Here is a 57,671-nt window from a genome sequence, read left to right as displayed (position 1 = left end):
GTCTTGAATCGTCGGCGCTGGCAGCTCCGTTACGCGATGGACGATTTTGTCGCCTGTACGGACGCGGGTCGTTCCCGATGCCAGCTGGCCGTTAACGAACAGCTGGCTTTCCTGGAGCGGGACCGTATAGTCGTGCCCATTGAGGGAGAAAGCCAGCAAGCTGCCCTCCAGCGGCGGTGGCGCTGCCGTCGTTGCACCGGTTTGCGCAAGAGCGGCAAGCACTTCATCGACGGTATTGCGCAGGCGGACAATCACCTCATCGCGGTCGGCTACAGGATAATCAAGCGGCTGCGCCGTTCCGTTGACCAGGACGAGCGGCTCCAATGAAACGGGCTGATCATTGTAGGAAACATCGAGCGTGTCGATCACATCAAGCAAATCTTTGACACAGGCGCTTGCCTGCTGTCCGTTTTCACCGGGCACGACGATGATGGCATCGCCATCGGCAATCGGAGCGTCGAGTCCGACCGGCTCATTGTTTTTCATAATCACAGGCGGCGTGCCGTGGCCGCCCGGGATGATCTTCATCCGGCCGTTGACCGTCAGCGTCATGGCGAGGCCGGGACGGCCGTACAGGCGGCGGACGTCCAAACCGGCTGCCAGCACGGCGTCGCCCAAAGTCATTTTGCGCAGGTCAAAAATGCGCAGCACAGACTCGTTGACTGTCACGGTGACGTATTTGATCGGATGGCGCCGCGCCGCAACCGCAATGCCGACGGGCGTCACGAATTCCGGGCCGTTTAAAAGCGGGTGCGTCCCGACATGCTGGGCGATCGCATCGGCGCCGCGGACGGCGACGCGCTGTGCCGGCATGTTCAGCAAAGCGGCGACTTTTTCCGGCAGGCGCGGCGTCAGGCTGCCGCCCCCGATCAGCATGACCGCTTGCGGCGATTTGCCGTTCAACTCCATGATCTTGTCCGCGATCTTGCCCGCGAGCCGCTCGATTTCCGGATCGATGGCGGCGATAATCTCCTCGGCGGAAAGCAGATGCTCAAGCCCCAGAATGTCGGTGAACGGAATCGGACTTTCTGTCGCGAGCTTGCGCTTGACTTCCTCAGCCATCGGAAAATCGATCAAAAAGGCGTTCATCAGCGCATCGGTAATTTCGTCGCCGGCAACGGGAACCATGCCGTAGGCGGTAATCGCGCCTTCTTCCGTCAATGCCACGTCGGACGTTCCGGCCCCGATGTCGACCAGCGCGATGTTCAGGCGGCGCATGGTGACGGGGATCAGCACGTTGATCGCGGCGATCGGCTCCAGCGTCAGCGCCTGCATTTCCAGATCGCAGCGCTTTAAGGCCGCGAGCAGCGAATCCACGACGACGCGCGGCAAAAAGGTGGCGATGACATCGACGCGGGCAGTCTCGCCGCGCTGGTCGATCAGGCTGCCGATCATTTCACCGTCGAGGAAATAATGGACGACGCTGTAGCCGACGCAATAGTAGCGCGTCACATCCGTCTCGTTCAACTCGATGGCAAGCTGGCTTTGCGCCTCCTGCACGGCGGAAAACTCCAGTGTGATCACATCCTCGCGGGAGAGAAACGCCTTGTGGCGAATGTCGATCTCGACGCTGACCCGGCGTGTGCGCAAGGATCGTCCGGCAGCGGCGACGGCGACTTTTGCGAGCGGACCGTGGCTTGCTTCCAATGTTTGCTTGATCTTATCGATGACGCGGGCAACCGCCACGACATCGTGAATTTGTCCATCCAGCATGGAACGCTCGTCATGCTCCTGAATGCAGCAGTCGACGACGCGAAATTTGTCACCCACAGGTTCGACAATCAGACCGACGACACTTCTTGTTCCTATATCCAATGAAAAGATGAGATCCTGCTTACCAGCATTTGCTTCCTGTGACAAGGCGGGGGTCACTCCTTACGAGCTAGTGTTGCTTTCTGTTTATATGGTATACTAATTCTACTTTGCCCAGAGAGAATCCTGTCGAAATAACGGGCAAACTGTTCCTGATTTTCCCTTGTAAACGTTACAAATATTTTTACAATTCACTTTCGCGCTTTTTGGTGCTAAAATGCTGACAAAGGAATTTTCATCAATTATAATAGTCCCTAACTTTACGCGAAAGAAAGTCGACGAGCCCGATGGTCGCGTTGCTATGGTTGGGCAATATAGGAGAGGTGGAGAATCAAGATGAGCCAAGATCAAGTAGAAATCCTGCGCAAACAGGTAGATGAGATTAACCTGCAAATTCTTGAACTGATGAACAAACGTGCTGGACTGGTTCAAGAAATCGGACAAGAAAAACTGAAGCAGGGCATCAACCGCTTCGATCCAGAGCGTGAGCGCGAAATGCTGAACCTGCTGGTCGAAAACAATAACGGTCCTTTCACTGACGATGCAGTTCGCCATCTGTTCAAGCAGATTTTCCAGGCATCGCTTGACCTGCAAAAGAGCGACAACAAAAAAGTGCTGCTGGTCAGCCGCAAAAAGAAAGCGGAAGACACGGTCATCACGATCAAAGGCGTGGAGTTCGGCGGCGCATCCCCGATCCTCATTGCGGGCCCTTGCTCGGTAGAGAGCTACGAGCAAGTGAGAGAGGTGGCGGAAAACCACGTAAAACGCGGTCTGCGCACACTGCGCGGCGGCGCGTACAAGCCGCGTACATCTCCATATGACTTCCAGGGCCTCGGTGTAGAAGGTCTGGAAATCCTAAAACGCATCGGCGACGAGTTCAATCTCGTTACCATCAGCGAAATCGTAACGCCATCCGATCTGGAGCTGGCAGCGCAATACGTTGACGTGATCCAAATCGGTGCGCGCAACATGCAAAACTTCGAGCTGCTGAAAGCGGCAGGCCGTCTGGGCCATCCGGTTTTGCTCAAGCGCGGTCTGGCTGCGACGATCGAAGAGTTCATCTACGCGGCAGAGTACATCCTGTCCGAGGGCAACAGCCAGGTCATGCTGTGCGAGCGCGGTATCCGCACATACGAAAAAGCGACGCGCAACACGCTGGATATTTCCGCTGTGCCATTGCTCAAACAAGAAACGCACTTGCCGGTATTCGTTGACGTCACGCACTCGACGGGTCGCCGCGACCTGCTGTTGCCATGTGCCAAAGCAGGGCTTGCCGTTGGTTCCGACGGTATCATGGTGGAAGTGCATCCTGATCCGGATGTTGCTCTCTCCGATGCCAAACAGCAGCTGAACATTCCGCAATTCAACAAAATGGTGGATGATCTGCTTGCTTCCGGTCTTTACAAACAAGAAATCCCGGTTGCTGCTCGCTAATTGGTCGAAATTGAGAACAGCGCATGGAAAAACAGGCCTTCCTTCCAAAGGAAGGCTTGTTTTTTGTTTCACTCTTGGGGTATTGTAAAAGTAACTATGAAAATGTATGAAAACAAAAGTTTAAGGTGAAAGCGAGTGTTTCGCGATGCCCATCACAATCTATGATGTAGCGAGGGAAGCAGGCGTCTCGATGGCCACAGTTTCCCGTGTCGTAAATGGCAACCCAAATGTAAAGCCGACCACGCGCAAAAAAGTGCTGGCGGCAATCGAACGTCTCGGCTATCGCCCCAATGCAGTCGCACGGGGGCTGGCGAGCAAAAAGACGACTACGGTCGGCGTCATCATCCCCGACATCTCCAGCCTGTTTTTCTCCGAGCTGGCGCGCGGGATTGAAGATATTGCGACGATGTACAAGTACAACATCATTTTGTGCAACTCGGACAACCGGTTGGAAAAAGAGCTGCAATTGATCAACACGCTGCTGGAAAAGCAGGTGGACGGGCTGTTGTTCCTCGGCTCCGAGATCAAGGAAGACCATTTGCAAACGTTGTCGACGGCTGCGGTTCCGGTCGTACTGGCCGCGACGCGCGATGCCGACAACATTTTGCCGTCCGTCACCATCGACCATTTCCAGGCAGCGTATGACGCGACCAAAGCATTGATCGATCGCGGCCACAAGCGTGTGGCCATCTTGTCCGGGCCAAAAACCGATCCATTGGGCGGCCTGCTCCGCTTTGAAGGGTACAAGCAAGCGCTTGCGGATTCCGGTATCGCGCTGGATGAAGAGTTGGTCCGCAGCGGCAGCTACTGGTATGAGACCGGCTTGCGCAACATGAACGAGTTTTTGAAACTGGACAACCCGCCGACGGCTGTGTTTGCGGCCAACGATGAAGTGGCGATCGGCGCCATCCATGCGATCCAGGATGCGGGCAAATCCGTGCCGGGCGATATCGAGATCATCGGTCATGACAACATCCGCCTCGCGGAAATGGTGCGGCCGAAGCTGTCCACCGTCGTGCAGCCGATGTATGACATCGGCGCTGTGGCGATGCGCCTTTTGACCAAGTACATGAACAACGAGCATGTCGAGGAGCATGTCGTCCTCCTGCCGCACCGCATTGAGTACAGACAAAGCACGCGCCCGCAGTAAGCGGAACATGCGCGACAACCACCACGGCTCCGCCAATCGTTTGGCGGGGCCACCTTTTCGCATGCGGTTTACGAAAAGCGATTCGTTACTGAGCCGCAGTACATACAGCCAGGGCAATGGGTAACACGAGCACAAGCCCGGCTTTTCAACAGGAGGAAAAAAGAATGCGTATTGGCATCATCGGCGCAATGGACGAGGAAATTGCGCTTTATTTGGAAAAGATGGGGACAACCGACACGGTAAGCAAGGCGGGCATCACGTATTATACGGGACAGCTGGACGGCCATGACATCGTGCTGGTGAAGTCGGGGGTTGGCAAAGTAAACGCAAGCGTTTGCACGCAAATCCTGATCGACCGCTTTGAAGTGGAGTCGATCATTTTCACAGGGGTTGCGGGCGCCGTCAATCCGGAGCTGAACATCGGCGATATCGTCGTTTCGACCGATTGCATCCAGCAAGATATGGATGTGACTGCCCTCGGGTTTGCGCCCGGGCAGATTCCGTATGCGGACAAATGGACATGGGAGGCGGAAGGCAAGCTGGTGGAACTGGCGATGCAAGCGTCTGCCAAGGTGACCGGTGACCATCGCGTCATCAGCGGGCGGATTTTGACCGGTGACCAATTCGTCGCGGACCCGTCGAGAGTCGCGGCCCTGTACGAGACGTTCCGTGGCGATTGCATCGAGATGGAAGGGGCGGCGGTCGCACAGGTCAGCGCGATGAACGATGTGCCGTTTGTGATCGTCCGTTCCATGTCGGACAAAGCGGACGGTTCGGCTCATGTAAACTTCGCGGAGTTCACGCACTTGGCATCCCGGCGATCTTATGAGATAGTGATGGAAATGCTGAAAGGACTGAAGCGATAAATGAGCAAACAAGCGATTGTGTATTCCACGAAAGGCTGCATCGAGTGCGACATGGTCAAGCAAATGCTGACGACGCAAGGCATTCCGTTCGAGGTTCGCGATGTCATGACCAGCGCCGAATTCCGCGACGAGGTGGAAAAATTCGGCTTCCTGGGCGTGCCGGTGACGGTCATCGACGGCAAGGCGGTCAAAGGTTTCGTGCCCGATGAGTTGAACAAGCTGATCGCTGGCGCACAATAAGGGAAAACGAGAGGCACCCTGCCAACGAGAGCGGGGTGCCTTTTTTTACTTCTAATCGATGTGCGCAGCTAGGCCGACCAGTGTGCCGGACGCGTGAGGGCGGACGGCAGCTTTGTGCGTGCATCGCCCTTTGCTGAATTGAGCTGGGCTTGCGTAAGAAACAGGCTGTCGGTGAGATCGGCGCCGCACAGGTTCGCATCGCGCAAATCAGCGCCGATGAGGTCAGCCGCGCGCAGGTCAGCGCTTCGCAAATCAGCGGCGATCAAATACGCGCCGCGCAGGTTGGCGCCGCGCAAGTCAGCCCCTTTGAGATTGGCGCCGATCAGGTCGGCTCCCCGGCCGATCGGCTTCTTGAGGCCGCGCCGCTCCTTTTGCTCCCGGCCGGCATTCGCGCGGACAAGCTCGCTGGTTCGCAATAGCAGCTGGTTCACTTCCGCGCGGTGCGCCGCGACATCCGTTTTCGCCAGCTTGTCAGGTGGCTGCTGGGTAAGCCGCTTTGTTTCGGCGAGTGCGGAGCGCAGCTCATCATAAATCGGACGGGCAGCGGGCAGTGTCAGCGCTTCGCTCACATACCAGAGCAGTTCGTGGAGATGCCACATGATTGGGAATACCTCGAACATTTGCTTCGCGGTATCGGGATGATCGCGCCAGTCTTTGCCGCGAAACGTCGATTGGGAGACGGTTTGCCCCGCCCCGAAACAGTCGTACACCGTGCATCCGCGAAAGCCGATTTGCCGCAAGCGGGGATGCACGCCGCAACGGTAGTCGGCCTGCAGGTTGGTACAAGGCTGTCCGGCGTGTTTATCCACCGCGAAGTCGGAGGAAGCCGCGAAAGGCAGCGCGACACAGCACAGGCCAAAGCAATTTTCGCAATCGCCGACCAGTGCGCGGCGGTCGATGTCGGGATAAGGGGCGAAATCATGAGGAGTGGTAGACAAAGCATGGTCTCCTTTCGCTTCTTTTTTTCAAATGGTCAAACGTTCAAACAAAGAACCAGCCATAAGAGGGCTGGTTCGTACGCGTGACGATGGGTGTCAACAATCATCCCAATGGCGCATACATCAAAGCGCGCTCCATGATCACGCGATTTTTTTCGGTGATCTCGGCGCGCCGGGGAATCGGCGGGAAGGGGTGCACGTCGTCAAACAGATGGGTGGGGAGAGGCAATTCGCTATCCCCGCTCCATTTGCTCGTCCACGCTAGCGGAAGCGGGCCATCGGACAAGGGCCGATCGGTCATTTCGCTCCACAAGAGCGTCCAGGCGCGCGGGACGACGCGGTAAATATCGTAGCCGCCGCCCCCGACCGCAATCCAGCGCCCGCCGCACAGCTCATGGGCGAGTTCATGTGCCAGCCGTGGAATCTCCTGATAGATGCGCATCGTGCAAGACAGATGTGTCAGCGGGTCATAAGCGTGTGCATCGCAGCCGTTTTGCGTCAGGATCACGTCAGGCTTGAACCCCCGGGCGATTTGCGGAATGAGCGCGTTGTACACTTCCAGAAAAGAGTCGTCCTCCGTAAACGCTTCCAGCGGAACATTCACGGAGTAGCCGTAGCCGACTCCATCACCGCGCTCGCTCAAATCGCCGGTGCCCGGAAACAAATATTTGCCCGTCTCATGAATGGACAGGGTCAGCACGTTGGGATCGTCATAAAAAGCCCATTGCACGCCGTCGCCATGATGGGCATCGGTATCGATATAGAGAACGCGTGCGTCCCAATGCTTGCGCAAATAGGCGATGGCGACGGAGCAGTCGTTGTAGATGCAAAAGCCGGACGCTCGCCCGCGAAACGCGTGGTGCAAGCCGCCGGCAGGGTTAAAGGCATGCGACGCTTGTCCGTTCATCACGATGTCTGCCGCTTGCAGCGTCCCGCCAACGATCAGGGAAGTCGCTTCATGCATCTTGGGAAAGCACGGGACATCCTCCGTGCCCAGCCCGTAGCTGGGCGCCTGGGGCAATTCGCTGTCGCTGTGTCCTTGCGCGCGGACGGTATCGATGAATTTGCGGTCGTGGACCAGTGTGAGTTCATCGTCTGTCGCATAGCGCGGCTGGACGATCTGCGCTTCATCGATCAGCCCGTATGCCTGCATGAGATCGTGAGTCAAAATCAGCCGCTTCTGGTTGAAAGGATGGTCCGCGTGAAAATAGTAGGTCGCGTATTCAGGCGAATAAATGAAGCGGGATTGCTGGCTCAAGATAAAGGTCCCCCCTCATCGATGGGGGCGACAACATGGAAGCCTCGTTCTTTCAAAAGCTGCAGCACATTGCGCGGATCGATCGTTTGCACGCGGAAGACCAGCAGCTTGCGGGTCGGAACACGGCAAGGATAGACAATGACCGAGGTCACATTCGTCTGGGCATCGCGAAACACGTTGCTGACTTCAGCGAGCACGCCCACACGGTCCTCCACCTCGACCTCGATATGGGAGCTGGGGCGATTGACGCCGAACAGTTCCACCAAACTGTGGAAAATATCGGATTCGGTGATGATCCCGACCAGTTCGTCCCCTTCGACGATCGGCAAGCAGCCGACTTTGTGCATGTAGACCGTTTTGGCCGCATCTTCCAAAAAGTCGAGCGGATGACCGGTGATCACCTCATGCTTCATGATTTCGGTTACGGGGCGGGAAAAAACCATCTCGTCATCCTCATGGTTTAATAAGGAGGACGGCAGCGCATCGCGCAGATCGCGGTCCGAGACGATGCCGACGAGCTTTCCTTGATCAATCACGGGCAGATGGCGGATGCGGTTTTCCCGCAAAAGCCGGAACGCTTCCCCGATGGTGCTTGCCGGTGTCACGATTTTCGGATTCGGACGCATAATTTCAACCAAACGCATGGAAAAAACTCCTCTCCGCTTCCTAATACATAAATCGATTTTGAAATCTCACCTGGTCAAAACGCATGATGCTTTCGTTTGGCACGCGCTTGCCAATGCGGGCCATCAAACAGTTGGCGGGATGGGAACAAATCTCCGGATCATCGGTCGCCATCCAGACCATGCCGATGCTGCCCATCACTTTTTCCATGATTTTGCGGTACCCCCATACGTCGAGACCCGTGCCTTTCAAGTCCCAGTGCCAGTAATATTCCGTGCTGATCACGATGTAATCTTCCATCGCGTCGTCGAGATAGGCCAGCATAAGCATCGCCTTGCCCACGCCAGCTGCGCGAACTTTATGGCTGACCTCGATCGCGCCCAGCTCCAGCAAATCTTCCATCTTGGCCTCTGACCATCGTTCCATCGGATCAGGGTGAAGAAACGTCACATAGCCTAGCACCAAATCTCCGTCCCGGGCGATGATGATCCGACCCTCCGGCAATTCGGCGATTTCGACCAATGCTTTTTGCTGTTCCTCCGGGACACGGAAAGCCTTGAGACCTTCATCAAACGTCATGGCGGCGAGTCGCTGTGGCTCTACCGGACCTTCAATGATCAGTTCGCGCCCGCCTGCCTCGTATGTGTTGCAATAATATCGCTTGGTGTGAATCATCGCTGTTGATCCACCTCTTTCGCATCTTCTTCTACGGTTATTATAGCGAACCTAGTAACAAAAAGGGCAGAGAGAATGAGGAGAATTTGAAACAAAAAACGGAGACAGGCGTCTGCTTGTCTCCGTTTTAGTTTGGTCATGCCAGATGAGCTTTACTCGGCCTGCGCGGCATTGACGCTCGCCGATTGCGGCGACTCTCCGTTGCTGTTGACCGCGCTGACATAATACCATCCGTTTTTCTCCGACGTGCTGTGCACGTAGGTGGTGCCAACCGTCGTATCGAGCAGCTGGAAGCCATTGGCCGGGTCCAGGCTGTAATAAATGTTGTAGGCGATCACTTGCTCCGAGCCGGCATTCGCCTTCCATTTCAGCGCGAAGCCGGTGCCGGTTTTCTTGATCGACAGGCTCTTCGGCGTGGACGGCAGCCCGTTGGCATTGGTGTTGGTATCCGTCGGTTCAGTCGGTGGGCCAGGCTGATTCGGATCGATGCCCGGCTGTGTGCCAGGCTGGCTGTTCGTGTCTGTCCCGCTGTTTGGCGTCGTTTCGCCGGGAATCGGATATTCCCAGACCGTGCTCGTCCCGAGTGAGGCAACCGGCGATGGCGGGGATTCCGCTCCGGTGATGTCGACGGAGGTGAGGTAGTAGCCGTACGTGCCCGAGGCTTTTGCCGTCGCGTCATCGTAGCCGCCTGCTTTCGGGTCTTTGATGACGGCGAGCTTTTCAAAGCCATGGTCAGCGCTGGCGCGGTACAGCCGATAGCCTAGCAAATCGGTTTCGCTGCCCGGCTGCCAGGAGATGTGCACGCCTTTCTCGCCTTTGCCCGCCGTGACATTGCCGGGAGCGGCAGGAGCGCCTGGCACCTCGGTCCGCGGGTCGGTTTCGGTTGGCATCCGCTCCGCCCAGTCGGCCGGTTTCGTTCCCGCCTTCTTGTTCAGTGCGGCGATTTGAGCGGCGGTCAGCTGCTGCGTATCCGGCGGTTTGAAGAAAATGCCTTCCTCCACGAATTCGTCGGGCGTGCCGTCTTTTGCCAGATAGCGCGTCTCGTCGATGGTGACGACGCGTGCCTTCTGATGCGTGTCATCCACTTTCGTCGGCACGAACTGGCGGTTGAACAAATCGGTGATCGTGTGCTTCGCTTCCTTGGAAAGCTCGCTTGGCAAGAGCCCTGATTTGCTGTCGATCGTCGCCGTGACGACATTCCGCGGCTTTTGAAACTTTTCATTTTTACCCGACAGATCGGGCTTCATCTTCATGACGTTCTGCATGACTTTTCCCCAGATCTCGATCGGACGTCGGGAATTGGGGACGCGGTGGGGCTCGTCATAGCCTGTCCAGACACCCAGTGTGACCTCTGGCGTATAGGCGACGAACCAGGCGTCATTGTCGCTGTTGGTGGTACCGGTCTTGCCCGCGATGTCGATGCCGCGGGTAATGTATTTGCGCACGCCGGCACCTGTACCGGAGTCGACGACGGTCCGCATCATGTCGGTCATCAAGTACGCGGTTTCCTCGCTGAAGACCGGTTCCGGCTTGATCTCGTGCTTGAAGATCACATTGCCGGAGCTGTCTTCGATCCGGTCGATCATGTAGGCATCGATGAAGGAACCATGATTGGCAAAAGTCGCGTAGGCATTGGTAATCTCCTCAACCGTCAGCCCGTACGTCAACCCGCCGATAACGCCGGTCGTTGCATGATCATCGTCCTCCACCAGCGTGGTCACGCCCATTTTCTTCACATAATCGAGCGCGGTCGGAATGCCCACTTTCATATAGGCACGAATGGCCGGCACGTTCCACGATTGCCGCAGCGCTTCTCTCGCGCTGATCATCCCGTGGTATTTAAAATCCCAGTTTTGCGGCAGATGGACGCCTTTTTGCCCGTCCGGCAGCGCGAGCGGGGAGTCGTCGATCGGCGACCCGGGCTGCAGGTAGCCGAGTTCAAAAGCAGGCCCATAGGCAGCCAGCGGCTTCATCGCGGAACCGGGCTGGCGCGGAGCGGTCGTATGGTTTGTCTGTTCCACGCTGAAATCCCGTCCGCCCATCATGCCGAGGATGGCCCCCGTTTTGTTCTGGATCAGCATCGAACCGACTTCTTCCAGCGCGTTTTCGATCCGTTTTCCGTTGGCATTGGTGTAGGTGGCGTTTTTGGCGAAGTTTTTCGGATCGGACGCGATGTCCTGCATCATTTTGTTCAAATCTTTGTCGACCGTAGTGTAAATCTTGTAGCCGCTGCGCAACACTTCGCGGCTTTTCAAGTCGAGCATCCGCCGGTATTCCGTCTTGCCGATTTCATCCTTGTCTTTTCCTTCCGATGCGAGCTGGGCATCCAGCAAAGCTTTTGCAGCGCGCTGCTCAATATCCATCATCAGGTAAGGGAATTCGGAGTAAGCCTTGCGCTCCGGCTTGGCCAAATTCGCTTGCAGGTTGGCTCCCGACGCCTCGTCATACTGCGCTTTCGTGATGTATCCGTTTTCCATCATGCGGTCGAGAACCATTTTTTGCCGCTCTTTTCCGCGTTTGTATCCTTCCGTCGAAAACGGGGAATACGAACCGGGGTTTTGAATCATCCCGGCCAGATAGGAAGCCTCGCTAAGATCCAGATCTTTTACATCCTTGTTGAAAATCCCTTTCGCCGCCGCCTGCACCCCGTAAATGTTGGTGCGGTTGGCGCTGTGACCGAAATAAATCTCGTTCATGTACGCTTCCAGAATCTGATCCTTGGAAAACATCCGTTCAATCCGCAGCGCGTTGAAAATCTCTTTGGCCTTACGCTTGTGGTTGACATCTGCGTTCAGGATCGTGTTCTTGATCAGCTGCTGCGTCAACGTGCTTCCCCCGGTGACGACCGGCTGATTGGTGAACTCCTGATATGCGCCGCGTAGCGTGGATTGCAGCGATACGCCGTGATGTTCATAAAAGGTTTTATCTTCCGTTGCGATGATTGCATTGATCAAATAAGGCGACACTTCAGACTTCTTGACCAAGCGCCGGTCTTCATCGGGGGTACGCAGCTGGCCGATCAGCGTCCCGTCGTTGTAGTAGGCGAAACCTGTCAAGTCATTGCTGAAAATCTTGGTGTGAATCTCGTCGTAACTGCGCACCGGCTCGTCTTTTACCAGCGCGGCGACATAGCCTGTCACGACACCGCCCGCAAGCAATACGGACATGAATCCGAAAAGTAGCAGAAGCTGAAGGACCAGGAAAAAAGTCGCTTTTTTGCTTCTGCGCCGCCTCTTTTTACCGGGAGTATCCGACGAGGCAGGCGAATTCGTGTTTGGCATATGCGAACAACCTCCTACAAGAATCGACCCCATTATACCATAAGTAGAAAAATCAGGCATAGTTAAAAGGGAGCAGCAAAAACGCTCCTGACATTACGTCGGGAGCGTTTCTTTTTGCTGGCGTGCGGCTCTCTTGCCGCCGCGCATATGAAGCTGGACGATCGCAAGCACCAGCAAGGAGCTGAGCGCCACGGCGACCAGAAGGAGGAACGCGTTGGAAAAGGAGTGGTACGGGGACGTTGTGAGCAGGTTCCACCGGGCAGTTTCCAATTCCAGAAACCGGCTGGCCAAAGCAGGCCCGATCGCGTTGCCCAAAAACGTGCTCAAATTGAAGAGTCCCATGCCGACGCCCATTTCCGAACGGTCAAGCGGGCGGGAGACATAGCTGCCGAGCGACGACTGGATCGCGGAAAAGCTCAGGTTGACGAATGCGATGAAAACACCGATCCAGACGGGCGAAAAACCGATGATGGTCGACAGAGCCGCAAACGCCAGGCTCATCACCAGGACGGCTCCGCGCATGATCGCAGGGCTGCCGAAGCGGTCCGACAGCTTGCCGAAATGGGAGCCGAGGATGGCGGTGAGAATCGCCCCCGGGAACAGGACCAGCCCGATCGAGCCGGCTTGCAGCCCGTTCGCTTCCTTCAAGAGAAGCGGCAGCAAAAACAGCGCGGAGCTGAGGCAGAAATAGAGCAGCATCCCGATGAACAAGAGCAGGCGATACGGTTTGTTGGCGAGCAGCCGAACCTGGACAAACGGGGAGGGGCTGCGGCGAATTTGCACAACAAACAAGGCCAGCAAGATGACGCCCGCCAGGAAAAACCATCCGCTGACATTGAGACCGAGCAGGAGGGAAGCGATTCCGGAAGCGAGCAGCACGGCACCGAGCGCATCAAAGCTGCCGCCGCTGGCCGGTTTCTCCGCCGGCAACGTTTTCTGCAAGAGCGGCAGGGCGAAAAGGCTGATGACCGGAATGAGAAACAGGTAGCTCCAGCCGAGAAACTGGGTGACGAGACCGCTCAAGATCGGACCGACCCCCATGCCCAGCGCGACGGTCGACGAGACGTAACCGAGCACATGGCCGCGCTTTTCAGGTGGAAAATATTTGGTGGCGACGATCATGGATAATGCCGGGACAGCCGCCGCACCGCTTGCTTGAATGAGCCTGGCTGCAATCACGAAGCCGTAATGGCCAGCGAAAAAGCCGCAGATCGACCCGAGGCAAAAAATGCTGAGCCCGACCACGATCAAACGGCGAACCGGGAACAAGTCGGCGAGCTTGCCGTATGTAACCGAGCCGATCGCGAAAATAACGCCGTAGCCGACCACAACCCAGCTGACCTGCGTCGGCAGCAAGCTGTAGTCTTTGGCGATTTGCGGCAATGCGACGTTGAACATGGTTCCGCTCATGACGGCGAAAAGGACGGCAAAGCAGAGGGAAAAGACGAGCTTCGTCTGTTGGGAAGTCATAGCGGGAATACTCCTCTCTAAAAAACAACTCTATATAAAATACTTTGTAAAGTATAATGTTTGTTATTGGTTTCGTCAACCAACTTCGAAGTGATTGCGGAATGTGATAGTTGCGCGGTTGCCGCGCGATGCGCAGGTGGAGATCGAAGCGATTGCATGTTTAGCCTAACGCCCAGGGGGTGCAAGGAGTCGAGATAACGGGGGTAAAAAAGGGTTGGAACCGGATGGCTCCAACCCTTTGTCGTTATTAACGGCTGTAGTACTCAACGATCAGTTTCTCGTTGATTTCTGCAGGCATTTCTTCACGGTCTGGCAAGCGAGTGAAAGTACCTTCCAGCGCGCTGTCGTTGAACGTGATGTAGTTTGGCAAGAAGTTGCGGGATTCGATTGCTTCCTTCACAACTTGCAGGTTGCGGGATTTTTCACGCAGGCTGATTACGTCACCTGGTTGTACGCGGTAGGAAGGAATGTTAACCTTTTTACCGTTTACCAAGAAGTGACCATGGTTTACCAATTGGCGGGATTGGCGACGGGTAGAAGCGAAGCCCATGCGGTATACCACGTTATCCAAACGGGATTCCAGCAATTTCATGAAGTTTTCACCGTGTACGCCAGCCATTTTAGCGGACTGGTCGAATGTGCGGCGGAATTGTTTTTCGTTCACACCAAACATATGGCGCAGTTTTTGTTTTTCTTGCAATTGGATACCGTATTCGCTCATTTTGCGACGGTTGTTGTGACCGTGTTGTCCCGGTGGGAAGTTGCGTTTAATGTCTTTTCCTGTACCATCGAGGGAGATACCCAGACGACGGGCCAGTTTGTGAGCAGGACCTGTGTAACGTGACATGTTTTCATTCTCCTTTAAATTGGATTCGCAGGTGTTTACTTCCGCAAGGCTTGTCTCGTCTTTATCTACACGACCATCGGACGGTAGCATTTCCGCATCGTGCTCCTCACAGAGCTTCAGCCGCTGTCTGTAAGGGACAAAACAAAGAGGGTCACCTTCCGTTTTTACCTACAATCATTGCTACCCTATAACACATACACTTTATAGTATATTGGCGGCATAGGCTGTGTCAAGGAGAATGATGCATGACTAGCGATTCAGGTTTTGTTTTTCTACCAATTCCGCTCGTTTTTCCAGGAAACGGGAGAAGGCGAGCGCTGCATCCGCACGGGATACTTCTTCATCCGGCTTGAACAGGTTTTGTTCGGCAGGCATGATCCCGAGCGAATGAATGATGATGATCGGGCCGCGCAGCTTGTTGTTGGCGATGTCGGTCAGCTTGGTCGTGAACATGTCGTTGTAGCTGGCGAGCTGGCGGTAGCCCAGTGCGCGGACAAGCATGTCGGCCAATTCCGCACGCGTGATTTTTTGGTCAGGGTTCAAATTTTTGGCGCTCTTGTCGAGCAGTCCGCGGTCAACGGCATTTTCGACAGAGGCGAAGTATCGGGACGACTTGGCAACATCGGCATACGATGCGGCGCGGGATTCATAAGCCAATGGCGAAATTTTCCCCTGGTTGAGCGTGATGATCAGCATGTCGATCATTTCGCCGCGCGAAATCGGCAGTTCCGGCATCAGTTTGCCGTCCTTGATCGAGATCGCGTCGTATTGGTACATGAGCAGCAGGGCGTCTTCCGCAGGGTTGCCCGCAATGTCGGTAGGCGTTTCGCGATGGAGCGTATACGGTTTGCCTGTGGATTCGGCAATCCATCCGCCGCTTGCCGCGTCGAGGACGTACGAATCGTCCGCAGGCGTGACGCTCATGCGATATACCAGCTTCGCGTTGCGCGGTTCCGCGCCGTCCGCTTTTTTCTGCTCTTCCGGCGCGATCGGCTCGCTGATGTACACGAGTTCCGGCTCGGCCTCTTTCAGCCACGCATCCGTGGCCTGATCGGCAGAGATGTGATCCGGCAATGCTTTCGGATACGATTCCGACCCGACATTTACATAATAGGAAGTGACTTCGCCCGTTTCGTTGTCGATCGTTACGCTGGCTCCGCCGGAAGCAGCCTGTACGCCGTTGACGAAGCGCTGGAACTGATAATAGGAAGCGTTGGAGCCGCCCGGATTTTTGCCGTTATCCCCATTGTTCCCATCGACATAATAGAGATCGGAGGCATAGGTCGGCGACCATTTCCGCAACGTGTCCAGCGCCGCTTTTTTCAGGCTGGCCGTTTTGCTGCTCGAAACGGTGCCGGCTTTTTCCGAAAGCATGGCATGCACATCGTTGCTAAACGAAAGGACATCTCCGGAGAGCGCATCGATTTCGCAGTACGCTTGGCGCGCATCGGCGTTCTTATCTTTTTTTTCCAGCTGCAGGTTCCAGACGGGACGGTTGCCGCGATAGCTGGATTCATTGTAGCTGGCGTTGCGCAGTTGGTACCCGGAGAGCGGCAAAATCTTTTGCGCAAACGCGTATGCCTCGTCCTGTGTCATCTGGCTGCCGGAATGGAGGGCAGGCAGCTTGCTTTCGCTCACGGCTTCCGGCTCTGTCTCTTTCCATTCTTTCAACGAGGAATTGACCAGCTTGCCTGTCTTGGCATCCAAATAGTTGAGGAACGGATTGCGGTAGACGAGGACAGGCTTCTGATTGTCCTGATTTTGATTCTCCCACGGCAGCAAGTACGCCATTTTCGCTTTCGTGCCTGTCTTGAATGCCGCCAATGCCGCTTTTGCATCGATCAGATCGCCTGATTTCGCGAAATTGACGGAATCGGACCAGTTGAGGCTGTAGCTGGTGATCATGCCGCTGCCGTCCACGGTGATATCGACGCCGTTATCCGGGAACGGGATGCCGTCCACATAGCGGACATAATGGAAATTGTGGAAGACGGTGACGCCAAGCGGCGGCTTTTGTGCGGCCAGGTCGCGGTCGTACAGCTTGACGAATTCTGCTTTTTGCGCGTTCGCTTGCTTGAGGAACTGATCCGCTTTTTTCTGCGCGGCCTCCCGGCTTATTTTCGTTGTGCTGACGCTGTCCCGATCGGTGCTGCGGGAGTAGATGGTCAGGCCGCCGGTATTCGCGTCGACCGATACGGTGATGTACAGCGAACCGCCATCGTCGCCTTTCGTTTTGCTCCAGGAAAAAGTCCATTCCGGGAAGGAGCGCCAGGCGTCACCTGACCGAAAATACGTATTATCCAGCTTCATGCCGTCTGGAAGCTTCGCAAAGACAAGCGCTTTTTGGTAGGCGGCATCCTTCGATAATTTGGCGTTGGCTGCTTGAGCCGCGACTTCAGAGGCCGCAATCGCTTTGATTGCCGAAGGGCTCGCCGCTGGCTGAGCTGCGAACACGCTTGCCGGTGCGAGCAGGGAAGCGGTCAAAAGCAGGAATAAAGAACGTTTCATCATGGGGTTCATCGGTTATCCTCCTTAGGATCTTGTGGAAACTTCTTCTTCTGAACCATTTGACGACGCGTGTCTGGCATTCGTTTCAAGGACAGGGATAAATCTGATGATTGGTAACTGACAGTGTTTTACAAAGATTGTGGCGTGTTGTGCAAATATCCACTATAATAGAAGCAATCGAGTCAATTCGAGGGGGCTTTAAGAGAAATGGGTACCATCCTATACTTGATTCGCCACGGAGAAACCGACTGGAATAAAGAGCGGCGGATTCAAGGGCATAGCGATGTGCAATTGAACGCGATTGGCCTGGAACAAGCCGACAAACTGGCGGCATTTCTGGCCCGCGAACGCTTCAACAAAATTTATTCGAGTGATCTCAAGCGCGCCTATGATACGGCTTTCCGGCTGTCACAAGCGACAGGGAGCCCGCTAGAGGCGCTTGTTCGTTTGCGTGAACGCAGCTACGGAGAATTGGAAGGACTCTCTTACGAAGAAGTAAGGGAACGGATGCAGCAGGCAGGTGACGATGAATCGCTTTTGGGCATCGAATCCGTGGACGCGATCCAAGATCGCGCTTTTTCTTGCTTGTCCGAGTTGGTGCAAAACCATACGGATGAGACGATTGCCGTCGTTTCGCATGGTGGGTATATCAACTCCTTTTTATACCGCATCTCCAACGGAACGATGGGGACGGGCATCACCAGGTTGGACAATACCGGCATCACCAAATTGGCCTATGACCCGGCTTCATATACATGGGAAACGATCGGAGTAAATAGTACGCCACATTTATAAATTAATAGAGAAGGAGAGAGGGATTTTTTGGTGCACAAACAAATGTTGGGCAAATTGGAAACCGTATTTTCATATATGACCCACTTTCTCTTGTATACATGGCCCGAAAACCGCCCTGGTATCCTCTTCTTGACTGATGCTAAAGGCTGTTTGCTTCACATGTTCTCCATGCAGGTCGGCCAAACCTGGATACCGGGCGCCTTTCATTGGCATACAGGCGAATCGCTGGCACAGACGCCGGAATCTGTCGTCAAGCGCGCCATCGACTCCGGCCAGATCGTTTCCGGCAACGCTTCGGCTGTTTCCGGTGAGCAGGATTGCGCAATGGTTGCGCTGCCGCTGAAAGAAAGCGACGGCAGAATCCGCGCGATCATCGGTCTCGCTTTGCCCAAAGACGAGCTTGATTTTGATCCGGTGTCCTACATGCGCGGTCTTGAGCCATTGGTCTACATGGGGTATGACGCCTACATCCAGCATACGACGAGCGACATCGTGATGAATATCAACCGGTATGACCGTTATGCCGAGCTGGTCCAAAGTCTGATCCAGGAGATCGCGACTGTGATTGACAAAGGGGTTTGTTCGGCTGTCAAGCTCGATGAGAAAGGGTACCTCCTGCCACAGGATCGATACACGACCGAGGAGATCGGCACCAAAAGCGACACGCAGCTGGCGCAAATCATTCCTCTGTACATACATGAACCGATCAAGCCGATGACCTCGGAAGATCGGCGTTTGATCATTTTTCCCATCCACAGTGAAGGCAAGCCTCTGACAGCCTTGTTCCTGCATCTGCCTGCCGACGAAACGGAACTGTTCTATGATGATCGGGACGTAGCGTTTCTGCAGCAGATTGGCGAAAAGATCAGCTACACCTTATTGCGCACGATCATTGCCGACAACACGCGGCGGGACGTGCAAAAAAAAGAGATGCTGTACCAGATCACCAAAAAAATTCAGGCGACGATCGACGTGGATGAAGTGCTGACTGAAATCATCCAAAGCTTGCACAACCTTTATCCCTACTTTCAAGCCGACCTGTATTTAACGGTAGAGACGAACACCACGTTGCCGGTCAAGCAGCTGACGTTTTCTCCAGGCGAAAATGTGACCAGCAGCCAAGCCTATATGGAAGGCAGGCTCATCAGCAACCAATTGGATGAGGACGGGCAGAAGGTTACGGTGATCGCGGCTCCGCTGCTCGGGAAGCAGGGGATGTACGGGGTGCTGCAGCTGTCGGCCAAGGAACTCGTCAATATCGACAACTATGAGACGGACTACATCTCCATATTGGCGGAGACGGCGGGCACGGCATTTGAGAACGCGCAGCTGTACCAGCAATCGCGCAATTTGATCCGGGAGCTGCGGCTGATCAACGAGATGGCCCAGCAGCTTAACCGCAGCCTGAACCTGGATGAGATTTTGCAATTCGTGACGACGATGCTGCTTACCACCTTTGAGGCAGAGTATTGCGCGATTTTGCAAAAAGACGCGGACGAGGACCAGCTGCTCGTACTTTCAGCCTCCAATCCGGAGCATGCGGGCGAGCGGATCTCGGCGCTGCAGCAGCCGCTGCACGATATTATCCGGAGCAAGCAGGCCGTCATTTTGGCGAATCCGAGCACGGAGACGATGCCATTTTCGCTGGTTCCGTTCGCATCGCTGATGGCCGTGCCGCTTTTGCAGGAATCCGAAGTGTCTGGCGTCTTGCTTGTGTGCGATTCGCGCCACCACTTTTTCAGCTTTGACGATTTCAAGCTGCTGGAAATTTTCGGGCAGCATACCAGTCTGGCGATCACCAATGCGATGCTGCACAGCGAAGTAGAGCGCATGGTCATCACGGACAATTTGACAGGGCTTTCGACGCGGCGGTATTTGGGCGATCAGGTGCAAGGGTCGCTGAACACCGATAGCGCAGGCTCGCTGATCCTGATGGACGTCGACTATTTCAAGAGCGTAAACGATACGTACGGCCATCAGGTGGGCGATGAAGTGTTGATTCAAGTCGCCAATCTGATCAAAAGCAATATCCGCGACTCGGATGTGGCCGCTCGTTGGGGCGGCGAGGAGCTGGCGGTCTATCTCCCCCGCGTCGAAGAGGCGACGGCCTTCTCGGTGGCGGAACGAATCCGCACCAGTGTGGAGCAGGAAACCAATCCGCGCGTCACGATCTCATGCGGCTTGGCGACCTGGAGTCGGGAAGGGGCGCGCAACATGTCGGTGGAAAGCATGTTCCATACGGCAGACGTAGCGCTTTATGAAGCCAAACGCCGAGGGCGCAATCAGGTGCGTACAGCGTATTAAGAGGGATAGACTCCGGCGGCGGGCCGGGTGAGCAAAGGAGGCATGCAAAAGGTGTGCCTCCTTTTCCTTCGCCGTGACGGCGCGTTTGTCTGACAAAAAATGTTACAATGGAACGATCACGGGCATCATCCCGTATTTTGGTCAGGCACACCAAAAGAATGACGATGGCTTGGAGGAGAGAAACGTGAAGACAGCAATGATTGCAGAGGGCATTTATCAGCTTCCCATTCCGACACCGTTTGCAGTAGGCGAGGTCAATCTTTATCTCGTCGCTGGCGAGACGCTGACGCTGGTCGATGTAGGTCCGCTGACGGAGGAAGCGTGGAGCGCGCTGGCGGGTGGAATGGAGCAAATCGGCTACCGGCTGGAAGATGTGGAGCAGGTTGTTTTGACGCATCATCACGTAGACCATTGCGGGCTTTTGGAGCGCGTTCGCGAGGTATCGGGCGCAGTAACGCTCGCGCATCCGCTGGCAAGGCCGTATGTGGAGCACGATAGGGCGTTCATGGATTTCCACGATCAGTTTTTTCTGCAAATTTATCGGGAGAGCGGTGTGCCGGAAGAAAAGCTGTCGCTGATCCAGCGTTTTCACCAGATGATCACGACGTTTTCCACACCGAGCAAAATCGATCTCGCGCTCAAACATGAACAGCGGGTGCCGGGTCTTGCGGAATGGCAGGTTCTTTACACGCCTGGACACTCGCAGAGCCATCTATCCCTGTATCGGGAACGGGATCGCGTCTTCATCGGCGGCGACCACATCATCAAGCACATTTCGTCCAACGCGTTTACCGAGCCGCCGCGCGACAAAACGCTGACGCGGCCATTGACGCTCGTCCAATACCGGACGGCGCTGGAAATGTGCGCAGACATGGACATCGAAATGGTGCTGCCGGGCCACGGCGAGGTCGTCACCAATCATCGCGAGCTGATTTTGGGACGCTTGAATCGCAACTGGGAGCGGACGGGAGTCTTGCGCCAGCATTTGCGCGATGGCGAAAAGACCGCGTATCAATTGACGGAGCTGCTGTTCCCGACCCTGATTCATAAAGAAATGCCGCTGACGCTTTCGGAAACGCTGGGGCATCTTGATCTTTTGGCCGTTTTGCATCAGGTGGAAATTCATAAGCGAAACGGTGTGAATTACTATTCCCTGTAGCAACCGGACGGGGCACGACTGCGCATAAGCCTCTTCTTGGCAGGAAAACCTAACAGCCAAGAAGAGGAGGGCATGCGATGAAACGGACGTTTTGCACCATTACAGTGCTTGTCACGGTGGCACTGCTTGCCGGTTGTGGTGCCCAGCAGCAAACCAAGCAGAGCGCAGAAAACGATTTCCCGCTGATGAGAGATCAGCTTTTGGCTGAAAAAAGCTATGAGTTCCACGGGCAAACCAAGCTTGTCTCCGATCCGGACGTGAACAACAATCTCGTGAACTTCTCCGGTCAAAAACAGGATGCGGATATGCTGATGAAAGTAAAGCTGTCCTTCCCCGAGCAAAATCGGGCGGAAAACCTGGCGCTGTTGTCGAAGAGCGACCAGCTTTATGCAAAGCGCGATCAGGATCACGGCTGGGTGAAGGTCGGAGCGGATCAAGCGGCGTTCACGCAGGAATTCAACAACTGGAATCCGGAATTCGGTTTCCGGCAAATGGACGAGATGAAAGTGCGGGTCGTCCCCGGCCCCGACAATAATCCAAACGACAACATCAAGGTCATGCGTGTCCACCTTGATCCAGCCAAACTGAAGGCATGGCTGTCTACGCAAATGAAAGAGCAGATGGGCACAGCGCAGGTCAAGTCTGTGCGGCCGCCGCGGCTGAAGATGGCGTTAAAGCTGTCGGACGGCCAATGGAACAAGCTGCCTGCTGGAGCGCATGTGCAATCTGCGGCGAACCACCGCAACATCGATGACATCATCAACAACATGGACCTGGATGCCGTCTACACCATTTCGTATGATGTCAACCGTATGCTGCCGACCCACATGCAGATGTCGATCCGCTCCGCCTACACGAAAGATGGACAGCGCGTCCGTGAAAATTCCCAGGTCGAAACGTATTTCCGCAACTACGGGCGAGGCTATCAGCTGCCTGACCCGACTGCGCCAACGCCTTGATCGTCACCTGTACAAAAAAGGAGCCGTAACGAGCGGCTCCTTTTTCACGTCTTTGTTTGGGGGAGAGATAAAATCGCGCCGACCGGATAGTGGTCGGAACGGTCGGTATCACCGGTGAAGCCGCCGTGGAACTGGATCCCGGAAGAAAGAAAAATCTGGTCGATCATTTCGGGATGCGCAGCAGAGCGGAGTGAAGCCGGCGGCTGGCTCATCTGAAAGAAAGGAGCCTGTACATCGGCGAGCAGCGGCTTGTACTGCCGGTTATTGGTCGGCGTGTTGAAGTCGCCGAGCAGCACGAACGGTTCATGCCGCGCATTGGAAGCTTCAACCGTACGCTTCAATACGGAAAATTGCGAAGCGCGTTCCGATTGCGACAATCCCAGGTGCGTCTCATACACATGCAGCGCCTGGCCGCCTACCTGCACAACGGCATCGAGCATCGTCCGCGGCTCTTTGCCGGACGGCAGCGCGACCGCCTTGGCCGAGAGAATCGGATAGCGGGACAAGACCGCATGCCCGTACGTGCCGATCAAAAAAGTAACGGCTGGCACATAGGCATAGTACATGCCCATTTGATCGGCGATCATTTTTGCCTGGTTGACGAATTGCGAGCGGGGTAACCCGTTGTCCACCTCCTGAAGGGCGATAATATCGCCATCAAGCTTTTTCAGCTCGTTGGCGACGGCAATCGGATCCGCAATGCCGTTATCATCGCGGCATCCCCGGATATTGTAGGTGATGACGGTAAGCTGATCGGGCGCCACTTGTCCCGGTTGCGTGTTTTGGCTGATGACCGGCACGCCGGAGTACGTCTCGGCGTCCGTTTGGTGACGCGCGGTGAACAAAAGCAGGATCGAGAGAGTCACAGCAAATAGTTTCAACCACGGTTTTTGTTTTTTCATATCTCTATCATAACGTGTCGGATGGTGGCGATGCAGTGGGAAAAAATGTCGTATCTGCCAAGCTCAACGCTTTTTTTGGAAGAAAAACTATACTATAATAATTAAGATGCTCCTGAAGTAATGGAAGCTTGACTCTTTCGAAAACGAATACGGTGACAAAAGGGGCGTTTGGTCCGGTGCGAGACGAATCGATTCGCGACAAAGCAGGCGATCAAACCAGGCTGAAAATCATGTCGGCCGCCGCCAAACTTTTTGATGCACAAGGCTACAAGGGCACGTCGGTCAGACAGATTGCCCAGGAAGCCAACGTAAATGTTGCCTTGATTTCCTACCATTTTCATGGGAAACAGGGACTACTGGAAGTGTTGATCTCCGGCTATTTCGAGAGATTATTCCAACGATTTGACGAACAGGAAAAATTAGACCAGAACCGTTCTGCTTTTGAACGGCTGACAACCAATATCCGTTTGTACGTCTATTATCAGCGTGACCATGCCTTGGTGACACGCTTGATTCAGCGTGAACTCAGTGTCGAATCGATGCTGGCGCGGGAAGTGATGACGCTGTACAGCCATCGCTTCAAGCACGCGTTCGCCAAGCTGATCGAGGAGGGGATGGCGACCGGGGAGATGAAAACCGTTTTCGTCGACTCCGTGCTGCTGTCCATGGCCAGCCTGCTGATTTATCCATATGTGAATCTTCAATCTGTGCGAGAAGTCTATTATCTGGAACCGTTATCGGATGAATTTTGCGAGCGATTGGTGGCGTCCACCAACGAGTTGATGCGTTCGCTCTTGCTGCCTTCCGCATCTTTCCATAAGTAGGTTGCCAAAGGGGATGTAAATGAAAATGACAGGACGAAAGAGTGTTGCGCTGCTCTGTCTGGCAGGGGTGCTTTGCTTTTCCCAGCCGGCGTGGGCGGCGCCGTTTCCGAACAAAACGAAGGATGTTGTCCAGGACGGAAACAATTATCTGGTCAAAAAGGATCGGGAAGCGTTTGCGGAATCGCTGAAGCAGTTCCCCGACAAATACAAGGTGGTTGTCGTGGAAAGCACCGCGCCGGAAGCGAAAAGCGCGGATGAGTATGCAAAGCTCCTGTATGATAACTACAACCTCGACGCTGACACGATGATGATCGTGCTCGACTACAACACCCAGCAGTTGGGCGTCTACCCCGGGGAAACCTTGCAAGCCAAGGGTGCGAAAATGGAGATGCTGCACGAAAAGATCATTTCCTACTACGAGCCGTTTCGCAATCAGAAAAACTATTTGGACGGAATCAAGACGTTTATTACCGAAGTGAACAATGAATATGACCGGATCAAAACGCAAGGGGAGTCAGCCGCGACAGCCGCCGCGGGTGCAGAAGGGACGAGCAAAGCCGCTGACGCCAGCAAAACCAAAAGCGTCATGTCGGACATTCCTTTGTGGCTGTACGGGGTCGGCGTGGCGTTCGTCGCGCTTGTCGTCGCATTCATCTACTCCTACATTCGCCGCCGCCAAGTTTTCATCGAGCTGGATGACACGGAAGACTGGAAAGACGAGCTGGTCGATAAAATCCAGCAAATTGAGGTGGACAAGTCGCTCCGCCGCTCGGCAGGCAAACAGGATGAGTGGATGGTGGAACTGGCGAATCGCAAGGAACATCTGCTTCATGTGCGCATCATCGATACGGAGATGATGATCATGGAGGCGGAGGAGGCGTGCGACCGCTTCCGCTTCACCAAGGCGCGCGCTTTGATCGCCGAGTGCCAGGAAACATTGGAAGCGATCGAGGCGGAATTGGGTGCGTTGAAGCAAGACGCGGTCCGCATGATTGCGGGCCATACCGAGCGGGTGGCGCCAGGGGCGGAGCGAGCGCAGAGCGCAGAGCCGCGTGCAGCGGAAACGCTCACCCAGACGGCGCCTCAGCAGACGAGAAAAATGCCAAAGACCATGCCGCAAGCTGCGCCATCGACCGACGAGCCGGTGCAGGTGCCGGCGATCGGCAAGCTGATTGAAAGCGTTGAACGCAAGCTGACCAACCTGCGGCTCGAATACGGCTTGTCATTCCATGAATTGAAAGTCCAGCTGGATCAGGTTGAGCATATGCGGACGGAATCGGAAGCGGCTGCAGCTGCCGGAGATGAAGCGGCGCAGATCCGCTTGAAGATGGGGCAGCAACAGCTGCAAGAGCTGGCCAAAACATTGGAGGCGATACCGGCTCTTGTCCACAAGATCGAGAAAGAGCTTGTCGAGGACTTGAAGCAGCTGGAGGAAGGGATTGTGAACGCTTCTTCCGATGGCTTCGATTTGGGCGCGAACGATTTGGACGCCGCCCTGCTGCAAGTGAAAACGGTGCTGAAGGAAGCGAGATCCGCACTGGAAGAAGGACATATCGAAAAAGCCACCAAGCTTGTGGGCGTCTTTACGATTTCATTGGAAAAAACATACGAGCGCATCGAGGATTCGCTTGTCGGCAAAAAGGAAGCCGCGGCGACAGGGCCTGCTGCAAGCACGATCAACAGGCAAGCGGAAGAAGCGGAAATCGCGCAGCCATCCGTTACGGAAGAGCTGGATGCCGCACGCGAGGAACTGCTTGGCCGCACGGTCGCCTACGACGAGCCGGCCCGGCAAGCGGAACCGCTGGAGCCGACCGTGGCAGCCGAGCCAGAGCCGGAGCCGGAATGGATAAAAGCGCAGGCGCACGAATCCAGACAGGAACCCCGGCAAACGATTCGCGTGCAGCAGGCTGCGCCGGAACGCAAGGAAACCGCACGCAAGCATGTGCAGGAAGATGAATATGAGCTGGTCATCCCGAAAATGGAAACGGGGATTGCTCCACAGAAAGCGGAGCTGGTCATCCAGTCGGAAGACGACGTGCTCGACGAGCTGGAGCGGATCAACGGCGTGCTGCTGCGCATCAGACAGCAGCTGAAACGGAGCTATTTGCCCGGGATTCCCGACCAGCTCAAGTATTATTTTGAACAGTCCGTGCATAATCTGGGCCAAATCACCATCACGATGGAGCGCTATAAGTATTCGCTCGAGGAAGTGACCGTATTGCTGAACGAGGCGAATGAACTGCTGGCCGAAACCGAGCTTTTGGCTGAGCGCACGATTTCCACCTGCCAGTCAGCGGAAGGCGCGATCCAGTATACGAACCGCTATCGCCGTCAAAATCGCCAGGTGAACGAGCTGCTGACCAAAGCGGAGCAAGCGTTCCGCCAATTGGAGTTCGCCGAGGCACTCCGTCTGGCGGAAGAAGCCCGGTTGATCGTGGAGGGCGGCGAGCCGCAAACAGCGGAAAGCCGCTGGCTGCTGCGCAAGAAGAAAAAAGGATTGGAGCATGACACGAGATGATCCTCCCCGTATTTCTTTTGCTTGCCGGATTGTTGGTCATGTGGCAGCCGCGCACGAAGCGATGGCAATCTCGCCTCCGCGCGCATTTGGGCGGCGATGAGCGCCGAATGAAGCAGCGAGCCAACACATTTTTTCTGCTGGGCTTTGCCTTTGTTTTGGCGGGGATTGCGCTGTTGTATAAAGTAACCATGAGCTGAGAATGCGGACGAAAATGAACAAACGCCTGTCACCGGTTGGCTGCCGGATGACAGGCGTTTTTTGCGAAAGAAGCGGGGGAGTTGTTGCCAAATCGCAAGCTACGCTTGATAGCAAAGAGATGCCTGACCGGCATGCATGCCAGCTACATAGCCGGAGGAAAAGGCGATCGTGATATTGTAGCCGCCGGTATGGGCATGAACATCCATGACCTCGCCGGCAAAATAAAGACCGGACACCAGTTTGGATTGCATCGTTTTCGGATCGATCTCCTTGACGCTGACGCCGCCGCCGGTAATGAACGCCTCCTCAATGGACAGCGTGCCGGTGATGGTCAGAGGCAGCGCCTTGATGGTTTTTGCGAGCGTCTGCCAGTTTTGCTTGGACATATTGGAAAGGGTCGTGTCCTCGGCGATGGCGGCCATGCCGAGCAATAACCCGATCAACCGTTCGGGCAAATACCCTTTCAGGACGTTTTTGACCGCTTTTTTCGGCTGCTCTTCCAGGAGCGACCAGCTTTCGCGGAAAATGTCGTCCATGCTTTTCTCTGGCATCAGATCGATGGTGAGCAGCAATGGGGATGGGCCGAACTTGCGCCGGGATACCGAAACATAGTGGCCCATGCGCAGCGCGGCGGGGCCCGAGATGCCGAAATGGGTAAAAATCATGTCGCCTTCCTGCGTATTGATTTTTTTCCCTTTGGGGTCGTGCAGCGTCATTTCAATCGCCCGCAAAGACAAGCCTTGCAGCGATTTATCGCGGATGAACGAATCGCTCGCGGTCAACGGCACCTCTGTCGGATACAGCTCGGCGATGGTGTGCCCCGCCGCTTCAGCCCAACGATAGCCGTCGCCGGTCGAACCGGTTTGCGGGACGGAGCAGCCGCCGACCGCGACGATGACGCTTGCAGCCGAAATGGTTTCGCCTGTTTGCAAAACGGCTCCCCGGCATACCCCATCTTCTACGACCAGTTGGCGGACCGGCGCTTGCAGCCGAATCTCGACCCCTTGCCGCTTCAATACGTCGATCAAGGCTTGCGCCACCGTGATCGCCTTGTCCGACACGGGAAACATGCGGCCGCGGTCTTCCTCTTTCAGCGCGACGCCCAGCTCCTCAAAAAAACGGACAATATCCTGATTGTTGAACTGGGCGAAGGCGCTGTGCATGAAGCGGCCGTTCCCCGGCATTTGTTTGATCAGGTCGGGCAGCTCCTTGGCGTTGGTCACATTGCAGCGGCCGCCGCCAGAAATGATCAGCTTGCGTCCGAGCTTGTTTCCTTTTTCCACGAGGCAGACGCGCGCGCCTTGCGCGGAAGCGGCGTTCGCCGCCATCAGGCCGGCAGGACCGCCGCCAATCACCAGTACATCATATGTCATGTGCTTCATTCCTTTTTCTCATTTACCCCTATGCGTAAAAACCGGGCGACGCCGGATACAGATAACATATTGCTGCATCCGGTTGGGAAAAGCAAGGGGAATCGGTTGAAATCCGCGACGCTCTCATTGATAATGAAATGGAGTAAAAAAATTTTGCCGGGCTGCAAAACGTATGGCATGTACATAGACGCGAAGGAGGAACTGAGCATGGCAGATCCATTTCAAATGGAATTATGGAAAAGGTTGACGGAGGCGCCGGGCGCCCCCGGATTTGAAGGGCCTGTGCGCAAAATCATGCGGGAGTATCTTTCCTCCTATACCGATGAAATTGTAACGGATAATTTGGGCAGCATTTTTGGCGTGAAGCGCGGCGATGAGAACGGCCCGCGCATTTTGGTGGCGGGCCATATGGATGAGGTCGGCTTCATGGTCACGTGGATTTCCGAAAAAGGCTTTATTTCGTTCCAGACGCTCGGCGGCTGGTGGGGGCAAGTTTTGCTGGCGCAGCGCGTGCAGATCATCACGGAAAAAGGGCCGATCGAAGGGGTAATCGGATCGATTCCGCCGCACACGCTGCCTGACGAGCTGCGCAGCAGACCGATGGAGATCAAAAACATGTTCATCGATATCGGAGCCGACTCCAAAGAAGAGGCGGAGAAGCTGGGTGTTCGCCTGGGACAGCCGATCGTGCCGGTTTGCCCGTTCACCGTGCTTGCCAACGAAAAGAAGCTGATGGCCAAAGCGTGGGACAATCGCTACGGCTGCAGCCTGGCGGTCGAGCTGATGAAAGAGCTGCATGAAAACGGCAATCATCCGAACACGATTTATTGCGGTGCAACCGTGCAGGAGGAGCTGTCAGGCGGACGCGGTGCCAAGACGTCCGCGCATCTGTCGGACCCGGACATTTTCCTCGCGCTCGATGCCAGCCCGGCCAACGACGTGCCTGGCTCCAATGATGGCATGGGCAAGCTGGGGGATGGCCTCTTGCTGCGCATCATGGACCCGACGCTGATCGTGCTGCCTGGCTTGCGCGATTTCCTGATCGACATTCTGTGAAGCGGAAAATATCAAGTACCAGCTGTACGTCTCGCGCGGCGGAACGGATGCAGCAGCCGTGCATATGCATGGCAAAGGCGTACCGTCAGCGGTCATCGGCCTTCCTGCGCGCTATATCCACAGCCACGCGGCGATCATTCACGAAGACGACTATCAGGCAGCGAAGCGTTTGTTGTTCGCCGCTGTACGCAAGCTCGACCGCGCTGCGCTCGATGCGATTCATGGCCGCTAACAGGGGGAAGCTTTCGCGATGATCGGAATTTTGTTTTACCGCACCTTGCATGACGACGGACATGTGACACTGCAATACAACTTTTATGACAACGGTTTCGCCCCATCCAATCTGGTCGTGCGCAAAGTGTTGATGGCGATGCTGTCCGTTTGCGAGCAGGAGCTGACCCAATTTGAAGTGGAGTATAACGACCGGCAGCTTCTGGATAAATGGGGCGGCCGCGCGGGGGAAGTCCTGAAGCGATTGGGCGCGACGCCTGAAAGCTTGCGCGAAGAAAAAAGCGGCGACATCGTCGTCAGCCGCAGCTTTCGTGCGCAGCTGACTGCAGAGCGCTTCCAGTTTTTCCACGAGCTGAAGGATGTGTCGCTCCTGCCGCATTACCGCTTTTATGCCGGGGAGGCGGAGCGGATCGTCTATTACTTCAACCAGTTTCTCAGCATTCGGCTGCCAGCAGCAAAAGAAGAGTCGTTCTGGCAGATGCTGCAAGACATGCACGTCCCGTTCCGGGTTGAATGAAACCAGGACAGGCAAGGCGTTTGATAGTGGCGCCTTGCTTTTTCTTTTTAGATAAGCACAGTTGTGCAATTGCGAATGTTCTTTTATACTAGACACATCCTTTTTGTGGAAGGGGCTGGTATCGATGGAAATTAGCGATTTCCGTGTTGGCCACACTCATGCAAAGCCTGGCATAGAGGCGATACTTTGCATGGGGCGCGTTCGTTTCTAACAATCGCCTTAACACAACCGTACTCGTTTCTAATAAAGGGCTTTGCACCTTATTTGCTTACGTAAAAATAAGGAGCGAAAAAATATGCCTAAACCACTTATTAGAAACCATCCGCATACCATGCCAACTGGTAAACCGCCCGGTATTTTGCACAATCGGTTTGTCCAGCTTATCGTAGCGTCCACGATCTTTTTGCAAACAGGGATCTGGGTACGCAATTTCTCCATTCTTTTGTATGTGATGGATAAGACGGGGCAAAATCCGCAAGCCGTCTCTTGGATCTCGGTCGCGGAGTATGCGCCCATCTTTTTGTTTTCCATCATCGGCGGAACCTTTGCGGACAGGTGGCGGCCGAAGCGTACCATGATTTGGTGCGACGTACTGAGTGCCATCTCCGTCTTCGCGGTCTTGCTCGCCTTTTTGTTTGCAAGCTGGAAAGCCATCTTTTTCGCGACGCTGATCTCGGCGGTTTTGTCGCAGTTTTCTCAGCCATCCGGTCTAAAGCTGTTCAAGCAGCATGTGCCTTCTGACCAAGTTCAGGCAGGCACGGCGATGCTGCAGACCATTACCGCTATTTTTATGATCATCGGCCCGATGCTGGGCGCGTTCGTGTATCAAAAGTTCGGCATTACGACGTCGATTTTCGTGATGGCCGTAGCCTTTTTGCTGTCGGCTGGCGTCCTTTTCTTTTTGCCGGAACAAGATCAGGCTGCACCGAGTCGTTCGGGCTTGACGGTGTGGAAGGAGCTGAAAGCGGGTCTGCGCTATGTGTGGGCGAGTCCGCTCTTGCGTACGCTCTGCGGTGTGTATGGAGCGGCAGGACTAGGTGTAGGCGTGTGCCAGCCGCTTGGAGTCTTTATCGTGGTCGAGCGCCTGGGTTTGCCGAAAGATTCGTTGCAGTGGCTTCTGGCGACAAACGGAGTCGCGATGCTTGTCGGCGGAGCTGTCATCGTCGGCTTGGCGAAAAAGATTTCGTCGCAAAAGCTGGTTGCCCTCGGACTTTTCGCGAGCGGAATCTCTTCGATCGGCATCGGTTTTTCTACGAATCTTGTTCTCACGCTTGTCATGCAGTTCATTAACGGGTTCTTTTTCCCTTGCATTCCAATCGGCTTGAACACGATCATGCTGAAAAAGGTCGAGGAATCGTACATCGGACGGGTCAATGGAATCTTGTTCCCGATCTTCACGGGACTGATGGTCATCATGATGAGCCTTGCTGGATGGCTGAAAACCGTGGTAGGTCTGGTGACCATGTATGAACTGGCAGGATTGTTATTCTTGATCAGCGTCATGCTGCTGGTGCCCTTGTTCAAAGAAAGGGAAGAAGCGAGCAAACCGAAAACCGAATCATAAAAAACGAAAAAACCCCGCTGCGGGCGATCATGTGTCGCCTCGCAGCGGGGTTTTTCGTTTTTTATGTAAATCAAGGCATACAGCTCTAATCTCCTCCTCAAGGCGGAGCGTGATTCAATCCCGGGTTCCTGTCAGAAGCGCCGATTTTTCACTACGATGAAAAAGAGAACATCGCTTTTGGTTGTGGAAGGAGAAACGTAGGATGGATCGCGAGAAGAAGCACGAGACGGTTGTCCAATTGCGCAACGTCAGCAAGAAAATCGGGCTGAAAACGATTGTGGACAACGTCAGTTTTGATATTCCAAGAGGGACGGTCTTTGGCTTGCTGGGGCCGAACGGGGCGGGGAAGACCTCGCTGATCCGCATGATGGTCGGCCTGACATCGATCAGCCAAGGGGACATCACGATTCGGGGGGCGAGCGTGAAGCGCGAGTTCGAACGCGCTATCCGGCATGTGGGCGCGATCGTGGAAAACCCGGACATGTACCGGTTCCTCTCCGGCTACAAAAATTTGCTGCACAGTGCCAACATGCTGCCCGCTGTGGATAAAAAGCGGATCAAGGAAGTGATCGCATTGGTCGGTTTGGAAAGCAGCATCCACCAAAAGGTAAAGACGTATTCGCTCGGAATGAGGCAGCGCCTCGGCATTGCGCAAGCGCTGCTGCATCGGCCGGCCGTACTGATCCTCGATGAGCCGACCAACGGGCTGGACCCTGCAGGCATTCGCGAGCTGCGCAACCATCTGCGCCATTTGGCGGAAATGGAAGGGACGGCGGTGATCGTGTCCAGCCATTTGCTTGCCGAAATGGAGCTGATGTGCGATGAGATTGCGGTCCTGCAAAAAGGCAAGCTGATCGGGAGCAAATCGATGGCCGAGCTGATGGATAACCAGACGGCAGCCGAAACGATCCGGATTGAAACGGAGCAGCCTTTGGTAGCGAAGGAGATTTTGCAGCGGGAAGCTCCGGCGATCCGCTTCTCGCTCCACGGCCAGACGCTGACGGCAAAAATGACCCGGGAGCAAATCCCGAACGTCATCGCGACGCTTGTTTACGCGGGCATTCCGTTACTGGAAGTGAAGCGGGAAGGCCGGACGCTGGAAGACACATTTTTGGAAATGACACGAGGTGAGTAAGATGGTTTCCTTGCTGCGAAACGAAAATATGAAATTGTACGCCCGATTGCAAACATGGCTGATGGTGCTGATTCTTCTGCTGGCGATCGGTGGGATCGGATTTCTCGATGTATATTCGAAGGGCAGCCCGGACCCGGCCCAGTGGCAGTCGTCCGTGCAGCAGCAGACCGCCGCGCTGCAAGCACAGCTGCTGCAGGAGAGTGACCCGGGAGCCCGGGCACAGCTTGAGGAACAGATCAAGCTCAATGCGTATGCACTCGAACATGGCATTGCACCTGATCCATACTCCATGTGGAGCTATACGCTGATGGGCACCAAGCTGATTCCGTTGGTCAGCATTTTTGTCATCGTGGTGGCAGGAGGGATCGTCGCCAACGAGCATGCGTGGGGAACCGTCAAAAACCTGCTCGTCAAACCGTACAGCCGCTCCAAAATCCTGCTGTCCAAATACATGAGCGTCATGCAGTTCGCCTTGTTTCTCTTGCTCATCGTGATCGTCGGCACGTATTTGTGCAAAGGGATATTTTACGGGTTTGCCCCCATCCCGTTTCATCACCTTTCCGTAAACGGGGCAGGATTGGTGCAGGATGAAAACATGGCGCTGTATTTGCTGAAGACGTACGGGTTGGCTTCCATCGAGCTTTTCTTCATGGCGACATTTACGTTCATGCTCTCCAGCATGTTCCGCAATCAAGCGCTGGCGATCGGCCTGGGGCTGATCGTACAGTTTACGGGCGGCGCGATCACGCAGACGTTTGTAGGGCAGTACAGCTGGCTGAAATACTCCTTGTTCGCCAACACCTCGCTCTCCATGTACGGGGAAGGGACGCCTTTGCTCCCGGACATGACGATCGGCTTCTCGATTGCCGTGCTGCTCGCCTATTACATCGTGTTTATGGCGATGGCCTGGATCGCGTTCACGAAGCGGGACGTCGCCTGAAAAAAGAACCAGCCGACGTGTATGTCGGGCTGGTTCTTTGGCGTTACATTTGAGTGACCAGAGCGGTTCCGTCTGGCTGTTCGCTTTCTTCGATCTGTTCGATCAACAGCTCGTCCGCCCGCGTGAGACGGTGGGCATGCGCAAAGCTTTCCTCGGTGATGCATTGGAAAAACGTATACACGACGATCGGGCAAAACTGCGTCCCCGCATGCCGGGTGATTTCGTTGCAGGCGACGTCAAACGGCATGCCCATGCGATAGGCGCGATTGGAGGTCATCGCGTCGAAAGAGTCGGCAACCGCTGCGATGCGCGCGATCAGCGGAATTTCCTCGCCGCGCAAATTGTCGGGGTATCCTGTACCATCGTAGCGCTCGTGATGGGAGCGGGTAATCGTCAAAATGGTTTCGATCTTGGCCTGATCCTGCTTGGAGGAGATGGCGTACAGCCGCCGCAGCAGCGCTTCGCCCCGCAGCGGATGCGTTTTGATGATGTCGTATTCACGGTCCGTGAGGCGTGATTGCTTGAGCAAAATGCTGTCTTCAATTCCGATTTTTCCGATATCGTGTAGCAACCCGCCCGTGTGGATCGTTTCGACCATATCGGGGGAATAGCCCATCTGTTTGGCGATTTCCCGCATATAATAAGCGACGCGCTGCGAATGACCGGACGTGTAGGAATCCCGCTCCTCCAAGGCGACGGCCAATGTCATCAAAATGCTCTCATTCGTATGGGACAAGTGCTCGCTCACCATGGCCGAGTTACGCAGCGCTTTTTCCTTGCGCCGCGCCAGTGTCAGGAGAATGGCGGTGATGATATAGCTGCCCAGCACAATGATGATGAGCAAATATTTCAGGCTCTCAAACCAGCCATAAAAATTCGCTTCATACGTGGCCAACCCGATATGCCAATCCCACGGGGCAAAGTAATGATTGACCGTGATCATCGCTTTTTGCTGCTTATCGGACGGGTTTTTCCACTGATAGAACAATACCTCATTCGGCGCAGCCATGATTTCCTTCAGCACGAAACGCCCTTCGGGGTTTGCCTGTTCAAGCAGATTTTTGCCTTCCAGCTCCGGATGCATGATCATGTTTCCTTTGGAGTCGAAAACATACAAAAAGTCGCCCAGGCCAAGCGTCATGTCCGTTTTGGACATATCCCGTTTGCCATTGGTCAAAAGGGGACCGGACAGCATCGGCTTGATGATATTTTGGGCTTCCGTGCGGGTGAGCAGCCCTTCATTGACCAATCCATCGTACTGTTCAAGCAGATGTGTAATGGTGTTCATTTGTTTTTGCAGATTGCGGATCCCGGATGCCAAATATTGCTGTTTTGCTTGGAAGTAACCAAAAATGACGATCAGCGAGAACAAAATGGGGAGCAGGATCAGAAACAGCGGGTAAGCGATTTGTTTCGACGATTTGAGTGGTGTTGATTTTGATCCGTTCATGGGCAGCAGCGCTGGCGAATCACGCTTTCTCTCCTTTCTCTCACGAAGGTCTCACTATGTAGTCTTGCGTCATGATCGTGGACAACGGGAAGTAGTTCTTTGGTAGCAGAAGTCTCTCCAATCATCATAGAAGATAATAGAAAGGGCATCAACTGTTATCTGCCAGCCACTCTCCTTTTACCCGTTTTTTCGAGAGAGAAACCACTTTTTTTACGCGGGCGGGTGAGATAGTAGGAAAAGAGTCCGATGAGTCCTGCTGCGACTAAGCCGGCAAGCCCATATCCGATCCATGGCGCTGTTGCATCGACGCCGCCGAGTTTCTGGACAAAATAGCCGCCAAGCGACGTGCCGATCGCGGTGCCGATGCCCGAGACGAAATTGGAGATGCCAAAATATGCGCCAAGCAGCTCCTCTTGGGCAAAGCTGCCGATCAGGCTGTCGATCACCGGCATCAGCATCATTTCCCCCAGAATAAAGGTGAGCGCTGCCAGGGAGAGGGTGAAAAAATTGATCGCAAATCCCATGGCAAACAAGCCGGAACCGATCAGAATCGTTCCTGCGGCAAGCGAAACGTACGGATTGATCCGCTCGATCAAAAAGCGGGAGAGCACGCCTTGCAACAGCACGACGGAGGCGGAATTGATCGTAAAAATCAGCCCGATATGCGCTGCCGAGCCGAGGACATGCTCCCCTTTCAACGGCACCATCAGCGTGAATTGCGCATAAAGCGCCCACAATAAAAAGGAAACCGCTGAAAACAACACAAACGGACGATTGCGCCAAAGCGCCGTGTAGGTCGATAAGGGGAGCGGCTTGCAACCCGGTCCCTCACAGCGGTCATTGGGTAAAAAGAGGCGGATCACCAGCGCCAAACCGGCAAAACCGGCTGCGGCATAGAAAAATACGCTGCGGGATACCCCCAGCGCCAGCAAGGCCATGGTTACGCCTGCGATCATGATCCCCAGGTGTGCCGCAATGCCTCGCCAGGAAAACGCCGCCGTCCGCTCGGATTCCGGGACTACGTCTGCAATCATCGCTTTTATCGTGGGAGCCAAAAATCCGGTGCCGATCCCGTTCACGATGGCAAAAAGCAGGAATGCGCCGTAGAAGTGGCTGATGGCGTAACCGCCCATCGCCAGCCCCTCCATCAATGCGCCGACCATCATGACCGTTCGATTGCCCAAGCGGTCGGCAAGCAATCCGCCAATCAGACTCCCGAGCGGATAGGTGACGCTCCCGACGCCGAGAAGCAAGCCGACTTCGGCAAGCGAAAATCCTCCGGTGCGTTCCAGAAAAATGGGAAAGGTCGGCGTGACCATAAAGGTAGCCAGATGCATGACGAGCACAATCGCCATCAGCATCGTATAGCCGCGGTTTTGCAAGAGCGATGCGATTTTTGAAGCCAAGGAAGCCACCTCCTGTTCATTGTGGTTAGTATTGAGGAGGGGAAGGGCAATTATACCCGTTTGCGCCTTTGCTGGGCAGAAGCGGAATATGCTGTACATCGGGCTGTTGTACCCATTTCCAACGATCTTTCCGGTACATATTCCTATAGAGAAGTATGAAGCTGGGCAAAGACGCGGGAGGGAGCAGAAATGGGCGGGCTCTTTGATAACGAAATCTTTGAAGTCATTATCTGGATCGTGATCATTTTGTTTTTGGTTTCCATCTTTTTCGGCGATGGCGTCGATGGTGTGTAAATCGATCGATCGCGGATGTCAACGGGCATGCCATTGGAGCATGCCATTGTTCTTTTTTGTCCCCTGATACATAAACGGCAGGACAAGTGCGTAAGTGTGTGTATAAGGGCAACCGAGCCCGCCAGAAGCTTGGGCAGCCACGTTTGCGAAAGTTGGGGAGTGTGCGAGATGGGGCAAGTCATCCTTACGCTGTTTGTCGCCTACGGAATTGTGATCGGCGGTGCGGTTGTCGGCGGGATCGGAGCGTTTTTGACGGAAAAAGCGCCGCTGATCGTCATGCGGGATTTGGCCGTGCAATTGAAGATTTGGGGGTTGGTTGGCGCGCTGGGCGGCACGTTCGATTCTTTTCTGCAGATTGAAAAGATTTTATCTCTCAATTTTTCGCCGGTGATTTACCAGCTCATTTTGATCGTGGCCGCGTTCCTGGGGGCACATGCGGGAACGATCTGCGTGCAGTGGCTGGTGCAGATCGGCTCATGAAAAACAGGCGCATCTTGCGGTACGTGGCAATTTTTCTTTTGGGCCTGATCGCGGGCGGAGCAGCGATCCTGATTTTGCATGGCCGCCAACTGGAACAGCTGATGATCATCAACCGGAATTTGACGCTGCTGTATGAGCGTAAGGTAGAGGAAATCGCATCCTTGAAAAAAGAGCGAACCGCCGAAAAAGAGAAGCGTGAGGAGCGCATTGAAGAGATTCGCGTCACACTTCTCGATCCCAAACCGAATGAAATTATCGCGACGGAAATTGTCAACCGCCTGGAAAAGGACATGGCGGCGTTGAAGGAGAAAAAAGTAGATCAGGTCGCGGAATTCCAGCCGTTGCTGCATGAGCTGTTGAAAAAACGGACCTACAGGCTCGACGGAAAAAATGTGGAAGTCCAACTGAAGACGGTGGTCATTTCCCGTGTCACACAGCTATTCGTGAATACGCGCGTGGATCTCGTCAATTCAACGTCTCCATGAAACTTTTGCAAGATTCCATCCGTATAAACAAATGAATGAAGAGGGTTGAAAGGGAGGCAACATCATGTCAATGTTTAAGAAGCTGCTTGCGAGCGTAGGGATCGGTTCGGCACAAGTCGATGCGCGGTTGTCAAAAGATTCGTTCGTTCCGGGCGAAATGGTGCAAGGGGAAGTATATGTGACAGGAGGAGACATCGCACAGGACATCGATGAGATTTACATGTATGTCGTGACGCATTACGAACGGGAACGAGACGACAACAAGACAAAGGAAGAGTGTATTCTTGTCAAGCACCGCGTCTGCGAGCGATTCACGCTTGCTTCCAAAGAACAAAAAGTGATCCCGTTTTCCTTGCAGCTCCCTTATGCAACACCTCTGACGATGGGCAGGCAGCCGGTTTATTTGCGTACGGGCCTGGATATTAAAAATGCGGTAGACCCGGGCGATTCCGATTTCATCGAGGTTCGGCTGCATCCGATGATGGCAAAAGTGCTGGATGCCGTCCACGATTGCGGATTCCAGCTGTTTAAAGTCGATTGCGAGTACAACCGCCACCTGGGACGGCCGTACCCGTTCGTGCAAGAATTCGAGTTTCGTCCAACCGGGCGTTACCGCCATCAGCTCGAAGAGCTGGAAGTGATCTTTTTCCTGAAAGAAGACGAGCTGGAAGTGTACCTGGAGATCGATAAACGTGCGCGCGGCTTCCTGGGGGCATTGGAAGAAGCGTTCCATCTGGATGAACGGTACGCGCGCTTCCGCCTGACTGCCGCCGATCGCAACCGATCGATCGACGAAATCAGCGAGCTGATCGACAGGCTGATTCAGCAGAGCATCACCAGAACGAGATAATCACGCTGCCGGATGGTTTCCGGCAGTTTTTTTGGTTGTTCATGTAAAATTTTCCCTCTTGATGTATCAGTTGCCATTTTTCTGACAATACTTCAGCTATACTAATCAATCAGGAGGAATTTTTTCCATGAACCTATTAACGAAAACGAGACAAATCAATGCCATGCTGCAAAAAACGATGGGCGGCAGCGGCGTCAGCTATCAGGAAATCGCCCGCTTGCTTTCGGAAGTGATCAGCAGCAACGTCTACATCATCACGGTGGACGGTTCCGTCTTGGGCAGCGGTTTTTCCCAGGAATTCACCTTGCATGAAGAAGGCCGGTTCAACAGTCTGCTTCCCGAAGATTACAACCAGAAGCTGCTTTCCGTGAATCAATCGCTTGCCAATGAAGGCGTCACCAGCCCGTTTTCCATGGTGCCTGCCGAATGGACCTCGCTGTTCCCGCAAATGATGACGACGATCGTGCCGATCAATGCGGCCGGAAGCCGTTTGGGCACACTGGTGCTGCTGCGTGCGTACGGTGCATTTGAAACCGAGGACATGATCCTCGCCGAAATCGGTGCCACGGTCATCGGCATGAAGATCGTACGCCATCGTACGGAGCAGATCGAAAACGAGGTGCGCGACAAAACGTTTGCCAAAATCGCACTCTCCTCGCTGTCGTACAGTGAGCAAATCGCGATTGAAAAAATCATGGAGCATCTGGATGCCAAAGAAGGACTGCTGGTCGCAAGCCAACTCGCTGACCAGGCCGGTCTGACCCGTTCGGTCATCGTCAATGCGCTGCGCAAGCTGGCGAGCGCAGGCGTTCTCGAATCGCGCTCGCTTGGCATGAAAGGAACGTACATCCGCGTGCTGAATGACAAATTCCAGTCCGAACTGGCGAAATGGAAAACATCCTAAACGAACGAAAAGAAGCGCTCGACCCTTTTGTGGTCGGGCGTTTTTTGCATATATCAGGAATCGCAAGGAAAAAATAGCGAAAACACTGTCAATCGGCAGGACAGACAAATGAGGTGAAGCCCGTGAGCATCTGGAATTGGTGGAGAACACAAGCCGAAAAGCGCCATGGCAATGAGAACACGGGACAGGATAGCGATTTTCTCGAAGCCGATAACACACCGATCACCCGCGAGAATGTGAGGGAGCGGCTTAGCGATATGGATGACCTGGTTGTCATCGAGAATCGCATCAATGGCGAGGATGTCACCGTCATCTATATCAATACATTGATCAAAAAACTCATCTTGCAAGAGTTGATCTTCGATCCGCTGCAAAAATTAGGGGTTCACGAGCCAGGCTCTCTCTTTCCGCTTGCCGAAACGATCTGTGAAAATGAGTTCGCCAAGCTGGTGCGCGGCATCGTAGCGGGGGGAACCGTCCTGTTTTTTCACGAGCGCAACCTCATTTTGCTGATCGACACCAATAGTATGGAGGAGCGCAGCATCACAACCTCCGAGAGCGAATCGACGATCATGGGGCCGCAGGACTCGTTCACGGAGTCGCTGGAGACATCGGTGTCGCTGATTCGCCGCAGAATCGTCTCCTCGAATCTGAAAGTCAGGGCCATGATGCTCGGGACCGAGACAAACAGCCATGTCGTCGTCATGTATATGGAAAACCTGGCGAATCCGGAAAATGTGGAGCGGGCGCTGTACCGACTGAAAAATATCGAATTCCAGGGGTTCGTCGGGCTGCCGATCCTCAAGCAGATGATCGAGGACAAGCCGTATTCGCCTTTTCCGCAATTGGGGATTACGAGCAGGCCGGACAACGCGGTGGCAGGTCTGCTCAACGGCAGAATCATCATCATGATCAATGGCAGCCCGGACGCCATCATTTGCCCGTCCACGTTTCTTGAGCTGTTCAACAGCCCGGAAGATTTTTATACCAGATGGTCGACTGCCACGATGCTGCGGCTGATCCGGTTTTCCGGCTTGTTTATTTCCGTTTTGCTGACATCGAGCTACGTTTCCGTGCTTACCTATCACCCCGAGATGCTGCCGCCGCAGCTGCTGCTCGTGTTGACGGAGTCAAGGAGCAAGGTTCCGTTTCCGCCCGTCATCGAGGTCATGTTCATTGAAATCATCATCGAAATTTTGCGGGAAGCCGGGGCGCGCATGCCGAGCAAGATCGGCCAGACCATCGGTATCGTAGGAGGAATCGTCATCGGGACGGCTTCCGTGCAGGCTGGACTTGCGAGCAACATTTTGATTGTCATCGTGTCGATCTCCGCCCTGCTATCGTTTGTGACCCCGACCTATTTGCTCAGCAATGCGATTCGCGTCGTCCGGTACCTTTTCATCCTTGGAGCCGGTTCGCTCGGGATGTATGGACAGATGCTGGCATTAGCCTTGTTGTTCGCCCACCTGCTGAACCTGACCTCACTCGGCTCGCCTTATATGACTCCGGTGATTCCACGAGATTGGGGGGATCTTGCGAACAGCCTGTTCCGGGCGCCAATCGGTTTCATCCTTTCGCGGTCAGGAATGTCCCGGGCCAAAAAACAACTTTCCCGTCCGCTAGATGAGGAGTAATCGCGATGGATAAAGGCGCATTTCCCAAATTGCAAAGCTATCACGTGATCTTCCTCGTGCAAAACATCATGGCGGGGGAAGGGATTCTCGCCCTTCCGCATTTGATGAGCGGGGTGGGGTACAACGAATGGTGGGTACCGTTCGTCCTTGGAATCATCGCGCAGCTGACGCTGTTTCCCATGTACTGGCTGTGCATCCGGTATCCGCAGAAAAACTTGTTTGAAATGAGCGAAATCTTGCTGGGAAAGGTGTTGGGCAAGGCGATCAATCTCATTTTTATTCTCTATGCGCTCACGACGATCTCATCGATTTGCCAGAGCTATATCAGGCTGGTTCAATCCGTCACGCTGACAGAAGAAACAATTGTGTTTCCGCTGCTTTGCCTGCTTGCGATCATGGTTTACATCACAAACGGCGGAATCAAGTCGATCGCACGTTTCTGCATGCTCGCTTTTTTCTTTACGGTCTGGATGGTCGTTTATTTAAAATGGGGATTCACCAAAGGGGAGTTATCCCATATCTTTCCGCTTGTGACGACGACCTTTCCCAATCTGCTCGATGCAGTGGACAATTCCTATTCAGCCATGCTCGGCTATGAGCTGATTCTCGTGTACTTCCCGTATATCGTAAACCAGAAAAAAGCCCTGAAGCACGCATCGCTCGGGTTGTGGATCAGCGTTGGTATTTATTTCCTGGTTACGTTTGTCAGTGTCATATACTTTTCGGAATGGCAGTTGAAGCAATTGATTTATCCGGTGCTGAATCTTTACAAGGCGGTGGAGCTGTCTTTTGTGGAGCGTATTGAAAACTTTGGGATCTCCTTGTGGGTATTCCTGATCTTATCGACGGCCGCCGCCTACTTGTGGATGGCCAAGAAAGGAGTCGATTCCGTGGTTACGAAAAAACGGACGTGGCATTTGTACCTGTGCGCAGCGTTCTCATATGCGATCATTCTCGCGCTCACCTCCACGAAGATAGAGAGAACTGTCTATGACGAATGGAGCGTCTCGGCTGGCTACGCAATGATTCTTTATCCGATACTGCTGCTTGGGGTTCATGCCCTGCGTCGGAACCGTGAGCGGCAGCCATGAGAAAAATCCGGGCAAGCATTCAGATCATCCTGTGCGCAGCTCTTTTGACCGGAGTGGGAGGATGCAGCAAGGTACAATTAGAACGGCCGACTTTGGAAGACTTGGGCCTGATTTCTGTCATCGGCTTTGATTATCTGGATGACAAGCATCTGAAAATGTTTGCGGCCATTCCGCAATCAAGTCAAGGGAAGAAAAACAAGACGCAAATTTTTAACGCGACGGCGAGCATTCCCCACCAGGCGCTGATGCGCTTGTCGTCCATGTCGGAAAAAACCGTGACGATGGCCCAAATGCGGGTCGTCCTGTTCAGTGAAGCGTTCGCGCGAAAAAAAGGGCTGAAGGACACCATGATTTCGCTGTATCGGGACCCGTTGATCGGCGACAACGTCTTTATCGGCATCGTCGAAGGAACGGTGGAAGAATTGATGAACGCCCGCTATAAAAACACGGAGGAGCTTGGCGTATTTTTGAATGATGTGCTGCATCCGAGGCGTGAAACCAGTTTTCAGCCCCATTCGACCCTTCATGACTTCATGTTCCATACGACAGCGGAAACCTCCGATCCGGTAGTGCCGTTTCTCAAACGGTCGGAAGGAAGCATTCAGATTGCGTACGGTGTTATTTTGAAGAATGGAAAAATGGTAGACGTGTTAAAGCAGGATGAAGGGAAATTGATCGTGCCCCTCTTTGGGATCACCCAGCCTCCCAGCATCGAACTCAGCATTGCCGATGAAAAAGAACCGGACGGACGGGCAGAGGCGATTATCGACTACATCAGTGCCAAATGCCGAATCACGGTAAGCGGCGATTTGCAGCGACCCGTCTTTCAAATCAAAATGAGCATGAAAGGCAATCTGCTTGCTTATACGGGCAGCAAAGATTTGGAGAATCCCGACCAGATGAATGCGGTGCAGGAGCAATTGGAAAAAGAGATGGAGAAGAGTCTTACCAAAACATTGATCCGGATGCAGAAAAAAAGCCTTGATCCCGTCGGATTCGGCGAATACCTCAGGTCCAAATACGATGGGAAATGGTCGCGGGAAAAAGGGGACGACTATCTCGCGAATGCTGTCTTCAATACCCGGGTTGCCCTCAAGCTCATCCGCTACGGGACCATTTCGGGGAAAAAGTAAATGATAGGGGTACTCGACAAACCCTGCCAAACACGCCATGATGAAGAGGGAGCAGGTATGCCGCATCAAAGGAAACGAGGCTGTGGTAATGGTGGGATTGTTGCGTCATCATGTGTTTCGTCGCTTGTACGGAGCACATGTCATTCATTTGCTCGGCAACGAATTTACGTTTATTGCTGTGCTCGGGCTGCTGAAAGAATTGAGCGGCTCGGGTCTCTCCTTTGCGGCAGGGACAGTGTTTCGCTTTTTACCGTACGTGGTCGCGAGCTTTTTCGCCGGACCCTTACTGGAAAAGTGGGAGAAACGCCGCGTTATGGTTGTATGCAACCTGCTGCGCGGCATTTTAGTCAGCTTGTTTTTTTGGATTACCGATGCCGCCTATTTGTGGGCGGTTTATGCAGTGTTGATGATGGTAAACGTGTGCAGCGCTTTTTTCAATCCTTCCATGCAAGTGGTCATCGTCCAATCCGTTGAGCCGCAGTCTCGGTTGTCCGCCAATTCGCTAATCACGGGGACCAACGCCTTGATGATGTTTATCGGGCAAGGGATCGCGGCGTATCTTGTCTACGCTTTTTCCTTCCGCTTCAATTTTTTGCTGGATGCGGGCTGCTATTTTTTATCGTTGTTGTTCTTGCTGCGCCTCCCCGCGATCCAGACGCCGCACGCCGATGCAAAAACGCGCGGATTTTTCGGCCGTTTGCTTGAAGGATTCCGGTACGTGAAAACGAACGCGCCGATCCGAAAGGTGCTTGTTTTGCAAATGATGGAGCGGGTGACGGGTTCCTATTACGTCCTGCTGATGTTTTTCATTTTGGAAGAACGCCACCAGCCGCTTTATTTGTTCGGATTGCTGGATATTCCCTTAGGGATCGGCGGGGTGCTGGCCGGACTTTTGGTCAGCAAATGGGCGGAGCTGCTGCATCCGCGGCGAATCGACGCATTGTTGGCCGGAGCGCTTTGGGTGATCAGCATCTCGGTTTGGCTGATGTTTCACAGCGGACACGCAGCGATCTGGATGGCGACCACGTTTTTTCTTGCCATCGCGTCCTTCTCGCTGGGGATCTTGTCGGTGACCCGGCTTCAGCGCTTGGCGGACCCCGCGTTTTTGGCCCGGGTGTTCTCCGTCCGCGAAATGGTGTGCATGGGCGCCTATTCACTCAGCTGCCTTGCGATCGGATGGGGCACCGAATGGCTGAAGAGCGCCGCGATCGCGGATGGAATCGCCGGTTTTGGCATCGTCGCGGGCGTGATCTGGATGCTCCTGCGAACAAAAGCGGCAGCGTTTGATGGAAAGAATTGATGAGAGCCATCTGATTTTTTCATCAATTCGTGAAGCAAGCTATGCTACGATAAGAAGATCATCGTGTCGAGAAAGTAGGGAATCGTGTGGCTCGCAGCGCATATTTGCATTTAGTCTTGCTCAGCCTGATCTGGGGGGCGTCCTTTTTCTTCATTAAGGTGCTGCTCGGTCCGTTTCATCCGTGGACCGTGGTGATGCTCCGTTCCGGATTCGGGATTCTGATCATTTTTGTCATCATGCTGGTAAAGGGAGAGTTCCGCAATGTGAAGCGGCTTCCGTGGATTCCGCTCATCATCGTAGGCTGTTTGAACAATGCCATTCCATGGGGCTTGATTGCGCTCTCGGAGACGCGTCTTCCGAGCAGCATGGCTTCCGTGCTCAATGCGACGACACCGCTGTGGACCATGCTTGTCGGTTTGCTCGTCTTCAAGGGCAAATCGAGCCGGAATCAATGGATCGGCATGGCCATCGGCTTTATCGGGCTTCTGATCTTGCTTGACCTCAACCCGATCAGCATCATTTCGGTAGACCTGTTCGGATTTTTCGGGATGATGGGGGCGACGCTTTGCTACGGCATTTCCTCGCATTTGGCCAAAAAGTATTTGGCACACCTTTCGTCGTTCCAGGTGAGTTTTTTCACGCTTCTGTCCTGTATGCTGGTAGCTGGCCTGGTTGCGATGACGACCGAGGAAATTCATTGGGGAGCGGTGTTCCAGCCTGACGTGATGCTTGCACTCGGCGGCTTGGGAATTTTCGGCTCCGGCGTTGCCTATATCATTTTCTATTACCTGATCCAAAAAGCGGGCGCGCAGTTCACCTCAATGGTGACCTATCTGGTCCCGGTCACAGCGATCCTCTGGGGCTACGCGCTGCTGGATGAAGCGATCCACTGGAATTTGCTGTTCGGACTCATCTGCATTCTCGGCGGCGTTTTCTTTGCAGGGCGACCGGAGAAAAAAGCGAAACTGCAAAATGTTGCCTTGTCAGAGCAGCCATAAGCGCGCGAGGTAAGAGACGACCCACGTCCCTTTAGTAAGGGAGATGGGGCGTCTTTTGCTGTCTATTTAGGCAGTTGTTCAGAATTTGTTTAGTGAAAAGTCGAATAATTCCTCGGGGAAACGTACAAAGGGAACAATTTGGTAAGAGGTACAGGAAAAATCCTTGATCTCCTCGGTGTTAGTGATGGCGACAGGGTTTATATTACGGTATATGCTGTAGACAAATTCGGCAACCGATCCGACGCTGCGAAAGTCAATGCGACATATTCGGTATCGAATTAAGCCGCAACTTTTGTCATCCAGCAATTCATGCAGGAAGCAGTGGACAACAACCATTTATAGGTAAAGTGTAAACGCGAAACGCTTGAATTACGCCGCCCCTTGGGACTTTTCCCGAGGGGCTTGTTGTATAACGAAAACCCCCAGTTCGACTGGGGGTTCCAGAAAGCTTATAGCTATAAGTGGTGATCCTTTGAACTCGATGATACCATGAGAACTGGTCTGCCAACCGCTCACATGAAATCAAGGAGGACAAAGGATGGACAACAGCAGTTTAGCACACACAAAATGGAACTGCAAATACCATATTGTATTTGCTCCAAAATACCGTAGACAAGTAATTTACGGCAAACTAAAACGAGAAATAGGAAAAATCCTTCGGGAACTATGTGAACGAAAAGGAGTAGAAATTGTTGAAGCGGAGGCCTGCGTGGATCATATCCACATGCTGGTAAGCATCCCTCCCAAATTAAGTGTGTCGGAATTCATGGGCTATTTAAAGGGGAAAAGCTCACTTATGATTTTTGATAAGTTTGCAAACATGAAGTATCGATACGGAAGCCGACAATTTTGGTGCAGAGGATACTATGTGGACACGGTAGGTCGAAACAAAAAAGTGATTGAAGAATACATTCGAAACCAAATGGTGGAGGACAAGAATTATGAACAATTAACGATGAAAGAGATGATTGACCCGTTTACGGGTGAGTCGGTAAAAAAGGGCAGGTAAAGTAGCCCTTTTAAGGGCCAGCCTGTGGTAGCACGCGGTTGGCAGACTTTCAGTGCGCCTTGGAGGCGCCCGCTTGCAACATGCCCTTATAGGGCTAATGGAAGCCACCGGCTAAGCCGGTGGTTATGACTTATTGGAAAATAAGCGCCGTGTACGCTTGGCTTGATGCCATCGCAGCCATTGTACACGGGACATGTACTTTTTCAGTGCCCCTCTTCTCAGAGAGCCCTGCAAAAGTCATACAGTTTCTGTAAAAACAAGACCCAGTACGTTCGCGGTACTGGGTCTTGTTATATAATTAAAGAAAACGAAAGAGTTGGATTTCATGCTTCATTCTGCGAAACAACAATCGCTCTCCTTCCACGCGGAGTTATATAAACTAATCCCAGAAAATCATCTATTGCGTCAAATTCATGATGTAGTCGATTTTTCTTTTATTCATGACTTGGTACGCACCTCATATTGCGAATATTACGGTAGACCGGCGAACGAGCCGGAGCTACTGTTTCGCCTCTTGTTTATGCAGTATCTGTATAACCTGTCGGATGAACGGATGATTCAAGAAGCACAAGTGAACTTGGCCTATAAATGGTTTGCTGGTTTGAATCCGGAAGACGCACTCCCTGCCCCTTCGCAATTATCACGTTTTCGAAATCATCGGCTTGGTGCCAGCCAAGTAGATGACGTCCTGAAGAATATTGTAAAGCAGTGTATCGACAAAGGGATCATCAAATCAAAAACGGTTATCATGGATGCCACGCATTCGCTGGCCGGGGGTCAAACACAACGTCCGCTTGAAGTTCTTCGCGATGCAGCCAAACGCTTAGTCCGTGTTGTGGTCAAGAAACATCCCAAGCTTGAAAAAAAGCTTCCGCGTCAACCGAAACTGGAGAAAGATCAAGCGGATGCGGAAAAAGTCATGCTGCATTATCTTGCTGATCTTGGTGAAGCCGTGGAGCATTTCCTTCCTGACCATGAAGGAGCTATCTCAGAAAAACTCCACATTGCCAAACAAATCGTGGAGGACGAGCGACTTCTAGCAAACAAAGGGATCATGTCTGCGATTGACCCGGATGCCCGTTTTGGATGGAAAAGCAACACGAAGTCGTTTTTTGGTTACAAAGAACATATCGCCATGACGGAGGAAGAGATTATCACTGCGGTGGAAGTAACGGGTGGGAGCGCAGATGACGGTAAACAGTTTACAAAACTCTTGAATCAGTCATTGGATACAGGAATGGAAATCAGTGAAGTGATTGGGGATACTGCCTATTCGAGTAAAGATAATTTGGCGGTCATGAAAAAAGAGGAAATTCAACCGGTCGTTCCTCTTAACCCTGTCGTACATAACGGTGGTCAAAAACAGGAAGGATTCGACTATAACAAAGATGCGGATTTTGTGATTTGTCCGGCAGGGGAACACAGCATTCGTAAAGCGATCCAAGGAAGCAAACAGACGGGAAAAAGTCGTTCTCTTGTCTTCTACTTTGACATTGAAAAATGTAAGGTGTGCCCACTTCGAGAAGGATGTTTCAAGCCGGGAGCCAAGAGCAAAACGTATTCGATTCGGATCGTGGCAGAGCATTATCAAGAACAAATCGAGTTTGAGATGAGCGAAACGTTTAAAGAACGAATCAAACGCCGCCCGATCATCGAGCACAAAAATGCGGAACTCAAACGATTTCATGGGTTGACCAGGGCCAAATACCGTGGTTTGTTCCGCATGCGAATACAAGCAATACTGACAGCTTTTGCCGTGAATGCGAAGCGGATGGTGAAGCTCATAAATAAAATGCAGCCAGTCTCCTGAGGAGGATGGCTGCATTTTTTCATGGAAACGGTACTTCTTGTGACCCCGAGTAGTCCTTCTACGAAAAAGAAGGGTATTTAGCAGGGCTCTCTTCTCAGCGATGGTTTTTTTTGCTATTATAAATAAAACAAAAATGTTTAAAAAATATACAAAATTAGAAAGTGGGTAAATTTGATGGCCGCACTTTGGAAACAGGCGAGCTTCCGCTGGTATTATTTCGGACTGTTGCTTTCCGGCTTGGGTGACCAGTTCGGCTGGATGGGGCTAACGTGGTACATGATGAACAAAACGGGTTCTTCCGTCGCGATGGGAAGCGTGATTTTTGCCTATACCGTGCCAGGGCTCATCTCCGGCTTGCTTGCAGGGGTGCTGCTTGATCGGTTCGACCGGCGAAAGCTCATGATCGCGGATAATGTGCTGCGTGGCCTGCTGTTTCTGCTGCTCGTGCTGTTTTTGGCGAGCGACCGCGTCTGGATTGGCTGGGTGTATCTGACGGTCGTGTGCGCGGGCATGCTTTCGCCGATCAGCACACATGGTGCTTCCGTGCTGCTGCCGCAATTCGTGGCTGACAAAAGCCTGCTGACCAGAGCCAACAGCTTGATGGAGGCACAGTGGCAGATCGTGTATTTGGGCGGGCCGGCACTTGCAGGCGTTTTGATTGCATGGGTCGGGGAAAGCGCCGTTTTGCTGATCGATGGGTGCAGTTTTTTCATCTGTGCTTTCTGTTTTTGGAAGCTGCGCTTGCAGCCGGTCGAAAAAGACGTGAAGGAGATGACAGAGGAAAAGAAAGGCGGGAGCAAGCTTGGTTTGCTGCTGGAAGATTTGAAGACGGGCTATGTCTATATGGGGACGAACCGCATGCTGCTCGTGCTTATTTTCGTCACGCTGTTTTTCAACATGGCGTACGGGCCGATCGAAGTGGCGCTTCCGTTGTTTGCCAACCAATCCGCGGGTGGTTCGGCTTCGCTTGGGTTGCTCTGGTCGGCATTTGCAGCCGGATCGCTTGCGGGGACGCTCGTTTTCTCGCTGATCAACTGGAGGTTTTCGCTCGGCGCGACTTTATCGGGGATCATCGTCCTGTGGGGGATCACCACATTGCCGCTCGCGTTCGCGCCGTCGCTTTGGATCGCGGTTGCCGTTATGGCGGTGGCAGGCTTTTGCTATGCGCCATATGGAGCGCTGTATCGGACATTTTTGCAGCGCAGCGTGCCGAATCATTTGCTGGGGCGGGTGTTTACCTCGATCCGCACCGTCACGGGAGTGGGCATGCCACTTGGGGCTGCCGTATCCGGCTTCCTCATTCCCGTGACGGAAGTGTCCGGTTTGTTCGGGCTCTCGGCTGTCGCCTGTCTGATCGTCGGGGCCATTTCCTTCCGCGCGCTGCGGTAGAAGGTTTCATTTGCGGTTGATCAAAGGCGCGACCCATCGCTTGATTCGTTGGGGCAGCATGGAATATAGCATCGACAGCAGGCTGAGCTTCCACGGCAATCGGAGTTCTGCCTGCTTTTTTGCGACGGCGCGGGTGATGGCGCGCGCCGTATGCTCCGGCGAGAGCAGATACGCCTGGACGTTTTGGCGATAGGCGCCGCCTGCGTCCGCTTTTTCGAGAAAAGGCGTATCGATCGGGCCGGGCATGACACAGGTGACATGAATGCCGGTTCCGTTCAGCTCCTGTCGCAATCCTTCGCTAAAGCGGATGATCGCAGCTTTGGAGGCGGCATAAACCGCTGCTTTGGCAGACGCGACCTGGCCGGCGAGAGAGGCGATATTGATAATGTGCCCACGACCGGCACGCTGCATCATTGGTAAAAATGCGCGTGTCATGTAAAGTACGCCATCGACATTGGTCTGGAACATTTCCGCCAGCTCGGTCAATGTCATCTCCGCAAACGGCTTGAAAACCGCGACCCCGGCATTGTTGTACAAAAAGTCGCAGCGGCCAAAGCGGATCTGAATCCAGGCAGCGAACGATTTGACCGCTTCATAATCGCTCACGTCCAGACGATAGATGTGCAGGTCGGCAGAACCGGCTTGGGTGCGCAATTCTTTGAGCCGGATTTCGTTCCTCCCTGTGATCACGACTGCATCGCCTGCCGCCAAATGTCGCAAAGCGAGCGCATAGCCGAGCGCACCACTTCCGCCGGTAATAATGACAAGCTGTTTATCCAAATCAGTCACCTCCTGCTAACAAAGTATCCGGATGGGGAAATTGCTAGTAATTATTCCATAACAAGAATGATTCTCAAGTATAAAGCCTATGCCCTCTGTGAAGGATAGCCGTAGGAGGTGAGGCATATGCCAGTTGTAAAATGCAGCGTCGCAAATTGCACGTATTGGGGAGAAGGCAACAACTGTAACGCAGACAGCATCATGGTCGAAGTGGACGCACACGCGAATGCGAATTACAAAACAGAATTCGCCAGCGAAAGCGGAAACACCAACCACCAGGATGCAGCGAAAAATTCTGCGCAAACCTGTTGCCAGACGTTCAAACCGAAAGCGAAGTAGAGCGTCTTTACGCGAGTTGAACGTCGAGCGTGCAAACATGACGTGATTACCCAAGCAGCCTGCTTCACTAGAACAAACGACGTTCCTCCAACAAGGAACGTCGTTTCCATTTTCGCTTACTTGTGCAACACGGCGCTGGTCATTTGTGCAGGAAGGGGCTGGTCACTTGTGTGACCAACCTTTCCAGTTCACGCCAGTCATAAATGCGGTGAACCAGCTTCGGAAGCGTCGCCTGATTGTACGGCGTATCGAACAAAAAGACGGGAATCTCCAATTCTTCGGAAAGCTGGAGCGCGTTCTCCAGGCGATCCTCGATGAACATGTCCACATTCCAGCGCTTGGCTGCCGCTACCTTGTCATGGGAGCCAATCAACTCGATATGATGGTGCGGAATCTCGCGCATCTCAAACCAGTGAAGGGTCGCATCCCAATCGGCTTGATGACGAGCGCTGATATACACGAGCCGGTGCTTCTGGTACCACTCGCGCAAAACAAGGTCGGCTGCACCGTGGACGGGAGCGACGCGACAGAGCCTGTCGCTGTTGTTGGCAAACCACTCATTCATTTCCCGGGCGGATACGCCATACACGTTTGCCAGGTCATACTCCAGACAGTCGGCCAATGATAAATTTTTGCCAAACGCCTGATTCAAATGCGGGAGAAGACTGCTGGGGCACGTGACGGTCCCGTCAATATCAATACCAATTGTTAGGTTTCTGTCTGTTTTCATCCTCTCGCCTCCCGGTTAAATTGTACACCGAAAACAAAAAATAAAGCTACTTCCTTCCTATTAATCCTTTGCTAAAGGGGTTGAGCGAAAGACATGACGTACGATTCACGCGAACGTATGAATGCTGAGCAGAAGGAAGCAACACCTTCATACAGGCAGATCAGCTACGATCCTTACACACAGATCGAACGCTATCACGGTGAAGTCACGGATGCTGTCAACCAGGCGTATGAGACAGCAGGGGGTGCAGGACTTGGGCCTGCACATACGCCCGATCTGGACGAATTCAACCGGCGCGAGGATTTGGCGAAGTACGAGATGAGTGCAGAAGTGGCGTCGCCTCCTTTGCAGAGGCCCATCAGCCGTGATGTCAATGACCGTGACGTCAATGATCGGGAGGAACGACCGGGCGAACAGGCGACAGGGTCAGGTTTCGGCTTGACCGGACTCAGCCTGTCCGTATTATCGCTGTTTATCCTCCCGTATTTGACCGCGCCTGTCGGCATCATCCTGGGGTATATGGCATACCGCCGCGATGCGCGCACCCTTGGGCTTTGGGCCATGATCCTCGGGGCAATCTCGATTGTGGGAGCGATGGTGGTCTACCCGTATTTGGTGGCCAAATAGCTTGTTGGCAAGAAAAAAGCCGCTCGGGTCTTATTGGTCCGAGTGGCTTTTTTCCGTGTACAAGCGGGAAACAAACGGCGTAATCGCTGCGATCACCGCATCGCGGAACACGCCTGCGCGATTGATTCGGTTGTCGGTCAAAAGGCCATAAGCGCCGCCTTGATGGTTGCTGCCTGCCGTGCCGCCAAGCTCGTCGATCACATGGCTCAGCTCGATTTTCTCGCGCAGGACGCGATCGCCCATGCCGGGTGGCAAAGGGAACTGCAGTCCTTTTCCAAGCATCAGGCGCGACCCGTCCCATGCGGCGCAGACCGAAATGAGGAACCATTGTCCCGTATAAGTTTCATCATAGGCCAGCCCGCCTTCCAGCCCGAGCCCGATCACCGCTTCCGGCGTCTGCAAAAGTGCGGCTTTCGCGCGGTTGATTGCGCCTGTAATCGTTTCGGCTTCACTCAACGGCTGATCGGAAACGCCGCTCGGAACCGATACGCAAATCGGCTCGCAGCCGGTTGCCAACCGAACGGCTGCAAGCTTGGCTTTATTTTTTGTGCCCAGCGCGATGCGCAGTTGATCCCATTCCATACGTTTCATCCTTTCGCGTCCAAAGTGACATCGATAGTATAGCACGGGGGCCTGTCTTCAAGTAACGCGGGAATCTATTCACGCCCGGACGGCCTCTGTGGTAAGATGGAACAAATCAACGATACGATGGAGAGAGGCTAACGTCGATGAAATTTACTAAATTGCACGGATTGGGAAATGATTACGTGTATGTCAATTGCTTTGAAGAACCGCTTGACGGGGTGGATCTGCCTGAACTCGCAAGAAGAGTGAGCGACCGTCACTTCGGCATCGGCGGCGACGGACTGATTTTGATCATGCCGTCGGAGAAAGCGGATTTTCGCATGCGTGTATTCAATAACGACGGAAGCGAGGCCAAAAACTGCGGCAACGGCCTTCGCTGTGTCAGCAAATATGTGTACGACCATGGTTTGACGGACAATCGATCGTTTTCGATCGAAACGTTGGGCGGCATCGTGTTCCCGGTTGTGCATGTTGGAGACGACGGCAAGGTCGCGACGGTGACGATCGACATGGGCGAACCGCGTTTCAACTGTGCGGACATCCCGATGGCGATAGAGACGACGCCGCAATTCATCGAGCAGCTGTTTGAGGTGGAAGGGCGCGCGTTTACGATGACAAGCCTCTCGATGGGCAATCCGCATGCCATTTTATTCGTCGATGAGGTGAGAGGAGAAGATGTGCACAAGCTCGGCCCCATCATCGAGCATCATCCGCTCTTCCCCGAACGGACGAATGTGGAGTTCATCAAAGTCCTCGACCCCAAACACATCCAGTTCCGCGTATGGGAGCGCGGTTCCGGCGAAACGCTCGCTTGCGGCACGGGCGCCTGCGCCGCTGCGGTCGCTGCGATCCAGAGCGGGCAGACCGAGCGCAGCGTGACGGTTCACCTGCTCGGCGGCGATTTGCACATCGAATGGCGTGAGGCGGATAACCATGTCTATATGACGGGCTCCGCGACGGAAGTGTTTAGCGGTGTATATGGGGGAGAAATCCCGAAACTGGCGTAAAAGCAGCAAAAGCTTCTGGCACATGCGTGCGCAGGAGCTTTTTTGTGCAAAAAAAAGTGATTGCCCGTCAAAGCTACTGCGCTTTTTCGGCAATCACGGCGATCCATATGAGGTTGTGACGGACATGTGCCCTTTTGTCATCTACGCGTTATACACCTCTGTCAAATACACGTCCGTATCTTGAAGCTCGAAGCCGCCGGCGCCTGAGACGCTTTTTTCGAATTCCTTTCGCAGCCGCTTCAGATCATCTTCCATTTTTTTGATCTTTTCTTCCATTATCACGCTTGAACTCATGTTTGTCGCTCCCTTTCTTGATGTGTTGATGATAATTTATTGACAATTCTAACAAGTTGGGCGGGTGAAGTAAAGACTGGCGAACAAATGAAACCGCTTACCTTTGTGACTTTTTGATGGAAGTTGTACCATTATTAGGAGTGGTGTCGTTTCAAGCTGTCGTTTTGCCCCGAAATGCCTTGAGAAATTTTTCAAAGTAGAATCTGTCATGCAGTTGAGGTATGATGAAAGGTGGATTTTAGTCCGTGTGCCAGCGTGCCTGGCACCGAAAATAGGCAGGTGGCAATTCATGATTTATCTTGATAACAGTGCCACGACACCGCCATATCCGGAAGTTGTAGATGTTGTACAAAAGGCTATGCTGTCTTTCTTTGGAAATCCGTCTTCGCTTCACCAAAAAGGCGTGGAAGCGGAGAATTTGCTAAAGCAGGCAAGAATGGTGTCAGCACAAGCTTTACAATGCAAGCCATCGGAGATCATTTTTACCTCAGGCGGCACCGAGGGGAACAATGCTGCGATCAAAGGGGTTGCATTTCAATATCAATCGCGCGGAAAGCATATCATCACGACTGCCGTTGAGCATCCGTCCGTTTACGATGCGGCCGGTCAGCTCGAAACGTTTGGTTTTGACGTAACCTATCTGCCGGTCGATCATGACGGGAGGGTTTCGCTTGAATCGCTTCAGCAGGCAATTCGTCCCGACACGATTCTGGTTTCGATCATGCACGTCAACAACGAGCTTGGGACGATCCAGCCGATCAAGGAAATCGGAACGTTTCTCAAGCTGCACCCGCGCATTTTGTTCCATGTCGATGCGGTCCAAAGCTTCGGGAAGGTTCCTTTCAAAATGAAAGAATGGGGAATCGACCTGCTGACGCTGTCTGCGCACAAGTTTCACGGACCGCGCGGCGTCGGCATTTTGGCAAAACGCGAAGGGGTCACCCTGCACCCGCTGCTTGCAGGCGGAGGGCAGGAGAGCGGCAACCGCTCCGGAACGGAAAACATTCCGGGCATTGCCGGGCTTGCCAAAGCGCTGCGGATGACCGGCGAAACGCAGGCAAAATCGATCGCCCACATGCAAAAGCTTGCGGAAGTGCTGCGCGCAGGTCTCATGGAAATTCCCGAGTGTGTGATCAATACGCCGCAGACCGGAAGTGCGCCGCACATCATGAATATTTCGTTTCCGGGGATGAAGGCGGAAGTGTTGGTGCACGCTTTGGAAGAGCACGGCATCATGGTTTCGACCAAATCTGCCTGCTCCTCGAAAGCGCAAGAGCCGAGCCGTGTGCTTCTGGCGGCCGGTATCAAGCGCGAGCAGGCCATCGCCTCGATCCGCATCAGCCTGAGCGGCCAGACCAGCCTGGAGGAGATCAATCTGTTCGTAAGCGGCCTGCGCGAAAGTCTTGCCCGCATCAGCCCCTATATGAAAGCGTAAAGGATTGGATGACCACGATGAATTATGATGTAGTGATGATTCGCTATGGCGAATTGGCCTTAAAAGGCAAAAACCGCGATACGTTTGAAGAAACGCTCATGCGCAATGTGAAGCACATCTTGCGTTCTTTTTTCAAGGTGAAAGTAAGACGCAGCTACGGGAGAATGTACGTCGAGCTGAACGGCGAGGATGCGTTCGAGATCATCGAGCGGCTGCAACGCGTTTTCGGCATCATTTCGCTGAGTCCGGCCAAGGTGATTGAGCCATCGGAAGAAGCGTTGAAAGAGACGGCACTGGAGCTGATCAAAAGCGTCACGCCTGCGCCGCGGACATTCCGGCTGGAGACGCGCCGCACGGACAAGCGCTATCCGATGCAGTCCATGGAAGTGAGCCGCATGCTTGGCGGTCACATTTTGCGCAATGTGCCGGAGATTAAAGTAGACCTGCACCAGCCGGAGACGGTCGTCAGCGTCGAAATCCGCACGGAAGGCACCCTCATGAGCTGCCAGACGTTCCCGGCATCCGGCGGTCTGCCTGTCGGCACGAGCGGCAAGCTGATGCTGCTGTTGTCAGGCGGAATCGATAGCCCGGTGGCGGGATGGAAGATGATGAAGCGCGGCGTCACGCTGGAAGCGATCCATTTCCACAGCTACCCGTTTACAAGCGAGCGCGCATTGGAAAAAGTCCGCGATCTGGCGCACAAGCTGACGCGCTGGGGCGGCACGATTCGCCTGCATGTCGTGCCGTTCACGGACATTCAGACCGCGATTCGCCAGCATTGTCCTGACGATTACACTATAACGATCATGCGCCGCTTCATGATGCGCATCGCCGAGCAAGTGGCGACCCGCGCCGGTGCGCTTGCGCTGGCCACTGGCGAAAGTCTCGGTCAAGTCGCTTCGCAGACGCTGGAGAGCATGAACACGATCAACCATGTGATCGATATGCCTGTGCTGCGCCCGCTGATCGGGATGGACAAGGAAGAGATTACGGAGATTGCCCGCAAGATCGATACGTTTGAGCTGTCGATCCTGCCGTATGAGGATTGCTGTACCGTATTTACTCCGAAAAATCCGGTCACACGCCCTAAGGTGGGACTGGCGGAACGATTTGAGGAGAATTTGGACATCGCAGCGCTTGTAGCCGATGCGGTGAACCGTACCGAAGTGGAAGAAATCACGACCAAACCGAGAGAATTGGCTGGGGATTTGGGCCTGTTCTAGTCGGATTGCTTATTGGAATAGACATGGTTTCGCTTGTTGGGGCGGAGCCATGTTTTCCTATGAAGGGAGAGGGAGAGTATGATCGTCCGTTTTGAGCGCAATGGAAAGCAAAAACACGGCTGGTTTGTACAAGAAGAGAATAAAATCCGCGTCATCGAGGGTGACATTTACAAACGGGAAACGGCGAAGCCGATTATGACCGGGCTGGAAATCGAAGCGGATCAGGTGGAGCTGTTGACACCGTGCACGCCGAGCAAAGTGGTTTGCATCGGCGTCAACTATAAGGATCATGCGCTGGAAATGGGGATTGAGCTGCCGCGCGAGCCTTTGATGTTTTTGAAGCCGTCAACCAGTGTCATCGGCCCGGGCCAGGAGATCGTGTACCCGTCATTGACGGATAATTTGCACTATGAGGCCGAGCTTGCCGTGATCATCAAAAAAGAAGCGCGGCATGTCAAGGCGGCAGACGCTGACGAGTATATCCTCGGATTCACTTGCGCCAACGATGTCACGGCCCGCGATCTTCAGCATGGCGACGGCCAATGGACACGGGCCAAAAGCTTCGATACATTTTGTCCGCTCGGCCCTGTCATTGCGCCGAAAGTGGATTATCAAAACTTGCGAATCACGACGACGGTGAATGGCGAGGTCCGCCAAGATTCCAACACCAATCAAATGGTTTTTGGCATTCCACAGCTTGTGGAAGCCATCAGCGCGGTTATGACGCTGCTGCCTGGCAATGTGATCCTCACAGGTACACCACCGGGAGTGGGCGCACTGCAGCCGGGGGATGAAGTAGCCGTCACGATTGAAGGGATCGGCACACTGACCAATCGGGTT

At 53.9% G+C, this 57,671-nt stretch carries 50 protein-coding genes and 1 pseudogene (2 of these 51 cut by a window edge); 34 read left to right on the top strand and 17 right to left on the bottom strand.

What is annotated here, in order from left to right; translation table 11 throughout:
* Positions 1-1,860 carry the 5' portion of a cell division FtsA domain-containing protein gene (locus ACTID9_RS20135; protein WP_441066668.1) on the bottom strand. Its footprint begins 333 nt before the window's first position, so 1,860 of the gene's 2,193 nt are visible here — the first part of the coding sequence; its start codon is at positions 1,858-1,860; the stop codon falls past the left edge of the window.
* A gap of 288 nt (positions 1,861-2,148) precedes the next feature.
* Between ACTID9_RS20135 and ACTID9_RS20130 the strand changes: the two genes are divergently transcribed.
* From ACTID9_RS20130 to ACTID9_RS20115, 4 genes are all read left to right on the top strand, one after another.
* On the top strand, positions 2,149-3,246 hold the full coding sequence (locus tag ACTID9_RS20130; RefSeq protein ID WP_441066667.1) for a bifunctional 3-deoxy-7-phosphoheptulonate synthase/chorismate mutase: 1,098 nt from the start codon (positions 2,149-2,151) through the stop codon (positions 3,244-3,246).
* Between the two features lie 145 nt (positions 3,247-3,391).
* A complete protein-coding gene (ccpA, locus tag ACTID9_RS20125; protein ID WP_441066666.1) occupies positions 3,392-4,396 on the top strand; it encodes a catabolite control protein A in 1,005 nt (334 codons plus the stop codon).
* Between the two features lie 164 nt (positions 4,397-4,560).
* Positions 4,561-5,262, top strand: coding sequence for a 5'-methylthioadenosine/adenosylhomocysteine nucleosidase (locus ACTID9_RS20120; RefSeq protein WP_441066665.1), 702 nt, complete (start codon positions 4,561-4,563; stop codon positions 5,260-5,262).
* Complete coding sequence (locus tag ACTID9_RS20115) at positions 5,263-5,502, top strand: glutaredoxin family protein (protein WP_441066664.1); 240 nt, start codon at positions 5,263-5,265, stop codon at positions 5,500-5,502.
* 68 nt (positions 5,503-5,570) lie between these two features.
* Here ACTID9_RS20115 and ACTID9_RS20110 read toward each other — a convergent pair whose 3' ends face one another.
* The 8 genes from ACTID9_RS20110 to ACTID9_RS20075 form a co-directional block, all read right to left on the bottom strand.
* On the bottom strand, positions 5,571-6,440 hold the full coding sequence (locus ACTID9_RS20110; protein ID WP_441066663.1) for a pentapeptide repeat-containing protein: 870 nt from the start codon (positions 6,438-6,440) through the stop codon (positions 5,571-5,573).
* A 103-nt stretch (positions 6,441-6,543) separates the two neighbouring features.
* A complete protein-coding gene (locus ACTID9_RS20105; RefSeq protein WP_441066662.1) occupies positions 6,544-7,698 on the bottom strand; it encodes an acetoin utilization protein AcuC in 1,155 nt (384 codons plus the stop codon).
* Positions 7,695-8,342, bottom strand: a complete 648-nt coding sequence (locus ACTID9_RS20100; RefSeq protein WP_441066661.1) for a CBS and ACT domain-containing protein — start codon at positions 8,340-8,342, stop codon at positions 7,695-7,697. The genes ACTID9_RS20105 and ACTID9_RS20100 overlap by 4 nt, the downstream gene beginning before the upstream one ends.
* A 22-nt stretch (positions 8,343-8,364) precedes the next feature.
* Positions 8,365-8,997, bottom strand: coding sequence for an N-acetyltransferase (locus ACTID9_RS20095; RefSeq protein ID WP_441066660.1), 633 nt, complete (start codon positions 8,995-8,997; stop codon positions 8,365-8,367).
* 152 nt (positions 8,998-9,149) lie between these two features.
* On the bottom strand, positions 9,150-12,278 hold the full coding sequence (locus ACTID9_RS20090) for a transglycosylase domain-containing protein (RefSeq protein ID WP_441066659.1): 3,129 nt from the start codon (positions 12,276-12,278) through the stop codon (positions 9,150-9,152).
* Between the two features lie 93 nt (positions 12,279-12,371).
* Entirely contained in the window at positions 12,372-13,748 is a 1,377-nt protein-coding gene (locus tag ACTID9_RS20085) for an MFS transporter (RefSeq protein ID WP_441066658.1), read from the bottom strand.
* 247 nt (positions 13,749-13,995) lie between these two features.
* On the bottom strand, positions 13,996-14,595 hold the full coding sequence (gene rpsD / locus ACTID9_RS20080) for a 30S ribosomal protein S4 (RefSeq protein ID WP_441066657.1): 600 nt from the start codon (positions 14,593-14,595) through the stop codon (positions 13,996-13,998).
* Between the two features lie 249 nt (positions 14,596-14,844).
* Positions 14,845-17,115, bottom strand: a complete 2,271-nt coding sequence (locus tag ACTID9_RS20075; RefSeq protein ID WP_441066656.1) for a YcdB/YcdC domain-containing protein — start codon at positions 17,113-17,115, stop codon at positions 14,845-14,847.
* A gap of 195 nt (positions 17,116-17,310) precedes the next feature.
* Here ACTID9_RS20075 and ACTID9_RS20070 point away from each other — a divergent pair, with 195 nt between their 5' ends.
* From ACTID9_RS20070 to ACTID9_RS20055, 4 genes are all read left to right on the top strand, one after another.
* On the top strand, positions 17,311-17,898 hold the full coding sequence (locus tag ACTID9_RS20070; RefSeq protein ID WP_441066655.1) for a histidine phosphatase family protein: 588 nt from the start codon (positions 17,311-17,313) through the stop codon (positions 17,896-17,898).
* A 159-nt stretch (positions 17,899-18,057) separates the two neighbouring features.
* Positions 18,058-20,202, top strand: a complete 2,145-nt coding sequence (locus tag ACTID9_RS20065) for a sensor domain-containing diguanylate cyclase (RefSeq protein ID WP_441066654.1) — start codon at positions 18,058-18,060, stop codon at positions 20,200-20,202.
* A 196-nt stretch (positions 20,203-20,398) separates the two neighbouring features.
* Complete coding sequence (locus ACTID9_RS20060) at positions 20,399-21,361, top strand: MBL fold metallo-hydrolase (protein ID WP_441072663.1); 963 nt, start codon at positions 20,399-20,401, stop codon at positions 21,359-21,361.
* A 77-nt stretch (positions 21,362-21,438) separates the two neighbouring features.
* Positions 21,439-22,320, top strand: coding sequence for a hypothetical protein (locus ACTID9_RS20055; RefSeq protein ID WP_441066653.1), 882 nt, complete (start codon positions 21,439-21,441; stop codon positions 22,318-22,320).
* A gap of 44 nt (positions 22,321-22,364) precedes the next feature.
* Here the strand turns inward: ACTID9_RS20055 and ACTID9_RS20050 are convergent, their stop codons facing one another.
* Positions 22,365-23,222: an endonuclease/exonuclease/phosphatase family protein gene (locus ACTID9_RS20050; protein ID WP_441066652.1), complete on the bottom strand. Its 858-nt coding sequence runs from the start codon at positions 23,220-23,222 to the stop codon at positions 22,365-22,367.
* Between the two features lie 128 nt (positions 23,223-23,350).
* Here ACTID9_RS20050 and refZ point away from each other — a divergent pair, with 128 nt between their 5' ends.
* From refZ to ACTID9_RS20035, 3 genes are read left to right on the top strand one after another with little or no spacing between them, the layout of a single operon-like run.
* Positions 23,351-24,046 (top strand): forespore capture DNA-binding protein RefZ, encoded by a 696-nt coding sequence (gene refZ, locus ACTID9_RS20045; protein ID WP_441066651.1) that lies wholly within the window; start codon positions 23,351-23,353, stop codon positions 24,044-24,046.
* Positions 24,047-24,071: 25 nt separating this feature from the next.
* Positions 24,072-26,564 carry a septation ring formation regulator EzrA gene (locus ACTID9_RS20040; protein WP_441066650.1) on the top strand — a complete coding sequence of 831 codons (2,493 nt, stop codon included), beginning with the start codon at positions 24,072-24,074 and terminating at the stop codon, positions 26,562-26,564.
* Positions 26,561-26,761 (top strand): hypothetical protein, encoded by a 201-nt coding sequence (locus tag ACTID9_RS20035; protein WP_441066649.1) that lies wholly within the window; start codon positions 26,561-26,563, stop codon positions 26,759-26,761. Before ACTID9_RS20040 ends, ACTID9_RS20035 begins: the two co-directional genes overlap by 4 nt.
* A 99-nt stretch (positions 26,762-26,860) precedes the next feature.
* Here the strand turns inward: ACTID9_RS20035 and ACTID9_RS20030 are convergent, their stop codons facing one another.
* The gene (locus ACTID9_RS20030; RefSeq protein WP_441066648.1) at positions 26,861-28,144 is read right to left on the bottom strand and encodes an NAD(P)/FAD-dependent oxidoreductase; all 1,284 of its coding nucleotides are present in this window, start codon (positions 28,142-28,144) and stop codon (positions 26,861-26,863) included.
* Positions 28,145-28,342: 198 nt separating this feature from the next.
* On the opposite strand from ACTID9_RS20030, the pseudogene ACTID9_RS20025 reads away from it, so the two are divergent.
* From ACTID9_RS20025 to ACTID9_RS20005, 5 genes and pseudogenes are all read left to right on the top strand, one after another.
* A pseudogene (locus ACTID9_RS20025) lies at positions 28,343-29,423 on the top strand (M42 family metallopeptidase).
* 18 nt (positions 29,424-29,441) lie between these two features.
* Complete coding sequence (locus tag ACTID9_RS20020; RefSeq protein WP_441066647.1) at positions 29,442-29,939, top strand: hypothetical protein; 498 nt, start codon at positions 29,442-29,444, stop codon at positions 29,937-29,939.
* Between the two features lie 295 nt (positions 29,940-30,234).
* Entirely contained in the window at positions 30,235-31,503 is a 1,269-nt protein-coding gene (locus ACTID9_RS20015) for an MFS transporter (protein ID WP_441066646.1), read from the top strand.
* 202 nt (positions 31,504-31,705) lie between these two features.
* Entirely contained in the window at positions 31,706-32,638 is a 933-nt protein-coding gene (locus tag ACTID9_RS20010) for an ABC transporter ATP-binding protein (protein WP_441066645.1), read from the top strand.
* A gap of 1 nt (position 32,639) precedes the next feature.
* Positions 32,640-33,578: an ABC transporter permease subunit gene (locus ACTID9_RS20005; protein ID WP_441072661.1), complete on the top strand. Its 939-nt coding sequence runs from the start codon at positions 32,640-32,642 to the stop codon at positions 33,576-33,578.
* A 43-nt stretch (positions 33,579-33,621) separates the two neighbouring features.
* Here the strand turns inward: ACTID9_RS20005 and ACTID9_RS20000 are convergent, their stop codons facing one another.
* Both ACTID9_RS20000 and ACTID9_RS19995 read right to left on the bottom strand, forming a co-directional pair.
* Positions 33,622-35,028, bottom strand: coding sequence for an HD domain-containing phosphohydrolase (locus ACTID9_RS20000; protein WP_441066644.1), 1,407 nt, complete (start codon positions 35,026-35,028; stop codon positions 33,622-33,624).
* A gap of 155 nt (positions 35,029-35,183) precedes the next feature.
* Positions 35,184-36,434: an MFS transporter gene (locus ACTID9_RS19995; protein WP_441066643.1), complete on the bottom strand. Its 1,251-nt coding sequence runs from the start codon at positions 36,432-36,434 to the stop codon at positions 35,184-35,186.
* A 462-nt stretch (positions 36,435-36,896) separates the two neighbouring features.
* Between ACTID9_RS19995 and ACTID9_RS19990 the strand changes: the two genes are divergently transcribed.
* The 12 genes from ACTID9_RS19990 to ACTID9_RS19935 all read left to right on the top strand — a co-directional run bounded on the left by ACTID9_RS19990 (position 36,897) and on the right by ACTID9_RS19935 (position 49,811).
* Positions 36,897-37,208 carry a YtrH family sporulation protein gene (locus ACTID9_RS19990; RefSeq protein ID WP_441066642.1) on the top strand — a complete coding sequence of 104 codons (312 nt, stop codon included), beginning with the start codon at positions 36,897-36,899 and terminating at the stop codon, positions 37,206-37,208.
* Positions 37,205-37,693: a hypothetical protein gene (locus tag ACTID9_RS19985; RefSeq protein WP_441066641.1), complete on the top strand. Its 489-nt coding sequence runs from the start codon at positions 37,205-37,207 to the stop codon at positions 37,691-37,693. The genes ACTID9_RS19990 and ACTID9_RS19985 overlap by 4 nt, the downstream gene beginning before the upstream one ends.
* 64 nt (positions 37,694-37,757) lie before the next feature.
* The gene (locus ACTID9_RS19980; protein WP_441066640.1) at positions 37,758-38,543 is read left to right on the top strand and encodes a sporulation protein; all 786 of its coding nucleotides are present in this window, start codon (positions 37,758-37,760) and stop codon (positions 38,541-38,543) included.
* Positions 38,544-38,670: 127 nt separating this feature from the next.
* A complete protein-coding gene (codY, locus tag ACTID9_RS19975) occupies positions 38,671-39,447 on the top strand; it encodes a GTP-sensing pleiotropic transcriptional regulator CodY (protein WP_122921763.1) in 777 nt (258 codons plus the stop codon).
* Between the two features lie 122 nt (positions 39,448-39,569).
* The gene (locus ACTID9_RS19970) at positions 39,570-41,081 is read left to right on the top strand and encodes a spore germination protein (protein ID WP_441066639.1); all 1,512 of its coding nucleotides are present in this window, start codon (positions 39,570-39,572) and stop codon (positions 41,079-41,081) included.
* Positions 41,082-41,086: 5 nt separating this feature from the next.
* Positions 41,087-42,172: a GerAB/ArcD/ProY family transporter gene (locus ACTID9_RS19965; protein WP_441066638.1), complete on the top strand. Its 1,086-nt coding sequence runs from the start codon at positions 41,087-41,089 to the stop codon at positions 42,170-42,172.
* On the top strand, positions 42,169-43,305 hold the full coding sequence (locus tag ACTID9_RS19960) for a Ger(x)C family spore germination protein (RefSeq protein WP_441066637.1): 1,137 nt from the start codon (positions 42,169-42,171) through the stop codon (positions 43,303-43,305). Before ACTID9_RS19965 ends, ACTID9_RS19960 begins: the two co-directional genes overlap by 4 nt.
* 88 nt (positions 43,306-43,393) lie before the next feature.
* Positions 43,394-44,605, top strand: a complete 1,212-nt coding sequence (locus ACTID9_RS19955; protein ID WP_441066636.1) for an MFS transporter — start codon at positions 43,394-43,396, stop codon at positions 44,603-44,605.
* 86 nt (positions 44,606-44,691) lie between these two features.
* Positions 44,692-45,603, top strand: coding sequence for a DMT family transporter (locus ACTID9_RS19950; protein ID WP_441066635.1), 912 nt, complete (start codon positions 44,692-44,694; stop codon positions 45,601-45,603).
* Between the two features lie 538 nt (positions 45,604-46,141).
* On the top strand, positions 46,142-46,612 hold the full coding sequence (tnpA, locus tag ACTID9_RS19945; RefSeq protein WP_441065058.1) for an IS200/IS605 family transposase: 471 nt from the start codon (positions 46,142-46,144) through the stop codon (positions 46,610-46,612).
* A 325-nt stretch (positions 46,613-46,937) separates the two neighbouring features.
* Complete coding sequence (locus ACTID9_RS19940) at positions 46,938-48,422, top strand: IS1182 family transposase (protein WP_441066634.1); 1,485 nt, start codon at positions 46,938-46,940, stop codon at positions 48,420-48,422.
* A gap of 174 nt (positions 48,423-48,596) precedes the next feature.
* Positions 48,597-49,811, top strand: a complete 1,215-nt coding sequence (locus ACTID9_RS19935; RefSeq protein WP_441066633.1) for an MFS transporter — start codon at positions 48,597-48,599, stop codon at positions 49,809-49,811.
* Positions 49,812-49,817: 6 nt separating this feature from the next.
* Here the strand turns inward: ACTID9_RS19935 and ACTID9_RS19930 are convergent, their stop codons facing one another.
* A complete protein-coding gene (locus ACTID9_RS19930) occupies positions 49,818-50,591 on the bottom strand; it encodes an SDR family NAD(P)-dependent oxidoreductase (protein ID WP_441066632.1) in 774 nt (257 codons plus the stop codon).
* Between the two features lie 126 nt (positions 50,592-50,717).
* Here ACTID9_RS19930 and ACTID9_RS19925 point away from each other — a divergent pair, with 126 nt between their 5' ends.
* On the top strand, positions 50,718-50,930 hold the full coding sequence (locus ACTID9_RS19925) for a DUF1540 domain-containing protein (protein ID WP_441066631.1): 213 nt from the start codon (positions 50,718-50,720) through the stop codon (positions 50,928-50,930).
* Between the two features lie 139 nt (positions 50,931-51,069).
* On the opposite strand, the gene ACTID9_RS19920 is transcribed toward ACTID9_RS19925, so the two are convergent.
* Positions 51,070-51,660: a hypothetical protein gene (locus tag ACTID9_RS19920; protein WP_441066630.1), complete on the bottom strand. Its 591-nt coding sequence runs from the start codon at positions 51,658-51,660 to the stop codon at positions 51,070-51,072.
* 93 nt (positions 51,661-51,753) lie between these two features.
* On the opposite strand from ACTID9_RS19920, the gene ACTID9_RS19915 reads away from it, so the two are divergent.
* Positions 51,754-52,287, top strand: coding sequence for a DUF456 domain-containing protein (locus ACTID9_RS19915; RefSeq protein WP_441066629.1), 534 nt, complete (start codon positions 51,754-51,756; stop codon positions 52,285-52,287).
* 30 nt (positions 52,288-52,317) lie between these two features.
* On the opposite strand, the gene ACTID9_RS19910 is transcribed toward ACTID9_RS19915, so the two are convergent.
* Positions 52,318-52,869 (bottom strand): DUF84 family protein, encoded by a 552-nt coding sequence (locus ACTID9_RS19910; protein WP_441066628.1) that lies wholly within the window; start codon positions 52,867-52,869, stop codon positions 52,318-52,320.
* Positions 52,870-53,015: 146 nt separating this feature from the next.
* On the opposite strand from ACTID9_RS19910, the gene dapF reads away from it, so the two are divergent.
* The gene (gene dapF, locus ACTID9_RS19905) at positions 53,016-53,879 is read left to right on the top strand and encodes a diaminopimelate epimerase (protein WP_441066627.1); all 864 of its coding nucleotides are present in this window, start codon (positions 53,016-53,018) and stop codon (positions 53,877-53,879) included.
* A 141-nt stretch (positions 53,880-54,020) separates the two neighbouring features.
* On the opposite strand, the gene ACTID9_RS19900 is transcribed toward dapF, so the two are convergent.
* Positions 54,021-54,173 carry a hypothetical protein gene (locus ACTID9_RS19900; protein WP_441066626.1) on the bottom strand — a complete coding sequence of 51 codons (153 nt, stop codon included), beginning with the start codon at positions 54,171-54,173 and terminating at the stop codon, positions 54,021-54,023.
* Between the two features lie 289 nt (positions 54,174-54,462).
* On the opposite strand from ACTID9_RS19900, the gene ACTID9_RS19895 reads away from it, so the two are divergent.
* The 3 genes from ACTID9_RS19895 to ACTID9_RS19885 form a co-directional block, all read left to right on the top strand.
* On the top strand, positions 54,463-55,608 hold the full coding sequence (locus ACTID9_RS19895; protein WP_441066625.1) for a cysteine desulfurase family protein: 1,146 nt from the start codon (positions 54,463-54,465) through the stop codon (positions 55,606-55,608).
* 17 nt (positions 55,609-55,625) lie between these two features.
* On the top strand, positions 55,626-56,831 hold the full coding sequence (thiI, locus tag ACTID9_RS19890) for a tRNA uracil 4-sulfurtransferase ThiI (protein ID WP_441066624.1): 1,206 nt from the start codon (positions 55,626-55,628) through the stop codon (positions 56,829-56,831).
* A gap of 78 nt (positions 56,832-56,909) precedes the next feature.
* Positions 56,910-57,671, top strand: partial view of a fumarylacetoacetate hydrolase family protein gene (locus ACTID9_RS19885; RefSeq protein WP_441066623.1) — the 5' portion only. The gene runs 12 nt beyond the window's last position; the window shows 762 of its 774 coding nt (coding positions 1-762); its start codon is at positions 56,910-56,912; its stop codon lies beyond the right edge, outside the window.

This window comes from Brevibacillus fluminis (assembly GCF_052072235.1).
In the GTDB taxonomy this organism is placed as follows: Bacteria; Bacillota; Bacilli; order Brevibacillales; family Brevibacillaceae; genus Brevibacillus_D; species Brevibacillus_D fluminis_A.
The sequence above is the reverse complement of the archived record's forward strand: the minus strand, read 5'-3'. Positions and strand labels throughout refer to the sequence as shown.

Coding starts and splice junctions, on each gene's coding strand:
- ACTID9_RS20120 (WP_441066665.1), top strand. CDS start 4,561: ATGCGTATTGGCATCATCGGCGCAATGGACGAGGAAATTGCGCTTTAT.
- ACTID9_RS19955 (WP_441066636.1), top strand. CDS start 43,394: ATGGTGGGATTGTTGCGTCATCATGTGTTTCGTCGCTTGTACGGAGCA.
- ACTID9_RS19910 (WP_441066628.1), bottom strand. CDS start 52,869: ATGGAATGGGATCAACTGCGCATCGCGCTGGGCACAAAAAATAAAGCC.
- ACTID9_RS20090 (WP_441066659.1), bottom strand. CDS start 12,278: ATGCCAAACACGAATTCGCCTGCCTCGTCGGATACTCCCGGTAAAAAG.
- ACTID9_RS19935 (WP_441066633.1), top strand. CDS start 48,597: ATGGCCGCACTTTGGAAACAGGCGAGCTTCCGCTGGTATTATTTCGGA.
- ACTID9_RS20060 (WP_441072663.1), top strand. CDS start 20,399: ATGATTGCAGAGGGCATTTATCAGCTTCCCATTCCGACACCGTTTGCA.
- ACTID9_RS20050 (WP_441066652.1), bottom strand. CDS start 23,222: ATGAAAAAACAAAAACCGTGGTTGAAACTATTTGCTGTGACTCTCTCG.
- ACTID9_RS20030 (WP_441066648.1), bottom strand. CDS start 28,144: ATGAAGCACATGACATATGATGTACTGGTGATTGGCGGCGGTCCTGCC.
- ACTID9_RS19990 (WP_441066642.1), top strand. CDS start 36,897: ATGGGGCAAGTCATCCTTACGCTGTTTGTCGCCTACGGAATTGTGATC.
- ACTID9_RS20040 (WP_441066650.1), top strand. CDS start 24,072: ATGACAGGACGAAAGAGTGTTGCGCTGCTCTGTCTGGCAGGGGTGCTT.
- ACTID9_RS20005 (WP_441072661.1), top strand. CDS start 32,640: ATGGTTTCCTTGCTGCGAAACGAAAATATGAAATTGTACGCCCGATTG.
- ACTID9_RS19965 (WP_441066638.1), top strand. CDS start 41,087: ATGGATAAAGGCGCATTTCCCAAATTGCAAAGCTATCACGTGATCTTC.
- ACTID9_RS20100 (WP_441066661.1), bottom strand. CDS start 8,342: ATGCGTTTGGTTGAAATTATGCGTCCGAATCCGAAAATCGTGACACCG.
- thiI (WP_441066624.1), top strand. CDS start 55,626: ATGAATTATGATGTAGTGATGATTCGCTATGGCGAATTGGCCTTAAAA.
- ACTID9_RS19985 (WP_441066641.1), top strand. CDS start 37,205: ATGAAAAACAGGCGCATCTTGCGGTACGTGGCAATTTTTCTTTTGGGC.
- codY (WP_122921763.1), top strand. CDS start 38,671: ATGAACCTATTAACGAAAACGAGACAAATCAATGCCATGCTGCAAAAA.
- ACTID9_RS19915 (WP_441066629.1), top strand. CDS start 51,754: ATGACGTACGATTCACGCGAACGTATGAATGCTGAGCAGAAGGAAGCA.
- ACTID9_RS20075 (WP_441066656.1), bottom strand. CDS start 17,115: ATGAACCCCATGATGAAACGTTCTTTATTCCTGCTTTTGACCGCTTCC.
- tnpA (WP_441065058.1), top strand. CDS start 46,142: ATGGACAACAGCAGTTTAGCACACACAAAATGGAACTGCAAATACCAT.
- ACTID9_RS20095 (WP_441066660.1), bottom strand. CDS start 8,997: ATGATTCACACCAAGCGATATTATTGCAACACATACGAGGCAGGCGGG.
- ACTID9_RS20010 (WP_441066645.1), top strand. CDS start 31,706: ATGGATCGCGAGAAGAAGCACGAGACGGTTGTCCAATTGCGCAACGTC.
- ACTID9_RS19920 (WP_441066630.1), bottom strand. CDS start 51,660: ATGAAAACAGACAGAAACCTAACAATTGGTATTGATATTGACGGGACC.
- ACTID9_RS19900 (WP_441066626.1), bottom strand. CDS start 54,173: ATGAGTTCAAGCGTGATAATGGAAGAAAAGATCAAAAAAATGGAAGAT.
- ACTID9_RS20070 (WP_441066655.1), top strand. CDS start 17,311: ATGGGTACCATCCTATACTTGATTCGCCACGGAGAAACCGACTGGAAT.
- ACTID9_RS19940 (WP_441066634.1), top strand. CDS start 46,938: ATGCTTCATTCTGCGAAACAACAATCGCTCTCCTTCCACGCGGAGTTA.
- ACTID9_RS20115 (WP_441066664.1), top strand. CDS start 5,263: ATGAGCAAACAAGCGATTGTGTATTCCACGAAAGGCTGCATCGAGTGC.
- dapF (WP_441066627.1), top strand. CDS start 53,016: ATGAAATTTACTAAATTGCACGGATTGGGAAATGATTACGTGTATGTC.
- rpsD (WP_441066657.1), bottom strand. CDS start 14,595: ATGTCACGTTACACAGGTCCTGCTCACAAACTGGCCCGTCGTCTGGGT.
- ACTID9_RS20000 (WP_441066644.1), bottom strand. CDS start 35,028: ATGAACGGATCAAAATCAACACCACTCAAATCGTCGAAACAAATCGCT.
- ACTID9_RS19925 (WP_441066631.1), top strand. CDS start 50,718: ATGCCAGTTGTAAAATGCAGCGTCGCAAATTGCACGTATTGGGGAGAA.
- ACTID9_RS20055 (WP_441066653.1), top strand. CDS start 21,439: ATGAAACGGACGTTTTGCACCATTACAGTGCTTGTCACGGTGGCACTG.
- ACTID9_RS20085 (WP_441066658.1), bottom strand. CDS start 13,748: ATGACTTCCCAACAGACGAAGCTCGTCTTTTCCCTCTGCTTTGCCGTC.
- ACTID9_RS20015 (WP_441066646.1), top strand. CDS start 30,235: ATGCCTAAACCACTTATTAGAAACCATCCGCATACCATGCCAACTGGT.
- ACTID9_RS19895 (WP_441066625.1), top strand. CDS start 54,463: ATGATTTATCTTGATAACAGTGCCACGACACCGCCATATCCGGAAGTT.
- ACTID9_RS19980 (WP_441066640.1), top strand. CDS start 37,758: ATGTCAATGTTTAAGAAGCTGCTTGCGAGCGTAGGGATCGGTTCGGCA.
- ACTID9_RS19960 (WP_441066637.1), top strand. CDS start 42,169: ATGAGAAAAATCCGGGCAAGCATTCAGATCATCCTGTGCGCAGCTCTT.
- ACTID9_RS20020 (WP_441066647.1), top strand. CDS start 29,442: ATGATCGGAATTTTGTTTTACCGCACCTTGCATGACGACGGACATGTG.
- ccpA (WP_441066666.1), top strand. CDS start 3,392: ATGCCCATCACAATCTATGATGTAGCGAGGGAAGCAGGCGTCTCGATG.
- ACTID9_RS20035 (WP_441066649.1), top strand. CDS start 26,561: ATGATCCTCCCCGTATTTCTTTTGCTTGCCGGATTGTTGGTCATGTGG.
- ACTID9_RS20130 (WP_441066667.1), top strand. CDS start 2,149: ATGAGCCAAGATCAAGTAGAAATCCTGCGCAAACAGGTAGATGAGATT.
- ACTID9_RS20065 (WP_441066654.1), top strand. CDS start 18,058: ATGTTCTCCATGCAGGTCGGCCAAACCTGGATACCGGGCGCCTTTCAT.